The organism is Paenibacillus sp. Z3-2, from assembly GCF_054161325.1.
In genome coordinates this window covers 4,208,966-4,266,636 of sequence record NZ_CP096397.1, presented here as the reverse complement: position 1 = coordinate 4,266,636, position 57,671 = coordinate 4,208,966, and the positions used below count along the sequence as shown (strand labels likewise).

Annotated in this window: 39 protein-coding genes and 1 pseudogene (2 of these 40 running past the window's edge); 30 read left to right on the top strand and 10 right to left on the bottom strand. The window is 42.2% G+C overall.

Annotation, left to right across the window (positions count from 1 at the left end):
* The 10 genes from M1D71_RS19095 to yaaA (M1D71_RS19050) all read left to right on the top strand — a co-directional run.
* Positions 1-2,249, top strand: partial view of an amino acid adenylation domain-containing protein gene (locus M1D71_RS19095; RefSeq protein WP_458123234.1) — the 3' portion only. It extends 1,921 nt beyond the left edge of the window; 2,249 of the gene's 4,170 nt are visible here — the last part of the coding sequence; the start codon falls outside the window, past its left edge; it ends in the stop codon at positions 2,247-2,249.
* Positions 2,246-3,517 (top strand): MFS transporter, encoded by a 1,272-nt coding sequence (locus M1D71_RS19090; protein ID WP_458123233.1) that lies wholly within the window; start codon positions 2,246-2,248, stop codon positions 3,515-3,517. The genes M1D71_RS19095 and M1D71_RS19090 overlap by 4 nt, the downstream gene beginning before the upstream one ends.
* A 28-nt stretch (positions 3,518-3,545) precedes the next feature.
* Positions 3,546-4,457 carry a CPBP family glutamic-type intramembrane protease gene (locus M1D71_RS19085; RefSeq protein WP_458123232.1) on the top strand — a complete coding sequence of 304 codons (912 nt, stop codon included), beginning with the start codon at positions 3,546-3,548 and terminating at the stop codon, positions 4,455-4,457.
* A gap of 644 nt (positions 4,458-5,101) precedes the next feature.
* Positions 5,102-5,980 (top strand): SPFH domain-containing protein, encoded by an 879-nt coding sequence (locus M1D71_RS19080; RefSeq protein WP_458123231.1) that lies wholly within the window; start codon positions 5,102-5,104, stop codon positions 5,978-5,980.
* Positions 5,981-6,182: 202 nt separating this feature from the next.
* On the top strand, positions 6,183-6,938 hold the full coding sequence (gene yaaA / locus M1D71_RS19075) for a peroxide stress protein YaaA (RefSeq protein ID WP_458123230.1): 756 nt from the start codon (positions 6,183-6,185) through the stop codon (positions 6,936-6,938).
* 365 nt (positions 6,939-7,303) lie between these two features.
* On the top strand, positions 7,304-10,603 hold the full coding sequence (locus M1D71_RS19070; RefSeq protein WP_458123229.1) for a hypothetical protein: 3,300 nt from the start codon (positions 7,304-7,306) through the stop codon (positions 10,601-10,603).
* 31 nt (positions 10,604-10,634) lie between these two features.
* Complete coding sequence (locus tag M1D71_RS19065; RefSeq protein WP_458123228.1) at positions 10,635-15,440, top strand: RHS repeat-associated core domain-containing protein; 4,806 nt, start codon at positions 10,635-10,637, stop codon at positions 15,438-15,440.
* Positions 15,441-15,451: 11 nt separating this feature from the next.
* Positions 15,452-15,823 carry a DUF7674 family protein gene (locus M1D71_RS19060; protein WP_458123227.1) on the top strand — a complete coding sequence of 124 codons (372 nt, stop codon included), beginning with the start codon at positions 15,452-15,454 and terminating at the stop codon, positions 15,821-15,823.
* A gap of 260 nt (positions 15,824-16,083) precedes the next feature.
* The gene (locus M1D71_RS19055) at positions 16,084-16,716 is read left to right on the top strand and encodes a hypothetical protein (RefSeq protein ID WP_458123226.1); all 633 of its coding nucleotides are present in this window, start codon (positions 16,084-16,086) and stop codon (positions 16,714-16,716) included.
* Positions 16,717-17,127: 411 nt separating this feature from the next.
* Positions 17,128-17,739: a peroxide stress protein YaaA gene (yaaA, locus tag M1D71_RS19050; RefSeq protein ID WP_458127296.1), complete on the top strand. Its 612-nt coding sequence runs from the start codon at positions 17,128-17,130 to the stop codon at positions 17,737-17,739.
* Between the two features lie 412 nt (positions 17,740-18,151).
* Here yaaA (M1D71_RS19050) and M1D71_RS19045 read toward each other — a convergent pair whose 3' ends face one another.
* Complete coding sequence (locus M1D71_RS19045) at positions 18,152-18,715, bottom strand: DUF4879 domain-containing protein (RefSeq protein ID WP_458123225.1); 564 nt, start codon at positions 18,713-18,715, stop codon at positions 18,152-18,154.
* Positions 18,716-19,741: 1,026 nt separating this feature from the next.
* Between M1D71_RS19045 and M1D71_RS19040 the strand changes: the two genes are divergently transcribed.
* The 6 genes from M1D71_RS19040 (at position 19,742) to M1D71_RS19015 (ending at position 24,179) form a co-directional block, all read left to right on the top strand.
* The gene (locus M1D71_RS19040; protein ID WP_458123224.1) at positions 19,742-20,416 is read left to right on the top strand and encodes a hypothetical protein; all 675 of its coding nucleotides are present in this window, start codon (positions 19,742-19,744) and stop codon (positions 20,414-20,416) included.
* Between the two features lie 29 nt (positions 20,417-20,445).
* On the top strand, positions 20,446-20,610 hold the full coding sequence (locus M1D71_RS19035; RefSeq protein ID WP_458123223.1) for a hypothetical protein: 165 nt from the start codon (positions 20,446-20,448) through the stop codon (positions 20,608-20,610).
* Between the two features lie 308 nt (positions 20,611-20,918).
* The gene (locus M1D71_RS19030; RefSeq protein WP_458123222.1) at positions 20,919-22,250 is read left to right on the top strand and encodes a WXG100 family type VII secretion target; all 1,332 of its coding nucleotides are present in this window, start codon (positions 20,919-20,921) and stop codon (positions 22,248-22,250) included.
* 19 nt (positions 22,251-22,269) lie between these two features.
* A complete protein-coding gene (gene cdiI / locus M1D71_RS19025) occupies positions 22,270-22,647 on the top strand; it encodes a ribonuclease toxin immunity protein CdiI (RefSeq protein WP_458123221.1) in 378 nt (125 codons plus the stop codon).
* A 329-nt stretch (positions 22,648-22,976) separates the two neighbouring features.
* Entirely contained in the window at positions 22,977-23,432 is a 456-nt protein-coding gene (locus tag M1D71_RS19020; protein WP_458123220.1) for a hypothetical protein, read from the top strand.
* Positions 23,433-23,702: 270 nt separating this feature from the next.
* Entirely contained in the window at positions 23,703-24,179 is a 477-nt protein-coding gene (locus tag M1D71_RS19015) for a pentapeptide repeat-containing protein (RefSeq protein WP_458123219.1), read from the top strand.
* A 109-nt stretch (positions 24,180-24,288) separates the two neighbouring features.
* Here M1D71_RS19015 and M1D71_RS19010 read toward each other — a convergent pair.
* Positions 24,289-25,246: pseudogene (locus tag M1D71_RS19010) on the bottom strand (IS30 family transposase).
* Positions 25,247-26,635: 1,389 nt separating this feature from the next.
* On the opposite strand from M1D71_RS19010, the gene M1D71_RS19005 reads away from it, so the two are divergent.
* The 5 genes from M1D71_RS19005 to M1D71_RS18985 all read left to right on the top strand — a co-directional run bounded on the left by M1D71_RS19005 (position 26,636) and on the right by M1D71_RS18985 (position 31,675).
* Positions 26,636-27,277, top strand: a complete 642-nt coding sequence (locus M1D71_RS19005) for a dual OB domain-containing protein (RefSeq protein ID WP_458123218.1) — start codon at positions 26,636-26,638, stop codon at positions 27,275-27,277.
* A gap of 96 nt (positions 27,278-27,373) precedes the next feature.
* Positions 27,374-27,799 (top strand): DUF488 family protein, N3 subclade, encoded by a 426-nt coding sequence (locus M1D71_RS19000; RefSeq protein WP_458123217.1) that lies wholly within the window; start codon positions 27,374-27,376, stop codon positions 27,797-27,799.
* 11 nt (positions 27,800-27,810) lie between these two features.
* The gene (locus tag M1D71_RS18995; RefSeq protein ID WP_458123216.1) at positions 27,811-28,254 is read left to right on the top strand and encodes a DUF488 domain-containing protein; all 444 of its coding nucleotides are present in this window, start codon (positions 27,811-27,813) and stop codon (positions 28,252-28,254) included.
* A gap of 602 nt (positions 28,255-28,856) precedes the next feature.
* Entirely contained in the window at positions 28,857-29,951 is a 1,095-nt protein-coding gene (locus tag M1D71_RS18990) for a dsDNA nuclease domain-containing protein (RefSeq protein WP_458123215.1), read from the top strand.
* On the top strand, positions 29,948-31,675 hold the full coding sequence (locus tag M1D71_RS18985) for a hypothetical protein (RefSeq protein WP_458123214.1): 1,728 nt from the start codon (positions 29,948-29,950) through the stop codon (positions 31,673-31,675). Before M1D71_RS18990 ends, M1D71_RS18985 begins: the two co-directional genes overlap by 4 nt.
* Positions 31,676-31,930: 255 nt before the next feature.
* On the opposite strand, the gene M1D71_RS18980 is transcribed toward M1D71_RS18985, so the two are convergent.
* Positions 31,931-32,095 carry a helix-turn-helix domain-containing protein gene (locus M1D71_RS18980; protein ID WP_458127295.1) on the bottom strand — a complete coding sequence of 55 codons (165 nt, stop codon included), beginning with the start codon at positions 32,093-32,095 and terminating at the stop codon, positions 31,931-31,933.
* 166 nt (positions 32,096-32,261) lie between these two features.
* Here M1D71_RS18980 and M1D71_RS18975 point away from each other — a divergent pair, with 166 nt between their 5' ends.
* Positions 32,262-32,531 carry a DUF6809 family protein gene (locus M1D71_RS18975; RefSeq protein ID WP_458123213.1) on the top strand — a complete coding sequence of 90 codons (270 nt, stop codon included), beginning with the start codon at positions 32,262-32,264 and terminating at the stop codon, positions 32,529-32,531.
* A 138-nt stretch (positions 32,532-32,669) separates the two neighbouring features.
* Here M1D71_RS18975 and M1D71_RS18970 read toward each other — a convergent pair whose 3' ends face one another.
* Positions 32,670-34,031, bottom strand: a complete 1,362-nt coding sequence (locus tag M1D71_RS18970) for a right-handed parallel beta-helix repeat-containing protein (protein WP_458123212.1) — start codon at positions 34,029-34,031, stop codon at positions 32,670-32,672.
* Positions 34,032-34,599: 568 nt separating this feature from the next.
* Positions 34,600-36,192, bottom strand: a complete 1,593-nt coding sequence (locus M1D71_RS18965) for a catalase (protein ID WP_458123211.1) — start codon at positions 36,190-36,192, stop codon at positions 34,600-34,602.
* Positions 36,193-36,398: 206 nt separating this feature from the next.
* Here M1D71_RS18965 and M1D71_RS18960 point away from each other — a divergent pair, with 206 nt between their 5' ends.
* On the top strand, positions 36,399-38,363 hold the full coding sequence (locus M1D71_RS18960; protein WP_458123210.1) for an ATP-dependent DNA helicase: 1,965 nt from the start codon (positions 36,399-36,401) through the stop codon (positions 38,361-38,363).
* Positions 38,364-38,552: 189 nt separating this feature from the next.
* Here M1D71_RS18960 and cysK read toward each other — a convergent pair whose 3' ends face one another.
* The 4 genes from cysK to M1D71_RS18940 form a co-directional block, all read right to left on the bottom strand.
* On the bottom strand, positions 38,553-39,509 hold the full coding sequence (cysK, locus tag M1D71_RS18955; protein ID WP_458123209.1) for a cysteine synthase A: 957 nt from the start codon (positions 39,507-39,509) through the stop codon (positions 38,553-38,555).
* Positions 39,510-39,723: 214 nt separating this feature from the next.
* The gene (locus tag M1D71_RS18950) at positions 39,724-40,107 is read right to left on the bottom strand and encodes a hypothetical protein (RefSeq protein ID WP_458123208.1); all 384 of its coding nucleotides are present in this window, start codon (positions 40,105-40,107) and stop codon (positions 39,724-39,726) included.
* 476 nt (positions 40,108-40,583) lie between these two features.
* The gene (locus M1D71_RS18945; RefSeq protein WP_017687536.1) at positions 40,584-40,817 is read right to left on the bottom strand and encodes a hypothetical protein; all 234 of its coding nucleotides are present in this window, start codon (positions 40,815-40,817) and stop codon (positions 40,584-40,586) included.
* On the bottom strand, positions 40,814-41,851 hold the full coding sequence (locus M1D71_RS18940) for a nucleotide-binding protein (RefSeq protein WP_458123207.1): 1,038 nt from the start codon (positions 41,849-41,851) through the stop codon (positions 40,814-40,816). Before M1D71_RS18940 ends, M1D71_RS18945 begins: the two co-directional genes overlap by 4 nt.
* Before the next feature lie 910 nt (positions 41,852-42,761).
* Between M1D71_RS18940 and M1D71_RS18935 the strand changes: the two genes are divergently transcribed.
* Entirely contained in the window at positions 42,762-43,496 is a 735-nt protein-coding gene (locus tag M1D71_RS18935) for a YitT family protein (protein ID WP_458123206.1), read from the top strand.
* A gap of 173 nt (positions 43,497-43,669) precedes the next feature.
* Here the strand turns inward: M1D71_RS18935 and M1D71_RS18930 are convergent, their stop codons facing one another.
* Positions 43,670-44,140 (bottom strand): DUF2188 domain-containing protein, encoded by a 471-nt coding sequence (locus M1D71_RS18930; RefSeq protein ID WP_458123205.1) that lies wholly within the window; start codon positions 44,138-44,140, stop codon positions 43,670-43,672.
* Positions 44,141-44,309: 169 nt separating this feature from the next.
* On the opposite strand from M1D71_RS18930, the gene M1D71_RS18925 reads away from it, so the two are divergent.
* The 6 genes from M1D71_RS18925 to M1D71_RS18900 all read left to right on the top strand — a co-directional run.
* Positions 44,310-45,110 (top strand): lipid II flippase Amj family protein, encoded by an 801-nt coding sequence (locus M1D71_RS18925; RefSeq protein ID WP_458123204.1) that lies wholly within the window; start codon positions 44,310-44,312, stop codon positions 45,108-45,110.
* A 576-nt stretch (positions 45,111-45,686) separates the two neighbouring features.
* Positions 45,687-46,292 carry an anthranilate synthase component II gene (locus M1D71_RS18920; protein ID WP_458123203.1) on the top strand — a complete coding sequence of 202 codons (606 nt, stop codon included), beginning with the start codon at positions 45,687-45,689 and terminating at the stop codon, positions 46,290-46,292.
* Positions 46,293-46,319: 27 nt separating this feature from the next.
* The gene (pabB, locus tag M1D71_RS18915; protein ID WP_458123202.1) at positions 46,320-48,116 is read left to right on the top strand and encodes an aminodeoxychorismate synthase component I; all 1,797 of its coding nucleotides are present in this window, start codon (positions 46,320-46,322) and stop codon (positions 48,114-48,116) included.
* A gap of 17 nt (positions 48,117-48,133) precedes the next feature.
* On the top strand, positions 48,134-51,907 hold the full coding sequence (locus M1D71_RS18910) for a condensation domain-containing protein (protein ID WP_458123201.1): 3,774 nt from the start codon (positions 48,134-48,136) through the stop codon (positions 51,905-51,907).
* Complete coding sequence (locus M1D71_RS18905; protein ID WP_458123200.1) at positions 51,897-54,365, top strand: non-ribosomal peptide synthetase; 2,469 nt, start codon at positions 51,897-51,899, stop codon at positions 54,363-54,365. Before M1D71_RS18910 ends, M1D71_RS18905 begins: the two co-directional genes overlap by 11 nt.
* Positions 54,358-57,671, top strand: partial view of an amino acid adenylation domain-containing protein gene (locus tag M1D71_RS18900; RefSeq protein ID WP_458123199.1) — the 5' portion only. It continues 10,201 nt past the right edge of the window; only the first 3,314 of its 13,515 coding nucleotides appear in the window; it begins with the start codon at positions 54,358-54,360; the stop codon falls past the right edge of the window. The genes M1D71_RS18905 and M1D71_RS18900 overlap by 8 nt, the downstream gene beginning before the upstream one ends.

The window sequence follows — 57,671 nt, the reverse complement described above, 5'->3', positions numbered from 1 at the left end:
CAATTCTTTACGAAACCGGTGATTTAGCGCGTTGGGTTCCTGATGGAGTAGTAGAGTTTTTAGGGCGCGCTGATTTTCAAATTAAATACAATGGTTATCGGATTGAGCCGGGAGATATTGAACAAGCGGTATTAAAGTATGAATATGTCACGGCAGCGCTTGTCAAAGTGGTTATCTTGAATGAGAATCAGCAGCTATTAACTCTATACTATACAAGTAGCGATGATGTTTCTCATGATAAACTAAAAAAACACTTATCTTCTTTATTACCCAGTTATATGTTACCACAAGTAATTATCAATCTAGATCAATTTCCGCTAATGGCTAACGGGAAGATTGCTATGAATCGGCTTCCCGCCCCTAAGCTGGAGCTTAGTGCAGAGAAAGACTCTGATGGGCCACAGAATCATTTTGAACAGCAAATTTCTGATGCTTGGACTGTGGTGTTAGGAGGGAAATCTCCTGGCATGAACCACTCCTTTTTTGAATGGGGCGGTGATTCACTCAAAGCGCTTCAGCTGAAGCTGGAGCTCGAAAAAAGAGACATCCTGCTAAAACTGCATGACATATTTCAATACCAGACTATTCGTCGTTTATCACAGAGATGGATGGACCTTAACCTTGAAGAGAAAGAAACCAAAAGACAGATGAAATTGTTCCTTCCCGAATTGTTTCAGCAATTTAAAATACAACCCGAGGAGAAGAGCCTATATATACATGGCGATTATAAAAAAATGTGGGTTGTAGACGGTAGAAATGAAGGACAAGTTGAGTCTATGCTTTCTTTTGTTAAACAAAATTACGTGAAAGAAGTATATCCTCATTATATTGTGCGATCAGAGAATCAGGTTCAGTGGGGTTGTAAAACTTTCCGTCCTAATCTCGAAAAGGAAATACTCGGAATTCTAGATTATATTATGAAGCAAAATGATCGTTTGTCCAAAGAAATTACTCAAAACCCGATTATAGGACGGTTTGATGTGTCTCCTATGCAGAGAGCTTTTCTAGAAATATCCAACGCATATTCTGGAGTTATACTGACTGCGGACACCATTCTAGAAGAAGAGGATATTCAGGATGAATTGGGATTCATGATTAAAAATGAAGTTCTTCTTCACTGTAGCCTTAAGCATGTAAACAACACTTTTGAATGGAATGAACACATGCTTCCTTCTCATTTGAGTATTCCTTTGGTAGATCTCAGAATGTATAATCCAGAAGAGCAAAACCATATACTGCACATATTGAATTCCCGACTCTTCTATGATAACTATGCACTGACTGAAGGGAAATTATTTCGTATCGGTGTAGTAAGAATGAATGAGAGAGAATACCTAATAATATTGGCTTGTCACCATGCAATTTATGATGAAATGAGTGGTGATTACATTCAGAAAGTGCTAACAGAACGACTAGAATTTAAGGAATTTGAAAGAACATACCCTACTGAAAGAAAAATGCATTATAAGGATTATGTTGAGCAAATTCTAAAAGGTCCTGTTGTTCCAGAGCAACACATTATTGATGTCTTTTCTTTAAATAGCTTTGATCAAGCCTCTAAGAAACTAAAAACGTGGCTTGATCAGCATACAGATGGGGTTCTTAGAAACTTAAACATTGAAGTACCTCTTATGCCTAACGAAAAGGACAACTCATCTGAGTTTTTCTTTGATATATCCCTTCGCCTGATTCAAAAGTTTGGTTATGAATGGCTTGGTATTCAGGACCGTGAAATTCCGTTGCTACTGTTTAATTACGGTCGTCGGTATGAGCATTTTTCATATTATGATATGGTCGGGGTTTTTATCGATATCTTGCCCTATGTCCTTCAGGATGAAGTAAGAAATTATAATAGTGAAATCCGCAATCTTCTCAAAACCATGTCTAAACAAAATATCAATTTCACAGCTTTTCTATACGGAGATAATGAAAAATATCATAGTTCAAACATTGCTGACTTGATTAATCCAACAAACCATTCGGGAATATGGTTCAACTATCATGGGAAAGTAGATAACGACAAATTAAATGGTCTTAGAACAGTTAATAAACTTGTTAAACAAGAGACAGATATTCATCATGCAAATCAAATTTTCGGAACGGCGTCGGTGTCATTTGATGTCAGTTATACGAACGAATATTATCGCTTATCATTAACAGTTCCATTGGATATAAAAGCAGAGGATCTGAAGAATGAAATTCATAGCCTGATTCATGAGAAGAGCTACATGTCTACAGGTGCCCGATGACGAGAGCAAAGTATAACTTGTCGGTTCTGCTTTTCAGTAGGGTTGTATCAGAAATAGGTAACATGATGTTTACCTTTGCTCTCAGTTTATTTGTGCTCGATACAACAGAATCTGCTTTCTCTTATTCATTGATACTTGGTTTTTCTTTACTGGCTAGAACCTTTGGGAATATGGTATCTGGTAATCTAGCAGATCGTTTGAATAAAAGAAATCTCATTGTTTCAGCCGAAATATTAAATGCGCTTGTGTTAGGTATGCTAATTGTATTCCTTTGGAGAGGGGAGTTAAATTGGTCTTTCACATTTTTTGGGAGCGTTCTGCTAAATATCTTCTCTAGTCTTCTTAGAGTCAGTACACATGCATCTATTCCGGAACTTCTAAATGAGAATCAGGCAAATAAAGCCAATGGTATGTTTCATTCTATCGGAGCGATCTCAATGATTGTTGGTCCATTATTAGCAGCTCTTTTTTATGAACATTTGGGATTAATGTTTATCTTAATATGGAGTGCTGTATCATATGGGATTTCCGCTATTCTATTGCTTTTTCTTACTAATCCCGACTCAGAGATCTCTGATACACTAAAAATCAATAAAAATCAGGTTACGGACTTTAAACACGCGATAACTTACATTCGTTCCTACGTATTACTTTACTTTTTTTTACGAACTGCTGCTGTTCTCAATTTTATTCTGTATCCTATGATGGTGTTAGTCATGCCCTATATCGTATATCAAGTCATTGGCTTGACAGCTATCGGATTGTCCATTATCCAAGCCGCATGGGCTTTGGGAATGACATTAGGTGCAGCTATCATTATGCGTAGAAACGATACGAGTCATTTCATGCAAAGATTTTTCAGCTATTTGATATTGCAGGGAATACTAATTGCTGGCTGGGCTTATTCTTCCCTTTCCGTATTACAGGACCTCAATGATTGGATTATCGTGTCTGTGTATAGTGTGCTCGTTTTCTTACTTGGTGGGCTCCAAATGTTTGTCCAAATTCCGCTGTATACCTATTTCCAGTTCCGTATTGATAAAAGTTATCGTGGTAGGGTGTGGGGGATCGCCAACGCAATGACCGACATCGCTGCTCCTTTCGGACTGTGGATCTATGGAATTGTACTAGAAGGAACTGAGTGGTATTTTGTACCGTTGGTTACAGGAATACTTGTTGTTTTAATATGTAGTTATTTTGTTACTTCCAAGGGGTCCAGAGGTCAAATCGCTAAAGAACTGTCAGAACCCCTTCAGCAGGGAGGATGAAATACTACTAGAGGTTAGGGGAAGCGCTATGATTAACAAACTAACAATGAAAAGCGCAGGCTGGATTTTTTTTGTATCCTATGTCACTGGTATTATGCTGTCGGGATGGATGAGCCTGAATGGGAACGAGCATCACGAGAATCTCATGTTGTTTCTTGGATATGTATCGGTAGGGCAGATCGTATTAAACGTGCTGCCCGCCATCATTTGGTGCAGATATCAAAAATTAAACTTCCGAAAGGTATTTAGGTTACATAAGGTCTCATTGAAAAATATCGTATTATCTTTGGTTATTTTTGCGTTGAGCCAAATTATTTTATTGTTTTTTCATCAGGTAACCCAAGTATTCTCCTTATTTCTTGGAGGTTCCTATGAGACTTCACATTACCCTGTTGCCAATTCACTATTTTCTTTTGGTATCCTTCTGTTGAGTATTGGCATCATTCCACCTATATGTGAGGAGTTACTGTTTCGAGGTGCTCTCATTACTGGTTATGAAAAGCGGGGACTCTTACTAGCAGCTGTAATAAGTTCATTTTTATTTGCTCTGTTTCATGATAATCCCTATCGACTAGTCGAATTATTCGGATCTGCCTTAGTTTCTTCTTTACTGGTAATAAAATCGGGATCTATTTACCCAGGTATTATCGTTCATATAATAACGAACTCATCCTTTGTGATTAACTCATATATTATTGGAGGAGATATGCTGGAAGGTATTACACAACCTGAAGGCCCAGAAAAAAGTGTTATGCTGATGACAGGCTGTGCATCTCTTATCGTATTCTTTATTTGTAAATGGCTATTTACCTTATTTGATCTTCCTAAAAGAGATGTGGAGGATAAGAAGATTAATGCCTCCTTAGTAAGTTCCTTCGGTTGGCTCATTCCTATTTTGTTATCTGTCCTCGTATTTATTTTTAAATATACGTACTTATGACTTGGGAAGAAGATACATGAAACGATGTAGATATCGTTATGAGGAGGCTATGGAATACCAATTCCTATGAAATAAGTCTTAGATTTGGTTCGCATAGGTTACACATTCGAAAAAGCCATCAAACAATTTGATGGCTTTTTTTGGTGACAGTAGGGCAGTACTGGCTACACGAACGCCACTTTCTTGACAGGAATAACCGGGTACTGGACGTCCATTCTCACCATTTTCTTCACTACTTTACCTCATAGTAGCTCGATCTTGGGATGCTCACAAGCCGTAAATATCAAGCCGGATCGCATAGGGCTACAAGAAGCGGCACTGGATATCCTTGAAACCGAATCGAATTTACAAAGTATATATAAAGGAGGATATCATTTGTTAGGTGTAGATTTGGATGAACGGAGAAGTAACATTTAGACAGATGTAGAAGAAGTTTAAATGAACGATGCGGATTCCTTCGTGCAGATGAGGTTTGTGCTCGATTACATCCATAGAGGGGAGGACGAATATGCCGTTTATTGGGGGAATCATTTTAATTTTTATCCTAGCATTTATTCTCTGGTCATTAATGTTCCCACTATTCAATAAAATAGGTAGTAGAATTTTGAAGAAATACAATAAATTCAAACAAGAGGAGAATGGTGATGAAAAATTCAAAGACGTTTAGAGTAGGGGCGATTGCGGTTGCATCCGTTATTATTGTGGGAGTATTACTGGTGACCTTCTTTTTAACACGAATTCCTAATGGATATGTTGGGGTCGTGTATTCACCAAATGGAGGCGTAAAAGATAGTACACTGAGTCAAGGGTGGAAACTCGTTGGAGCATTCGATAAAGTGACGAAATATCCTATCCGAATTCAAACGGTGGAATACAGAGATATTCAGATTGCTACTTCTGACGGGAAAAACATCACAATCGATTTTGCTTACAACTATCAAGTAGAACCTAGTAAAGTATCTTCTATATTCAATACATTTGGGCCAATTAGCATTCAAGAAATTGAGGATACATATCTCAAAACACGTTTCCGTGATGCAGCTCGTAAAGGTATTTCCAAGTTTACAGTCATTGATGTTTATGGTGAAAAGTCATCCGAAGCAGGCTTAGACGTCGAACAACGTTTTTCTGATGATGTTAAAGAGTTAGGCTTTATTGTATCCAACGTTACCGTAGGTGTTCCTCAGCCTGACGCCAAGACTCAGGAAGCAATCGATAAGCGTGTTGAAGCTTCTCAAGAACTGGAACGTAAAACGACTGAACTGGAGATCGCCAAGAAAGAAGCAGATCGTAAGCGTGTGGAAGCACAGGGTAATGCAGACAAACTATTAATCGAAGCAGAAGGTCAAGCTAAAGCAAATAAAGAGCTTCAGCAATCATTAACAAGTCAACTCGTTGAATATGAAACAATCAAGAAATGGGATGGAGCACTCCCATATGTGAGTGGATCAAACACGCCAATGATTCAATTGCCGACTACAAAAACAGAGCAAAATAGCGGCGCGGGGAGCGTATCTCCCTAATTAATGATTTGAAATGCATGCCTTGCTTTCTCACCAATTTAATGTGTTGAACTCTAATGAACAAGCCGGTCCAATCGTGGGCTGACTTGTTCATTTTTTTGAGTCTTTTCAAAGGTTAGTTAAGCCTTGACATTGGATTTACCTAGCCGATCCTGTACAATGAGTAACGACAATAACAACGGTAGATTAAGGATGGATCAGCATGATGAGAATTATCATATCACCAGCTAAAAAGATGAAGATTGATACCGATCTTATGGCTATCGCGCAGATGCCGCATTTTATAAATGAGTCAGAACATTTATTAAGTCTGCTTCAAAAGTTATCCTATGACGAACTCAAAACGTTGTGGAAGTGTAACGATGCAATCGCCGAACAGAACGTGGAGCGGATTCGGAATATGAATATAAAAGCAAATCTTACACCAGCCATCTATGCCTATGAGGGCATTCAGTATCAATATATGGCTCCGAGTGTTTTTCAAAATGAGGAACTGGCGTATCTGGAGCAGCATTTACGCATACTATCCGGTTTTTATGGCATGTTACGCCCTTTGGATGGGGTTACCCCTTATCGGTTGGAGATGCAGGGCAAGCTGCAAGGTCCAGGTTTCAAATCGCTCTATCAATTCTGGGGCAGCAAGTTGGCAGATCAGCTTCAAGCGGACAGCAACTGTATTCTTAATCTGGCTTCCAAAGAGTATAGCAAGAACATCACCCCTTTTCTGAATGAGGAAACCCGATTTATCACTTGTGTATTTGGACAAATGGTCGAGGGGAAGCTTGTTGAAAAGGCAACCCGGGCCAAAATGGCTAGAGGTGAAATGGTACGGTATATGGCAGAACGGAAAATTACAGATGTGAAGGATGTTAGAAGCTTTGATCGGTTAGGTTTTGTTTTCTCAGAAGAGAAGTCGGATGAGAGCAATTATGTATTTATATATTTAGTGGGACAGTAGCCAGATTTCCTCTGATCATACACCAGAATGATAACTATTTATTTACTCAAAAGTCGCCAACTGGCGGCTTTTTTATTTTTCAGGTAATAAATCTAAATCCTTGTCCAAATAGGAAGACATTTAACTTCAAATGAAATAACATTTCAACTTCGTCCAATCTTTCATTCTATTTCGAATGAATCAAGATAATTACAGGTTATATTCATTGTTATCTGAAAGGGGAAAGGAAAAAAGTCCCTGAAAGTAGGGACTAATTAACTATGTCCTAAAATAAGGAAAATGACGATAATGATTTATTAGGCTCCATTTATACCACTGATGAGGAAGTAAATGGAGAAAAAATATAAAGGAGGAATATGAATTTCATGAGTTTAAGAAAAGGTTTTATTGTCTTTCTGATGGCTTTGTTGTTGATTGGAACCATGTACCCAACTAGCGGTTATGCTCTTTCGGATCAATCGGATGCCATAATAACAACTGAAAGTAGCACCGAGAATGTCGATGTTTCTATGGAGGATACAGCTTTAACAGACGACGAGGATCTGGATGGTATTGATCCGGACGTCCATGAAGAACCAGAAGGTGTAGACGAAGATATAGAAGATGTGGAAGGTGTACCGACAGTGACGGAGGATACCTATGAAGAAAATTTCTTCTCTCCTCAATCTATGGCATTAGCCCAAGAGCAAGTTATAGTCATGTATCCTGGTGATTCTTATAGATTCATTAATAATGGAACCCGCTTACGATCCTTGAAGACAGATGCGGCAACATCGAGAAGCAGTTCCTATGATTATGCCGTTTATAAAGCAGATGGAAGTATTTCAACGGATAACATGAATTCGACTAGTAGCTTATCCGTAGGAGCGGGATACACCGCTGTCGTGACTTCAAGTGGGAGCAATGCATTTACAGTAACAATACCTTCTGAATTTACTTATAGTGTATCTGCGAATCCTGCCTTACATAGAGCGACCTTGTCCAAAGGTGAGAGCTATCGGTTCGTCAATGAAGGAACACAAACGAGAGCTGTTAGTGCGGATACCTCCACAACTCAAGACCGGAGATATGACTATGCAAACTACAATGAAGATGGAAGCCTTTCTAGTTCGAATTTTGAATCAACCGGCAAACCATACTTAGGGGGAGGGAACGAGATCATCTTTACGGGGGCCGGAGCACAGCCTGTCACCGTTGGACTTCCGTACGAAGTATATACCGGTGAATGGAGTGATGAGCCAGCCTATACGCGTACGACTCTACAACAGGGCGAGAGCTACCAGTTCACCAACATCAGTTCCAAATCAGATGCGCTCCAAAGTGATGGTTCCACCAAAGATAAGCATGACTATGTCGTTTATCTTCCAAATGGAACAGAAAGTTCTACAGGGACGAATACATCCACTAAGCCTACTGTAGCAGCAGGAAGAACCGCTGTTGTAACCTTGGTTACAGCAACGCCTGTAACATATGGTGTACCCTATCGGACATTTGATGTCCAAAAAGCAGGTGGTGATGCGATTACTCGAATTACTGTATATCCTGGAGAATCTATGATTTTCAGTAATAATGGTTCGTTGGCCAATCCGATAAAAAACAATGCCAGCAGTACCAATGGAGCCGTTTTTGATTACGTCCTGTATACAGCAGAAAACGTCGTTCATTCGGATGGTTTTAACAAAAATACCAATCCGATCATTCGCTCACAAGGGTATGCGATTGTGACGGTAGCTGGGCAAGTCCCCATTGAGTTTAGTTACACAGATGATTTCTCGGTTGAAGAAAGCATGGAACCCGCATACCATCGCGTGACACTCAAACAGGGAGAAAGCGTGACATTTTGGAATAACAGCACCGATCGGGAATATCTAGACAGTGATGCTTCCACCACCCAAGGTCGGATATTTGATTACGTCACCTATTATCCGGATGGCACAGAACGGAGTACAAGAAAAGCAACAGCGGTTGAACCTGTTGTTTTTTATGGAAATAAAGCAGTAGTCACAGGTGTATCTGCTCAACCTGTAACTATAGGTGCGATTTACACCATTTTTGATGTAGAGGATCGACCAAATGAAGCGCTAAGTAAGATTACCGTGTCACCAGGCCAATCGGTCAAATTCCATAATGGGGGTTCACTTAGTAACCCAATTCGGAGTAACGCCAAGTCGGTAGGTGCTCTATATGATGTCGTGGTGTATAAAGCAGACGGTAGAGCACATAGTGACAAGTTCAATAACAATGGTAGTCTCGCTACAATACCAGCCGGTGGTGAAGCCATCGTTACGGTTGGGGGAAGTACACCTGTATTATTTGAATACACGGATGATTTCTCGGTAGTGGATAGCCAGGAACCGGCTTATCTGCGCGTGACATTGAACAAAGGTGAAAGCTATGCCTTCACCAATACAAGTTCGGATTCGGAAAGGCTCCGAAATGATGCTTCCAGCAGCGCTGGGCGGGTGTATGATTACACGATTTATAACGTAGATGGAACAGTGTCAAGCAGTAGAACAGCAACAGCGATCGAGGCGTATGTCTTGGGTGGTAAAAAAGTTGTCGTTACCAACATCTCAGATCAACCCATAACGTATGGTGGGATTTACCGCGTTTTCCGTGGACAAGATGATCAAGTCCCTTCACCAGAATCGGAAATCACTGTTAACCAAGGGCAGAGCGCAGTATTTACTAATCCGGGTTCGAAACCTGCTCAAATTGAACGAATCGCAGGAGTAACTTCCGTTGTGGATTATACGGTCTACGATACATCCAATAAAGCATTGTATTTCGTGGAAGGTAAAAGTCATGCAACATGGGAGATTCCAGCAGGTGCAACGCTTGTCGTCACCGTAGTATCTTCGGAACCTGTAACGATTCAATATGCCGTTCCTGTGACAGCCATCTCAAGTCAGGAGCCTGCACTTATCAAGCGAGATTTGGCGCCAAATAACACGGTGTTGTTCTCGAATACATCATCCTATGCAGCATTGCTCCTTGCATCTCAAGCAGAAGGAGTGGCCTATGATTACGTTATTCGGGATCAGAAACAAGTCGTTGTTAGGGAAGGAAAGAATGCGGCAGGAGGACAACTCGTACCTGGACATTCTGACATTCAGGTGCATAATGTGGCATCCCAAACGCTGCATCTTGTAGGTCCTTATCGCCACTTTACGGTCAAGGAAGTGAATGTGGAGTTCCTGACCTTGTATGAGGGGGTAGAAACGGTGCTTCCAACCCTTCAGCAAGGCAATGTGTACTATCGTTTTACCCCTTATGGAACTGGTAAGTACCGGATAGCGATCAAAGAGTCAGGAGACTTTTCGATCGAGCCTCGGCTTGAGTTATATGCAGATAAGGAGCTGAGCAGTCCATTAGCTGCTTCAGTGGAGCAGGAGCAGGTGTACGGTGAACAGTATACCGTGCTGGAGTGGGAACTCCAGGGTGGACAGACCTATTATCTGAAGCTAAGCGAAAAGGATGGAAAACCGGTTCAAGGTGACATCAAAGCAGCAGAAATGAACATTCGTAATGATAGCTCTTATGAATACGGCTATGGCAATCAATTGCTTAAAGTCGTTCTATTTACGGGAGATCAAATTGTATTTGAGTATGATCGCAACGGAAATTTGACGAAACGAACGAAAAAGATTTTCCCATTTAATTAAGGATTGTCTAAATCTAGGTTGAGGTGATGGAGTGTTTAAGAAATTAACGATCATTTGGTTATGCGTTATATTGGTTCTTAGTGGGTTCGGTTCTTTTGGATATAGAGGACAAGCAGCAGCGGCGGCAGAAGGTAGGGATTCCCTCCCTTCCGCTACCTACATTACTATCCATAGTTTAAAAGAGCAGTTTGGTATTAAGGAAGATTGGATTGAGAAAAAACTAGATCAAGGTTACTCGCTGTACCAGTTGTATAAAGCTTTACAGACAGATCGCACAGGCGGCGAGGCTGCTGAGAAATGGCTAGAAGCACAAGAAATCAGCGAACCGATCCAAATGGAGGGGCTACGGCCTTCCGGATCATCACAACAAAACACATTCTCGATTAATGCTCTTGGTGAGGATGCTCCAGGTACAGGAACAACCGTGGATGAAACTGGGCTAAATCACGTTGATATCCGGGATGATGCATCGCTTTATATGACGTCTTATGGAGCAGAATCGATCTCTACTGCTACAGGGGAAATGGTGATTCAGAGTACTGACCTTTCTCTGCCTGGACTCATTCCGTTTGATCTGACACGCGTCTATGACAGTGCTAGAGCGAGTGGACAACTCGGCGTTCAATATGACGAAACGACACAAACGTATTCCAATATAGTTACGCCACGTAAGGAAGAACTCTCTGCTGGATTGGGGCAAGGCTGGCGTTGGGACATTCCTTTCATGGAAAAGCGTGGCGATCATCAGTATATTCAGATTCCAGGCGTGGGCTATTACCGCTTAAACGCAAATCTGGAACTGGAAGGTTACGTATGGAATGACTTAAGCGTTAAGCGAGATGCCACTGTGACTGTGAATGGCGTATCAAGCAGTTATCGTCTATCCATCCGTAACGGCTACGATTATCTATTTAATGAAGCCGGAGAGCTGTTGCAAATTACAGATGGCTACCGCAATACCGTGAATTTTGACTATACGACATTGAACGGAAACCAAGCTATTGCACGAATTGAAAACAGCGAAGGTCAGGCGCTGACATTTGCTTATGACAACCTGAAGGTTACTGTACAGCTTGCCGGAACAGATCGGAAAGCAACGTACACGCAACGCGAGGACGAAGGCATTCGCATTTTGCGAGAATACACGGATGCTCTCGATCGCACAACGACGTATACGTACTATTATCCGGAATCCAAATTCAACTTTTTACCTGAGTTGCAAAGCAACCAAAATGCTCAAGGTGTGATGCATACAGCGCTGTTATCGCGTATTACAAGCCCTTCATCGGCTATAACGGATTATGCCTATATTCCGGCGCTGAAGCAGATCGGCGAAGCTTCCTCCCATTTCGTATTCAAAGTAAGAGAACGCAAGAGCCAGTTTAGTACAACGGAAGGCGAAGGCGTTCTGGACAAGGTTAACTTTGAATATTCTGGAGAAGACCTGGAAGCATACGGTCAATCCGCAACATGGGCAACGAAAGTGAAAGCAGAGAACACTGTAGATACTTGGACGTTCTCCAAAATGTTTAGCGCTGCAGCGCATCCAGGTTTGGTTCACGCAGATAAGCACACGTTAACTGGAGATGACGTAACTTTTTCCACGGAGTTCCAGTACGACAGTCAAACGAAGCGAAACCTTCCGACTCAAATGACGGAGTGGGTTAGTGAGGGTGGACGTGCAGGCGAGAAGCTAACCACGACCATGACCTACGATGCCAATGGAATGGTGACGTCCGAAAAACAAAGTACAGGACAAGAATCTACCTATGCGTATGAAACGGGTAAGGCTCCATATCACTGGATCAAACCTATTCGTTCGACCAGCAAGATTAATAGTACCTTGGAGAGATACACCGAAACAACCTATAACAGCCAAGGTTCCGTTCTGCGGAGCACAACTAAAAATGGATACGGCGGGCAGTTGCTCACTGAATCGGAAGTGAAGCTGGATGATAAAGGAAGAGTCATCAGCACCACAGATAAAGGCGGCTATTTAGCTAAAGACAGCGTAGTGACGTTGAGTTATCAGGCTAATGCAGGGCATTTGGTGGAATCCAGATCCATAACCGTGAATGATGCTGCTGGTAAAGCAGAAGCCCTCGTGGAATCGTATCAATATACGAATGCTGGTGAACTGGAAAAGACAACCGATGCATCCGGGGAACAGGAATCGTATCAGTATGATAAGAGAGGGCGACTTCTACAAATCGTCTATGCTGATGGTACGAAATCAACTACGGCGTATGATGATGTTAAGAACATCATTACAAATACATCGGCTGATGGCATTGTCACAACCGAGCGGTATAATCCGTTAGGTCTTTTGGTAGAAGAGCAGACGGCGGAGGCTACGCACAAATACGCCTATGACCGCGAAGGTAATGTTACGGCTGTTGAGGATGCTGAAGGCAATGTTACGAGAGTTGTAGTCGACGCGTTTGGACAAGCGATAGAGACAAAGTATCCAGACGGGACCACCGGAACAACCAACATTGATGCTGTGGCCCAAACGGTGACCTATAAGGATGCTGCTGACAATCAAACACGGGAGAAGAAGGATTTACTTGGTCGAGTGACGGCGGTGGAGGAATATCGGAATGGTGCATATGTTCCGTTACAACAAACCGAGTATGATATCGATGGTAACGTAATTGCATCTATCGATGGTAACGGTCAACGAACGACCTATACGTATGATGCGCTTGGACAGATCACAACAGTAACCACACCGAAGCAAGAGACAAGTCGCTACTTCTATAGCTATCAAGGCCAAGTGACACAGATCGTATCACCGAATACGCAAACAGTCACCAAACAGTATGATGAATTGGGAAGACTCATTAAACAGACGCATCCGAGTCCAGCCGGGTATGCGACAACGTTATATTACGATAAGAAAAGTAATCTGATTAAAAAACAGGATCGACTTGGGAAAGTAACAGAGTATACGTATAACAGTGACAACATGCTCACAGGTATGAAAGCACCGGATACGAATGTATCCTATACGTACGACGAGATTGGCCGCAGAACATCGATGACCGATGACCATGGAAAGACCACGTACAGTTATCGAGCAGCAGATGGGATGTTGAACGGACTGACGTTCCCGGATGGGACACGACTTGATTACGAAAACAATACTCAGCAACGTCTAGGGTATACCTTAACGGATGCCAAAGGACAATCCTTGCGCATTCACGGCGAAGTAGATGCCATGAATCGGGTAACCTCCATGGATATTACCTCGGGTTCAGGAGGGGCTTCTGCACTCGCAGCATCGGGAACGACGCCTGTGGATCGTATGACATTCAGTTATGCGTCCAATAGCTTGCTGGAGAAATTGTCGTTTGGCAAGGGCCTCAGCACAAGCTACCAGTTCAATGGCTATGACCTGTCGGGAATCACGATCTCTCAAGGGACATCTGCGGTGCAACAGTTCGCCTATGAATATGATGGTAATAAAAACATCACGTCCCGTACACAGAACGGGGAAACCGATCAATACACATACGATGAATTGAGCCGGATTCAGACCGAAACGGGCACGCAAAAAGAAACGTATACTTATGACCCGAATGGTAACCGGTACAGTACCGGAAGTGGTAAGGTATACGGTCTAAAGGATGCACAGTATACGTATGACAGCCAGAATCGTCTGATTAAAGCAACGGGTGAAGGCAAAACGGTAACCTACAGCTATAATGGAGATGGACTGTTGTATGAACGTACGGAAGGCGACCAAACGATTCGTTATTACTACGATGAAGAAGCCAAACTCATGGCTGAGGCCACTGTAACGTCTGGAAAAGCTGAGCTATCATATGCCTATATCTATGATCTGTATGGGCAATTATGGGCTCGCCAGGACAAGCAAACAGGTAAACTGGAATACTACCAGTTGAATGGTCATGGCGATGTCGTTGGCCTCGTGGACGATGCAGGCAAAGTGCTGAACAGTTACACCTATGACATCTGGGGTGGACCGTTAACGACGGAAGAAACCGTACCGAATATGCTTCGCTATGCCGGAGAATATTGGGATGATACTGTAGGGCTGCAATATCTGCGAGCACGCTGGTATGATCCAGGCATGGCACGTTTCATCGGTGAGGACACGTACGAAGGGGAACTAAATGATCCGCTGAGTTTGAATTTGTATTCGTATGTGAGTAATAATCCGTTGAAATATGTAGACCCGAGTGGGCATAAACTTTTTCCAACAGGTACAGGGTATACAAATCGACAAATTGTAAATCATTGCTCAAATGTGGGTATAAAGACTTGCTGGAATGAGTTTTATTCAGGTTCTATAAAAGCTTCCATGGCCGTAGCAAACTTTATGGTTATTGATGACATTAACACAATCCGTGATGCGAATGCTTCAACTTTCAGCAAAACTCTTGCTGCTGCTAACTTTATACCTATATCTAAGTTTGTAAAAAGTGGAAAACTGTTTTATAAATTAGTGTCATCTTCAGGAAGAGAGATTGAGAGAGCCATTGAGTTCTCCACATTACTTTCTAGTAAAAAAACGGGTCATATTGGAGAACTTCTAAAGGACTCTGCTCAGAATCCAAAATTAAAAGAGGTAATTAACCAGTTATGGAGACCTGAGAAACCAGGTTATATAGGGAATGGAGGTACAGCTGATTTTGTAAGGAAACAAATTAAATATGGTTTGTCACTAGGACAGACAGATCATATAGTTAAAGCTAAAGAAAGACTGAAAAATTTACAGAAGATTATGGCTTCTGGTAATTTAAATGAAAATGATTATGCTCTTGCAAACGCGATTTATAGTGATTTGAAAAAGGCTTTGAATGGAAAATAGGAGGTTGAAGAATGGAAAGTGACATTTTAATAAATCATTTCTTGAGATTGTTTCCTACATTCCACGATCGTTACTTAGAGCACTTGGATTTTAATCAAGAGTTTCTAGGACATGTGTTTTTTGGAGATGAAGTGTCTACTTATGTTGAAGGATTGCTTCGTGAAAATACTGACATAGAACAAATTGAAAAGTTCTTTAATTTTTTTGAATGGATGGCGACTCAAACAAGTCTTTATATTGTACAAGTGTTATCTACTACAATATTATATAATCTTGGTGGGCATACGGATATTCTAAAAAAAGCACAAAATTATATGAAGCCACATACTAAAAAACTCTCTCAAGAAATAGAAGATTTACATTCAGGGAAATACTTTTCATAAAATAATCGACTGGAGTTTATTTGGAATTTTATGTTTCATTGCAGATCAACGCTGATTTTAATCATTGGGGAATTCCGGGGAATTCCCTTCTTTTAGGTAATATATATAGAAATTTAAGGATACATGTACGACATGCAACCAAGTAAATAGTATTGGAACAAGTCATCATCAAATACATACAGAGGACAAGTATCAGAATAGTCAGACCTTGGGGATGGTAGTATAGCATGTAGCTTCATGTCTGGTGTGGAGGTGAAGGAGTGTCGACTTGGATTAAATTTATATGGATTGCAACTACATTAATTAATTTATCAGTATTTATTTGGTTTTTAGTTGGGGCGACGTCTAATTTTCAAAGATCACTAGATTTGGTTGGTATGCCGATCATGCTTTTCTATGGAGTACCTTCTCTTATTGTTAATATGATTTCTATTGTAATTCTCATAAGGAAATGGAATTCTCAGTTAAGTGTAAATACCATGATTGTGGGGGGAGTGTTCATCTTTATACTGTTGTTCTGTACTCCGGCTTTTGTAACTGCATTACAAAATACGGTGAAATCAGATCAAGTAGAAAGTGATCCGGTCAGTTACACATCTGATCAGAAGTACCAGTACAATATCGAATTAATCAAGATGTCACAGAGAAATAATCAGGTTAATTTAATTGTAAAAGATGTTTCGGGTAAAGCTGAAAAGAAAGCCATTCCATTAGATCTGGACACTGAAGAGATAATAGCTTTAACCACTGGGCCGGGATCCAATTGGCAGTGGGCTGTATTAGAACCTACAGAAAAACCTGAATTATACAAGCTTACCACTACCGAAAAGTTAGGCATGCATAAGGTCTATATGATAGATATTGTAGAAGGGTCTTCGCAAGAAATTAAGTGAACAGACAAACAGAATTTGAATTGCTCCCTGTTTGGTGATTTCCAAGTTTTTAAGCTAATGAATATTTTGAATGGTTTGTTTTAATCGCTCCGCAGAGAATTGAAACATTACAAAAAAATATTAATTTGCTAACAATAATAAATTGATGATGCGTTCTTTAATTTTGATGAATAAGCCAGTCCGCTAGTGGGCTGGTTTGTTCATTTTTTGTAGTTCTTTTGAGAAGCACCACGATACAAAAAAATGGGCTTTAAAATTGGAATTATCAAACCATGCGGTAGAATGAAAAAGTCAAAAATATAACGGTAGATTAAAGGATAAATCAGCATGGTAAGGATTATTATTTCACCTGCCAAAAAATGAAGATCGACACGGATAGTATTGCTAGCGAGCAGAGACGAACTCAAAGCGATGTGGAAGTGTAACGATGCAATCGCCGAACAGAACGTGGAGCGGATTCAGAATATGAATATAAAAGCAAATCTTACGCCAGCCATCTATGCCTATGAGGGCATTCAGTATCAATATATGGCTTCGAGTGTTTTTCAAAATGAGGAACTGGCGTATCTTCAACAGCATTTACGCATATTATCCGGTTTATATGGCATGTTGCGGCCTTTGGATGGGGTTACCCCTTATCGGTTGGAGATGCAGGGCAAGCTGCAAGGTCCAGGCTTCAAATCGCTCTATCAATTCTGGGGCAGCAAGTTGGCAGATCAGCTTCAAGCGGACAGCAACTGTATTCTGAATCTGGCTTCCAAAGAGTATAGCAAGAACATCACCCCTTTTCTGAGCGAGGAGACCCGTTTTATCACTTGTGTATTTGGACAAATGGTTGATGGGAAGCTTGTTGAAAAGGCAACCCGGGCCAAAATGGCTAGAGGTGAGATGGTACGGTATATGGCGGAGCATAAGATTACAGATGTGAATGACGTCAAAGGGTTTGATCGGTTGAATTTTGGTTTTTCAGAAGAGAGATCTGACGAGAGCACGTTTGTTTTCATACAAGCAGAGGGAAAGTAGCCTGCTGTGTAACGGTGGGTTCCTATACAAAGTCGCGCCCTTTAATGTCACAATGAGAAAAGGCGCAGGGATGTATATCCCTGCGCCTGATTAAGAAGCAAATCCGTGTCCATCAACCCAGCCAACAAGGAGGAACCTGCAATTTTACTATCAGCATCGGTTAAGGGATTGAAGCCACTGTTTTTCCTCTGCTTTGTTCCACACATCCTAGACTTCCTGAGATGCATTCTCCAAGGCCGCCTGAGTAAATGTACTAACATAATTGTTAGCAGAAGAATGAGCTGTCACAATCAAATTTCGGTGCAATTGGATTCGTAGCCAAAGCTGATGTGGTTTTGGGCTTCCTTCCCGTATTCCTCATGATAGAACCAGGATAGCCAATTCCGTCAATATTCATATTACATCCTTCCTGTTAACGAACATTAATCCAAGCGGTCCACTGTGTTGGAATATTAATGGAATAGACCGTACCTACAAATTGTCCGCCTGTACTAGGCGCTTCATAAACCCAAGAATGAGCCCAAGCATCTACGACACGATTACCGTCCAGATCAATAGCTTCAGACCAGTTGTTTGTCATTGTATTGCCGGCGAGTGTGCCGTAGTGACTGCTGTCATAACCGATCTGGAAAGTAATACACTGAATCCAAGCCCCACCATGATCATTGGTTGTGGAGAGCGGGTTGTTACTGAAGCCGTAAATTTCTTGGCCGCCATTAGGAGATACGACACCGTATACATTAATGTGAGATACTTTCGGAGCAGGCGCAAACAGAACTGGATCGCCCGCATTATCAGCCTTCTGCGATTTTAATTCAGCCTTAGCCGCTTTCACAGCTTCACGGAATTCTTTGGAATTAATAATTTCTTCCTTTGTCATAGGTTTGGCTTGAGTCACATCACCGTCTGCATAGGCAGCTACATTTAATGAAAGCACTAGAACAAGAATAAGAGCTAAACTAATCAATTTTCTCATAGTAATAAATTCCACCTTTCTTGTTATGGGGATTCTTTTACAAAAATATGCGGTTACGATAAATAGACCTACTTGCAGATTAAAGCCTCTTGCCCTCCTCTCTTTTGAAAATGGTTCTTCCCCTTTTTCTTTACTGAAAACAGAAATAAAGGAGGCAGAACTCTACAGGCTAGAAAACTCTATGAAGTAGGAATGTATATGAAAATGAATGCCTGCCAATGATTATGTGTTGCAGACAAAATGTAAAACTCATTTATACGCATTGATATCTTAGCTGTGATAGGATCTAATACATATCTTGAAAATAAAATATTCTATAATATACATAAAAATTATAATATATTCCATTTATATAGGCATATACTACCCCTAACCATTTGTTAAATGTGATTGATTAGATCAAATGAATCTTCATTCCTGATCCATAATACCCAGATGAATTGATGATCTTTCAAAAGTGTGGTAATTAGTAAGCGAGTCCATTTTAGGGCTGGTTTTGTCATTTTACAGGATCTCCATATATTTGGGGTCAGAGAGATCATAAGGGACTGTAGCACGGATGAAAAGTATCCTGAGCATGGATTAATGAAGTGAAATCAGGAGGTTAGCCGGATGTAATTGCCATTAAACTTCTGCTAACTTAGTCTTATCCTATCTTAGGTGAGCGGTGAAAATGTATGAATACCATTAATGTGACTCCTGAACAGTTACATCACGTATCGAATCATGTGGATCAGGCGAGACAACAATTAGATCATATACGAGAGGATCTTATAAGGCAGATCATGTTTATTCAGACATTGTGTGTGTGTGTGAGTGACACAGGATGAGATTTAAAAATAACCTTGGTGACACTGTGTTGAATGCAGATGTGTTACCAGGGTTATTGATTTTTATGGCGAAGTGTATGATCCCAACTGGTAGGAGTGAGTATTTTGTTTTGTATAAAAAGGGAATATTTCAAAATTATAAAAAAGATCGATTGTGTTAGAATATATAGGAATTATGAAAAAAAGGAGGTTTAAAGTGGAAATACATAATAAATTGAAGAGAATTGAAATTGAAAATAAATCAACCACTAAACAAAAAGTTCTTTCGATTGTGAACGTGATAGTAATTGGAGGGATTTTGGGTTTAGCGGCAAAACTCGTAGATACTCAGGGGATTAACCCCATATTTGATGACATCGGTGGACGTCTAGGTATTTGGATTTTTGTTGCAACCCTTTTATCGGTTTTTAGTTATTCTCCTAAATTAGCAGCAGTTAAGATATGCTTCTTTTTCTCGTCGCTGCTGATTGTTTATTATCTATATACAGTATTTTTGTTGCATTTCTTTCCAATTAAAGAAATCGTGTTTTGGGGGATCTGTGCAGTCGTATCTCCGGTGTGTGCTTATGTAATGTGGTATGCACGTGGTAATGGATTTGTATCTAGTATAATTTTATCCCTTCCGATTACTATTTTAATGTCCGAAGGGTATCAATTACGAAACGCGTACTTGCCCGAGCACGAGCATTATTATTTGAATCCAATACTTATGGGAATATATCTAATCATGGTCACTACTTTACTATTTATTGTTCCTAAGAGAACACTTAAGCTTTTGATTGTACTCCCAATATCTCTAACATTGTCTTTTATCATGATATATTTTAATATCCTTGGGCGGATTTTTGGTGGTTTAAATGGAGTGCTGTGAAGTATATTTAGGGAAAATTTGATGCATCAATGATTTATAAAGTACAAGATGGGTCTGCTGTAGAGACATATCCTATTCCAGATGGATACAATAATTTTGATATGTCTGTTAATGAGGCTCTTACTGATGTTTACAATAATGAAAAAACAATAGAAGAATCCTATCAATATATTTTTGAGCTGTTTGAAGAATAGTCTTTTTAGCATAATAACCAATGGTGACTCATAGACTTGTAGCCAAACATTATGAAAGAGTACCTATTGTAATATGGTCCTGCATGGTTATAGGGGGCAAAACATTAACGAGCCGGTCCATAGATGGACTGGCTTTATCGTTTTAAGTCTCAATAGTTGGATCTGAAAGTAACTTAGGACCGAAGCACGGATGAAGATTATTCTGAGCGTGGGTTCATGAAGTGAAATCAGGAGGTTAGCCGGATGTAATTGTCATCTAACTTCTGTTAACATAGTCTTATCATATTTCAGATGAGCGGTGAAAATGTATGAGTACAATTAAAGTTACCCCAGAGCAACTACATCACGTGTCGAATCAGGTGGATCAGGCCAGACAACAGATGGAGAGTATACGGGGGAATCTGACAAGACAGATCATGTTTATTCAGACATTGTGGATGGGGGCAACGCAGGAGCGATTTTTCTATGAGTTTGAACGGTCACGCCCTATACTGGATAAAGCGTTGGAGAGTATGGTGAAGACCTCCAAGGAATTGAAGGATATTGCCACGCGTTTTGAGAATACAGATGCTGAGCAGGTGAGTCTAGGCGGTGCTATTGGGGCCGTGGGTGCGGCAGCGATGATGAAAAATTCGGTAAGTAACACAGGTTCGAATGATAAGGGCTATCGAATGGCACAAGTTAATATGTTTGGAAAGTTAATGTGGACGCCTGTCAATGAGGAGGGTGTTGCGGATCAGGCTGCTCTTCAAGCTTATGAGAGGGATCAGGGGCATATGGATATCAATCGCATGCAAGCTGTAAAGGTAAAACCCCCTGGGGAAGATATCTATGCGATGCAGATCAAGGCGTTTGAGATGGGCATTCATCCGATGACAGGTGAACCTGTATCTGATAAGTATGCTCAGATGATGTTAACTTCACTGAAGTTCAGCCAGCTATTCATGGCATTTCAGATGGTTCGTGGGAGTATGCCAGGTGGCAAAGGGCCTTTTCGGTTGCCTTCATCCCATCCAGCTGTGGCAAAGATTAAAAAGAATTTGGAAGCGGCTGAAGCGAAGAAAGCGAATGAGCAAAAGAAGGGTTCTGAGAGTAAAGGGCAAGCATCTAAGAGTATAATAAGTGAACATGTAAGTGATGCTGAAAAATTGCAAAGACCATATGCTCACCTAGTAAACGTTGATGGATTTAAGAGAGGTAGCAGACCTGGAGTATCAGGTGGTCATAATATGGACAAATTTAATGAGACCTTACAAGAAGACGCAAATAAGTATGGGCTGAGTGTTAAAAAGGATTATTTTATAGGTGAACCCAAGAAGCACAATGTCGAGGGGATTTACGAGGTGGAGTATCAAATTCCGTCCTTGAAACGAAGTGAATCAGATAAAAGTATTTTTGAACCGATAACGGACTCAAATGGAAATGTGCTTGGGAAGAGAGTGAACGATCCCAAAACAGTATATGATCCCAATATTATCTCTAATGAAAAAATGTATAATTGGGGAAAAGCAGCATTAGAGCCACAAATACAGGCTGGAAACGTGAAAAACGGAATAGTTAAAGGAGAACTAAATGGGCTGAAATTTGTGGGGTTCGTAGATGACAAAGGGAACATAAAGAACTTTTATCCTGCTTTTTAATTAATATCGGAGGAGAGATATGATGTACAAAATTTTGACAACAAAAGCTGAAATAGATAGATTAGTCGAATCTTATTTCTGGATTATTGATTTTCCGAGAGCTTTAACATACTTCGGAGATCATGAGAGACATGGATATGGTTCAGGTCCACTGGAGGTACAATTTTCATCCTATCATATGCCAGAAGAGGAAGAGTATATTGGTGATCAGAAAGTGTGTTTTATTGGAGAGCCTCCAGCATACGATGAAGATGTAATGGCAGTGATGGAGCATGATGAATTTTATAACTATTTGATGATTTACAGTGAGAAGTACGTGGAGGAGCACCCAGAAGCTAAACCGGAGATTTATAATTTATTAGATATGGTAAAAAAAAGATTGGGTTTACATTCTTAACTCACTGATTGTGAATCATAAATCATTTGGAGGAACAACGAAAGTTCGTTTATCTTATATGTCCATAGTATTCATAGTCCAAGTATTGGGTGTACCGTTGGGAAGATATGAAAGCACTAAAAACGTTGCCGTATGACCCCGATTGATGTTATAAAAATCCGAAAGCTCTTCCCACCTGAACGTTGTGAGGAATGAGCTTTTTTGTATGCAGAAAATAACCAAAGAAGGTGACAGGACAGCAAATAGAGGTGCTGAATAAATTATTGTGGGCTATATTGATATGATTACATCCGCCTGTCCATTGTAATAAAAAGATTGGAGATACGAACATGATTAAATATAGGTATGCCATTGAATATAAAGAAGATTTCAACGAAGTTATCGTGGACTTAAGTATAGATTCATCGTTAAAGAACGGTTATCTGGTTAGTAATTCATTGGGATCAGATATATTTGGAGATTTCGCCACGATCCAGGAAGAAATCGGAAACCTAATCGAATTAGTGAAAGGGGAAATAACGTTATATGAAGGTGGAGGGAATGTGAACTTAATAAAATCTGACAAATCTTTTACAACTTTTGAAGATATTTTTGCAGAAGAAGATGAAAAGGACAGTACATGTGAAATTGAGACGTTAGAATATGTAAAGATACTATTGTTATGGGCAAATGAGAACTTTCAGTATAAAAACCAGCGAGGTGTTATCTTGAAAGAAGAAGCGGAATTAGCATTAGAGTGGATAAACAAAAAATATTTTGAGGTCTGTGAGATTGAGAGCCAATAATCGTAAAAGATCGTTGACCGATTAATGTTGAGTTTCAAGATTCTTTCTGTCTTGTTGTTTTCAAAAAAATTCCAGAAAAGTAGTAAAACGTCAGGGTGACTAAATGTCATGCAGCAATGAAAACAACTAACCAACAAGAACTGGTAGAGAAATTAAATTCACATCGAATGTGGATTGAAACCAGTGGAGCAAAAGGTGAAAAATTAGGTGTAGTTGAAATAGATTTTCGACATATCGACATATCGACATATCGATTTATCGGGATATCCTTTGGATCAAGCTTATTTGACCGAATGTGCATTTGATGGCATGAATTTGGAACATATGGACATGTCATCATCGTTGTTATGTTCATCCAGCTTTACTAACACCAACGTAGTAAATGCTGATTTCTATAAGGCAGATTTGTCTTATGCCGATTTTACAGATGCAGATGCCCAAGGTGCAAGGTTTGCCAAAGCGGATCTTTCTGAGTCCATTTTTACAAATGCGAATTTGTCAAATGCAAAGCTAATTTCCAGTTCCCTGTACCTTACAGATTTTCGAGATGCTAATATGAATCAGGTAGATGTCAGTTCAACATCGTTTAAAGGAACTTTGTTGCACGGTGCTAACTTAACAGGGCTTAGAGGAATAGAAGAAGCTTTTATAAAAAGCATCAATATCGGAACGCCAGAAGAACCAAATATTTTGGTGGGTGAAGAAGCAATAAAGTGGTTGCGGGACAAAAGTTTGAGTAAGGAATAGATTCTATGCTCGAACTTGCCTATAATGCGGTCTCACCAGATAAACTGCACTTTGGAATAGGGAGAAATGAAAATGGGGACTTCAGCTGTTATTTTAACAAGACGGATTGTCAAACCAAGTGCGACAGTTCCTCTGTGAAAGATTCGTGAGCGGTTCTCCAACCCAAGCATTTTCGTGGTCTGTGATTCATTAGATCGAGTGATTGGGCGAGAGCTTCATCCTCCACTTGAGCGAGATCGGTACCTTTAGGGAAAAACTCTCGAAGCAACCCGTTTGCATTCTCATTGGAACCACGTTGCCAAGACGAATACGGATCAGCAAAATAAACCTGCAGGTTATGGGTCGTTTCCAGATTGGCATAGCATGCAAACTCCTTTCCTCGATCAGCCGTAGCTGTGAGGAAGGTCCCTGTAGGGTACTGTGAGATCGCTACACCGAGCGCAATCTCCATCGACAAAGCGGTACGGTCGGGCATGAGAACAGCGGTATATAAGCGTGTTTTGCGTTCAATCAACGTCGCTACGCAGCCTTTACTTTTCCCACGACCCGATACGACGGTATCCAGTTCCCAGTGTCCAAACGTTTCACGGGAACGAACCTCTTTGGGGCGATCTGAAATGGATTGACCAATAGCGAATTTACCGCGAGTTTCTGCGGGTTTCTGGCGCTTCCCCTTGTGCCGGAGAACCTGTAATACACCTCGAACCAAGCGCCCAGCGTAGATCCAGCGATAGATGGTTTTGAAGGAGACTGCACGCCGACCTTCGGTACGGAAGCGTTGAGTGATCTGTTCCGGAGACCACGTTGCCTCCAGCTTTTCCTCCAGTGAAGCAGCCAAGTTGTCTGACCATTTACCTGGAAGAGACAGAGGCTTTACGACGTTCCTCATAAGCGTTCTGAGCGTGTTCTGCCTGATAGGGATGCGATGAATTAACACGATCTAGTTCACGGCAAATCGTGGATGAGTGCCTTCCCAGCTCTTTTGCAATGGCTCTTGAGCTTTTGCCTTGTTTGTGGAGGATTTCTAGCTTGCTGCGTTCGATTATGCTAAGATGTGAATAACTCATGGACTGATTCTCCTTGTGTGAATGCTGGTGTGGTAACTTTCATTCTACACGAATCAGGCTATGAGCCATTTTTTATTTACAGTAGGTGTCGCACTTCATATTACAATCCGTCACAAAGAAAGATAAATATTCTCCAGAGCAGCTTCTAGCTGATACTATAGTTGCAGCTTTTCATTCGGACGCAGCTCTTTATTTCTATAACAATAAAACATATACAAATGAAGGAGAGTTCCTGTATACAACGTTGAATATTAATCATAAGTCATTTACAGGGGACAATGAATCCTCATTGATTTTCCATATTCACAGCATTAGTAGCCTAAGTACTGAATTTTATTATCACAAAGATTTAGGTTTAGATCCTAATATATCACTATGCCAAGTCGGGCACATTGAGGATATCTATGGTAATCAAGAGTTGATACTTCATTGTTATTTACGAATATCTCAAGCTGAATCCTGATGATTATTTCTGGATAGCAGACAATGATTGGGTATACAGCTGGGAGGACATACAAAAACTGAAATCTTCACTGTTTGACCCGGACTGGTGCTTTAAGAATCCTAGAGACTGACTCCCAAATGTTATTATGTCATCCTATCATTCGATAGAAGCGGAAAAGTACATTGGTGAAAAGAAAAGAAAAGTGTGTTTCATTGGAGAGCCTCTAGAGGAAAAGAATTATCTTGTTGAAAGATATAAAGAAAAGATTGAACTAAATAAAAAAAAGATGATGGCTTTACAAAAGACAGTGGAGACGCTACATCAGTTGATTGACTAGAAGTGGTCGAAATTAGACCAGATAGAATTAAAAATAACGAGAGAGACCGCAGACGCTCTTTCCAATTGATTGATATCTGAGATAGATCATACGAATAACTCGGATCTTTTATTAGAAGCAATTCACCTAACCCGTCCTACTGTGAATGGATCACAAATTACTTTTTTTAGTATGGTTCTAATTGGGAGGAAGAGGCGAATCGAATGTGTTAACTGAACTTTATACCAAGGAAGACTTTCAACATGCTTGTGATTTTGCTCAAAAGATTGAGGGGGACCGAAGACTTCGGTATTCTAGATAACGTGAGGCTGAATATAGATAAAGTTTTTTGGAAATAAATCATGCTTTACACGATTCGAAAGGCCAGAATAAAGAACCACTAAAGCTTTAGGATAAGTAGCTTGAGTAGAGGGATGAAATATAGATTGTGACGAGGCTCCTTGTAACAGAGGTAGCCTCTTTTTTTTGTTTTATAGGATTACTAAAATAGCTATAATAATCAAATAATATTCATATTTTTTAATTTTCGACAACAAGATTCGACAAGTTTATTTGTAAAGGTGCGATACAATAGGTCTGCAGACAGGGATATAGGGAGGGTCATTGAATGGACGTCAAATTTATTTTACTCACTAAATCAAGAAAGCATGGTAACTATTGTATTGCTGGTGTTGATATTGATTCGCGTAAGTGGATCAGACTTGTATCAAGTCATTATCATCATGCTGTACCAGAAGATGAATTAACTTATGAAGACGGTTCCCAAGCTCAAATTTTTGATATTATACAAGTAAAGCTGACAAAAGCAGTGCCACAATATTTTCAACCAGAAAACTACGAGTATGACTCAAGTTATTATTGGAGAAAATTAGGTGAGTCATCTCTGGAAGAAGCAAAAGAACTACTGGAGCAACATGCGGATACATATATTTTCCATAATTCAGACAGTCGACTAAAAGATATATTTGTTTCAGAGTTTACTCCATCACAACACTATTCACTTAAGCTTGTTTGCGTTACGAGAGCCGTGCTTCATGTTGATAGATATGAAAAATTAAAATATAAACTTTCATTCGAATACAACGGGAATGACTACATTGGGCTAAGAATAACCGATGATGCATTTACTCAGTTGTACCAAAATGAAGGTAGATTCATTCTTAATAATATTGGGTTAGTGATAAGTTTAGGTGAAGTCTATGATAGAGATCAGAATCACTATAAACTTGTAGCAACAGTAATACATTAATGAGTTTTTTATAAAATAATATAAGTGAATGATTCCAAGGATTAGAAACATGAGGTTTGTGATATAATGAGGAGACAGAGGAAAGGAGGCATCAAAATGATTCCCACGGGAAAAATATTCACATCCAATCCAGCAGGGTTGAAGAAAGTAAATTTTGATGCGGATATCTTGCTCATAACGCGAGCAGGTACTGAAATTGCAGGCGCCGAAATTGTAAGAGATCTTTCTCCTTCTTCTGATTTATTCCACACTTATTTGAATCAATGGAAAGATCGACCAGGAACTGAATGGTGGTCAAAGTATGAAGAAAAATTTCTAATAGAGCTTAAATCTAATATGAAATTGAATGCACTTCGTAATGTCTATAAACGATTATTGCTTGGGAAAAATGTGGTTTTAGTTTGCTTTTGTAAAGATCACCGCTATTGTCATAGGAGACTAGTGGGTGAGTTTTTTGAACAGTATGGGGTAGAGGTTCAGGAGTTAAATCCGATTACTGTTGAACAAATTACGCTGTTTTAGGGGTTAAAATTATGAAAAAAGAAATTTGTACAATTGGATTCGCTAAAAAAAGTTTGGAGCAATTTGTAACTCTAATAAAAGATGCAAATGTTACTAATCTTATAGACACACGTCTTAACAATACTTCTCAATTGTCGGGTTACGCTAAAAAAAATGATCTTTCATACGTAATGAAGCTAGTTGGAATATCTTATAAGCATGATGTCATGCTTGCTCCAACAGAAGATATACTCAGTGCCTATAAAAAGAAATTGATGAGTTGGGATGAGTACGAAAAACAGTATGTTGGTCTACTCGAGAAAAGAAAAGTTGAAAATCGTATTGATGATATTTTACAAGAAGAGGTAACTTGTTTTTTGTGTAGTGAAGATAAACCGCACAATTGCCATAGGCGATTATTAGCAGAATATTTAAATAACTACAAAAAGGAAATAAAGGTAACTCATTTAATTTAATCATTTTAATATTGAGGGAGGTATCTTCGCTTGTTGCAAGATACTCTCCATCAAATATACACATGAACGGCAGAGATGCCGTTTTTTTGCATGTTGAAAATGTCGTTGGTTAACAAAGTCGGATGGTCTTTATGGAAGAAAAAGGAGTTCTTTTGGAGGTAATGCTGGTAGCTTATAAACAACTTGTGTCTCTGCTATTATTACGAAGCCTTTGTGGAGTACTGAGGCCGATTTATATTTCAAAAAACAAACATACGTTCTTATGTTTGTGTTAGAATTATTACATACTAATCTCATGGTAAGAAATCTATGAAAGGAGGTTTTGGTGTAGTTTATGAGAAAGGAATCACTACTTTTCTCTTCTGCTTTAGCTGATTCATCATTTGCCCAGCATCTCAGGCAACCTTGTCCTCAAATCATGGCAGAATAGTAAATCAACTAAGCAGAAGAAATCTAAGAAAGAGGATGAAGAAGAAAAATGCATAAAATAGAAGGATTTTGAATATATTTGTCGAAATATTCCTAATACTATAACTCCTTGTATTGTGGAGGAAATGGATTAATGCAAATTTATATAAATAATTTGTGTAGAGGAATAGACAATGAATAATCAAAGTAAAGCTGTAAACGCTGGTGTTCATGGTTCGACGGGCACTGAATTTCAAAAACATTGTGCCCTATACTTTTTGTTCGAAAAATATAAGGATATAAAAAATGAAAAATACTTTATTTGTATAGAACACCATGATGATTTTTTGTTTTGTTATCAAACCTATGATGAACTTATTACCTCCATTGACTCTTATCAAGCAAAGAAGTCTTCTGAAAAGTGGGAAATGAGTACTTTGTATGAATTACTTGGGAAAATGACTGGGGTAGGATTATCACTGAACGCAGATAGCATGCCGAAAGAAAAAAACTATAAGCATAACTTAGAATTTATAACGAATAACTCTATAAAATTAAGTAATGGTGTCAAAGGAAAGGGCAAAAATAAAAGTGTAACTATAAACGAAAGCAATAGTAGGCTGAAATTTACTGAATTAGATTCAGAAATAACTAATAGAATTGAAGTGGAAATTAAAAAAATTCTTGGCAAGGACTTAGAAGGCTTAAAAGAATTAGATAATATTTCATTAGCTTATATAGATCTGCCAAAGAAAAGTGCTGGGCAAAAGGATTTATTAGTTGGACAGTTTAATAGAATATTTGGAGAAAAGGTCAGTGATCATAGAGCTGCTGTTGATGCTCTGTTGCTTTTATTTAGAGATGTAGAGAACACTTTAAACCAAGGCAATGTTGTGAAGTTAATGGATGAATCGAAACGTGTTAGTTCTTCAAGCATTAATGATGCTATTGATGTTATTACTACAAAAACGTTGGCTTTTGATTTGTGGCGAAACGAGGAAAAAGAAGTGTGTAGAAATTTGGGGATTGCCATTCCGGAAAAGAGTGAGTTTAAGCTGAATTTTATTAATAGCTTTGATAGATTTAAAGATTATCAACAAGTTGAACACAGAAAAATACTCTCCTTTGTTAAGGTGAATAGTAATATAATGTACCGTTTTACCGTGGAGACCGATTGTATTTTAGAATTATACCAAATGTTTCGAAAGAACGTAAGTTCTCAATTGTCAGAGCTAAGTATAAAAGCAGCTATTTATGCTGCATATATAGAAGTAAGGGGGCAATTATGAAGACAAAATTAATAATCAATGAACTGTTTGCATATTCAGAAAGTAAAAACAAATATTTTTACACAGAGCTTGATGATAATACAAACATTATTTATGGAAAGAATACTTCAGGAAAAAGTACAGTTTTTCAAATGCTCTTATACACTTTAGGAATAAACGACAATAATGACCACCTAAAAGAAATTATTGAAGAAGGTGCTTTTTTAAGGCTGGATGTGCAAGTAATTAATAATCAGAATAGTGAGAAAGTTACTTTTGTTAGAGATGATGAAACTATTTTCATTAAAATGTTAAATAAACCCACTATAAGGTTTAGTGGTATTAGAGCGAATAATTCTGCTGAACATATTAAACTTAAAGAGTACCTCCATAAACTATTTAACTTCTCGCTTAAATTAGAGAATAAGGAGGGATACAAAGCTGCTCCAATAGAAGCAATGTTTTTGCCTTATTATATACCTCAGTCAGTAGGGTGGGTATATCTTAGAAAATCTTTTAGTAGCTTTGAATATTATAAAAATCTTAAAGAAGACTATCTTGACTATTATTTGGGAATAGAATCACTCGTTGATAGAGATAAAAAGCAGGAATTAGAATGGAAATTGAAAAGTATAGAAGATGAAATTAAATTTTATCTGAATTTAGATAAAAATAATGATGAATTTCAAATTACAAAACTAATTGATGAAGAATTTATTGAAGAATCATTAGAATATATTAAGTCACACAGTGATAACCAGGTGCTTTTAAATAAAAATGAAGAAGAATATATTTCTAAATGTAATGAACAAAGCTATTACAAAGAACGGCTGTCTTTACTTCGGAAAGTGTCAAGACATCATAAGAAACAAAACCCAATAGGGGGAGTATGTCCAGCTTGTGATAGAGAACTCTCATTTAGTATTACTTCATCATATAAGTATTTTCAAGAAGAGAATGATACTGAGTCAGAAATAGAAAAATGTAAAGAGATGATGAAGAAGTTGCAATCGGAGATCAATTCATTGGGAAAACGTATAAATGATCTTAAAGAAAGTAACTTAACAACATACAAAATACTAAAAAGATATTTTAAACATAATTTATCTTTTGATAGTTGGTTGGATAATAAAGTAAATATACAATTGATTCGTGATATTAAATCTAAGTTAGGGATATTAAGTGCTGAAAAAAACAGTATAGAAAATAGTCTCAAAAGATTTAAAACACAAGAAGAGGTTCAAAAGTCTAGATTGTACAAAAGTAAAGAATTTGAAAAAATCTTTATAACTTATGTTGATGATTTGGGTGTTAAAGCTTTAATAGAAGATAGATATACATCATTATATAACATTTCAGCGTTTCCTTCTCAAGGAGTCGAACTTCATAAAACAGTACTTGCATATAACTTTGCTTTGAATAAATTAATAGAAAAAACTGATTGTATACATCGTTTTCCATTTATGCTTGATGCAATTTTCAAGGAAGATATAGAACAATCCAATAAAAATGCTATTGTTGAGTTTATTGGGGAAAATAAACCCACCGATACTCAGTTAATAATATCAATAGCAGAAACTAAAGAAAATGAAAAAAACATACACGAGTATAATAAGAAGTATTTTCATGGAAGAGCTAAATTGATATGTATAGGAGAAGGAGTAAGAGAACGCGCATTTTTAAGTGAATATGATGGTAGCATGGAAAATTATTTAGATGAGACTCTGAATATTATTAATTCATAAGTGTAATTAATTTTGTGCTACACGAATCATTTAGTGCAGTGACAGAGATTTCGTACTTCTTGTTGTAAAGTACCGTGAACTCAAGAAACTTTTCAGGTCGCCAAACTCTACTACAACTGTGTAGAGTATTGATTCACAAGTATCTGTCTTTGAGGAGATACCTGAAACAGTTCTGCATAATTATATTTTTGTTAGAAACTATGACTTTCAGTTAGTTTTGTATAGTGTCAATTTATGTTCAGAAATCAATTTGAATTAACTTGAAGAATATGGATTTTTTATATCCGTCCTATTCAAAAGATAATCAGTGCTGGTCTGATGATAGTCTGCCAGCTTAATCAATATAGTCGTTGGAATGTCCAATTCACCACGTTCATAATTGCTATAGACACGTTGACTACAGCCAAGATAGGCGGCCATTTGTGTTTGGGATAAGTCTTTGTCTTCACGCAAATTGCGTATACGAGCGTACATTATCATCACCTCACCAATATCATACTTTAGCGTGTTATCCGCTATTGATTTTTAGCGGAAAATCCGCTAAAGTATAGTGAGAATAGTTGGAAAAAGACTAGGTGGGGATAATATGTCAAACCTGATCGAGGATTTGTTTCACGGGAACCTGCGGTTGGACGAGTCGATTCATCCTGAGCAAGCTGAGTATCAGGAGATCAATCGCCAGATATCGGACCTGATGCAGGACTACAAAACACAGCTTACGGGGAACGAATACGATGCCTTGGAACAACTGATCGACTTGATCGGACAATCCACGTCCATGTATGTGGAAGCGGCGTTTGAGCAAGGTTTTCGCACAGGCGGCAGACTCATCATTGAGGTTTTAGGCAAAACGTAAGTATTTATCTATCTACTCTATAAGCCAGCAGACAATACACAGCAAATCAAAAGTCCCCTTCTCCATCACCAGCAATCGGCTGGCATGGGGGAGGGGACTTTGCTTTATAAATTATTCTTTTATCTTACTAGCTACCCCCTATCTCGCACCAATATTCGTACCCGATGGCGTACCCGATCCAATCAGATCACTGCCGTTCGCAAGCTTGAGGAAATTGCCCAGGACAGGTGTTCCGTCCGCGCTACGTGTTACCGAAGGCACGAGGGAGACAAAGTCGGCTGCGCTGGCGAGCAGGCCTTTGGCGTTCTCGCTTTTTTTGTTCTTCCACCAGACGTTAGTGCTGCTGACGTCGGTTCCACTCGTTTTGTCGCTAGCGCCGCCTTGGAAGGACAGGTTGTTGGTGAAGATGTGGGTGCCTACATCAAAGGCAAAGTTGCTTTGCCCATTGTTCCAGGAGGTGTTGTTTTTCATCTGGATCGAACCGGGATTGCTGTTATAGGTGAAGCCATGCTTTTTGTTATTAAAGGCAATACTGTTCTCGACAATATGATTCACGGCGATTTTCTCGCCTCCGAGCTTGAAGCCATTGCCATCGCTATCCGAGGTTGATGTTCCGTCCGAAGTTTGTCCATTGTTGTACGCAATACTGTTACGAATGGTTACTGCACCAATGGCGCCCGTGTCTGTCTTGCTGTACAGATCCCAGCCATCGTCCACATTATACGCGGCGATACAACCGTCGAACAGGTTACCAGGGCCTACCGTCAATTTGGCGGCAAAACCATCGGCATCTTCTCCATTATCCGGGTCATAGTTATCATGGGAGTACGAACGAATCACTTCATTATACGCAGGCCATTCACTCTTGGCGGCAGTAGAAGCATAACGTCCCATTTGAATTCCCGTATCCCGGTTATGATGAGCTTCGATCTGTTCCAGGCGGTTATAGCTGCCCCCGATGAAGATCCCGTTGTCGCCCGCGCCCTTAACTTCAAGCCCTTTAACGAACCAGTAGTCTCCGAACATTTGCAGCCCGCGGTTGGTAGAAGCGAAGGCTTGGGCTGAGAAATCAAAGACCGGTTTTTCTGATCCATACGCCACCAGATTTTTGCGCTGCCCTGAAGTACCGCTGTTGCCTCGTTGAATCGTAACCGTTTCCGAGAAATTGTAGGTACCTCCGCGTAGATAGATCGTTTTACCCGGTGCAATCTGGGTCAATGCGTTAGCGAGTGACGTAGGGCTGTTCAGTGTTCCCGGATTGCTGGCTGAGCCGTCAGGAGACACATACAGATCACCAGCGGCAAGTGCGATATTCGAAGTCGCTACCGATTCAGAGGGATTTAGTAAACTGCTCTCGATCAGTTCCGCAGCACCAGCCGATCCACCACCAATCAATAATAGAGGGAACGCGGCGCTCAGACAGATCTGGGCCATTTTCGATTTCAGAGAACGTTCGGATCGTACAGATGCATGAGTAGATGTAGATGGGAATAATTTCATTACGCAAACCTCCTTGGTTAATTGGGAATAGAATGAAGAGCATGTGGTAGCCGTGTACCAGACCGTTATCCATGAGATAAGTCATGCCGGCTGGCTAGATGCAATCTCTAGGACACAGTTTTATGGTAAATGTTGTAAGCGTTATCATCAATAATCATCTGATCAGATGGAGTTACATGCAGGCAGGTCAGGCCTGGAAGCTTCCAATGCCTGTAATATCACGGGGGTTATGTAATCTTTCCATTGGGTGATAGCTCTCATTTAACGAAGAATCATCTGAAATGAACGTAAAGAAGCACGCTTTTCCATTCTCAGAGCACCAGTCTTACCTTTGATCCACTCAGATGAACTTCATTTAATTTAAAATAAATAGCAACATGCATCCTGAAGTGGAGATTAGGAGATTACAATCAAGTTAATCATAAAAAAGCCCCGATAGCAGCTGCAACTGGCAACATGACAATCAGGGCTATGTTTAATTCAGAACGCAATCTGCTTATCCAAAATACTCACATGTACTAACGTTGTCAGACTCATCAATCATCAGTCTAAACGCTGTCCACCTACCTTAATAACCGTCCGTCTCACGACTGCGTTTCTCCGCTTGCTCGACGCTTGGTTCATGTTTCGGTTGAACCGTTGCACTATCATCGGTTGGCACAGAGGCCAGCCCTTCAGAGACGCGCCGACCGTAATCGGCATCGGCCTGGGTGAAGTAAGAGATCATACTCTCCCGGATATCCGGTTTGCATTGTGCCAATGCGCTTACCATGTTACTGATCAGCTCATCCCGCTCCCAATCCTCGAACGCCCGGTACGTATCTCCCGCCTGACCAAAGTCATTCGTACGCTCAATCTTCTCGCGGACAAGTCGGCCTTCCACCAGGGGTTCATGATCCTTGCCACGAGGGGTTGCTTCCTTTAAGCCACCGAGCGATGAAGGTTCGTAATTGACATGCGGATTCTGACCTGGCGCCCGATCCACCTGATACTGCATTTGACCACCAGTCTGATTGGTAGCTACCCGATTTTTCGGTGCATTTACAGGCAGTTGCAGATAGTTCGAACCCACCCGATGACGCTGGGTATCCGAATAGGAGAAGGTGCGTCCTTGCAGTAGTTTGTCATCCGAGAAATCGAGCCCGTCCACCAGAACGCCTGTACCGAACGCTGCTTGCTCGACCTCATTGAAATAGTCTTCGGGATTACGATTCAGCGTCATTTTGCCCACGGGTAGAAAAGGAAACTGATCCTGCGGCCACAGCTTGGTCGGGTCCAGCGGGTCGAAGTCCAACTCTGGATGCTCGCCGTCCTCCATCACCTGAACGCACAGCTCCCATTCGGGATAGTCCCCTTGTTCAATGGCGTGATACAGATCCAACGTCGCATGATTGAAGTTCACTCCCTGAATCTCGGTCGCGTCTTTTTGCAGCAGGTTGCGTATCCCTTGATTGAGCGGTTCCCAGTGATATTTGATGAGTACGCCCGTGCCTTCCTGATTGACCCATTTATATGTATTGACACCCGACCCCTGCATCTGCCGATAATTGGCCGGAATTCCCCACGGAGAGAAGAGGAATGTCACCATATGGGTAGCTTCAGGACTTAGCGAGACAAAATCGAAAAACCGCTCCATATCCTGTGCATTGGTTAACGGGTCGGGCTTGAAGGCATGTACCATATCCGGGAATTTGAGCGGGTCGCGAATGAAAAAGATTTTCAGGTTGTTACCCACCAGATCCCAGTTGCCGTCTTCCGTATAGAATTTTACAGCAAACCCGCGCGGGTCCCGAAGGGTCTCCGGTGAGTGCCCGCCGTGAATAACGGTGGAGAACCGAACGAATACGGGCGTTTTTTTGCCTTTTTCCTGGAACAGACGTGCACGTGTGTACTTCGATACCGGTTCATCCCCGGCCGTTCCATACGCTTCAAATACACCATGAGCGCCAGCGCCGCGGGCATGAACCACTCGTTCTGTAATACGTTCGCGGTCAAAATGCGTGATCTTCTCGAGAAAATGATAATTCTCCAGTGTAGTGGGCCCCCGGCTGCCAACAGTTCGTACATTCTGATTGTCCGTGATCGGGTGACCTTGTCGATCTGTTAATGTCTCAGCTGCCTTGTCTGAGGAATGCTCTGGTTGTGAAGACTGATGATTCATGGAGTGGAGCACCGCCTTTCCTTAAAGTGGATTCTAATATATAATTTCCCTGAAAATTGGTTCTATACATTGAACCTCGCAAATAACCTAGCAAAAAAAAGCTTGTCACCCGATTCATCACGTGAGATAATTAACTTTTGCCCTGCGGCCTTTTTTGAACGGAAAATGAAAGAGGACCGCGTCTAAGAATGGAGGCTGACCTAGGATTGTCTACACAACGTTATCCTTTTGCATATGATCCGGCTGAACCTTTTGTATCCCGTCTGGGAGAGTGGGTTGCTGATGTTTTTTACGATATTTTGCCAGAGTTCGGCTTCGAGGTACGGGATGAACAGATTTTTATGGCGTACCAGCTCGAACGGGCCTTTGGAGATAAAAAGACTATTATGGCTGAGGCCGGTGTAGGAACAGGCAAGACGTTAGTCTATCTGCTCTATGCAGTCTGTTATGCACGTTATACGGGCAAACCGGCGGTGATCGCCTGTGCCGATGAGTCCTTGATTGAACAGCTCGTGAAGCCCGGCGGAGATATTGCGAAGCTGGCTGCACATTTGGATTTGGAAGTGGACGCACGTCTGGGCAAATCACCAGACCAATACGTCTGTCTGAACAAATTAAGTGCGGTGCGATTCGCGGATGAGGATGCGCCTGTCATTGAAGAAGTGCATGAGAGCCTTCCGGATTTTGTGAATACGCCGGGTACGCTTCAGGCTTTCCATCCGTATGGTGACCGCAAACAGTATCCGCATCTGAATGATCGCCAGTGGAACAAAATTAACTGGGACCCGTTCCAGGATTGCTTCGTTTGTCCAAAACGTCAACGCTGCGGACTAACGCTGTCGCGTGACCATTACCGCCGTTCCAAGGACATCATCATCTGTTCCCATGACTATTACATGGAGCATATCTGGACCTATGATGCGCGCAAACGCGAGGGACAATTGCCACTGCTGCCAGATCACAGCTCAGTTGTATTTGATGAAGGACATTTGCTGGAAGAAGCAGCCCTGAACGCACTGAGTTACAAATTGAAACACCGGATCTTCGAGGAACTCGTGACTCGCCTGCTTGAAGGAGAGATTCGTGAATCCCTCGCGGAGCGTGTGGATGAAGCGATTGAGAGCAGTGAGCGACTGTTTGCGTTGCTGGATACGTACACGGTGGCGATTCCGGGATCGGAACGGAAAGAAGTTCGGGTAGAGCCGCCACTGCTGCGTGAGATTGAACGTCTAACCAGTGTGCTGGATGCGATTGGCGAAGAATTGGTATTTGAGAGCGGATTGTTCTCGCTGGATGGGTACCAGATGCGTGTCGTTGAGGAACATTTGGACATGATTCAGTCTGCACTTGCGTTGTTCCGTAAGGAAGACGGCTACATCTGCTGGGCGGAAGAGAGTGAAGATGAGACGACATTATCGATCATGCCGCGTACGGTGAAGGAAATGCTGAATGAGCGTGTGTTCAATACAGGCATTCCAATCGTGTTCTCCTCTGCAACGTTATCCGTGGATAGTTCATTCCGCTATGTGGCGGACAGCCTGGGCATTGATGATTTTGTATCCTTCTCCGTCGCATCACCATATGATTACGCCGACAAAATGCAGATGAAGATTACCAATGAGGCCGTGCCAGGCCACCCGGAGAACGAAAATCGCATGCGGGATGCAGTATCTTTACTTCAGGAGAGTGGGGGCCGTGCACTGATCCTGTTCCGTACGATGGAGGAATTGCGTGCGTTCAAGCAAGACATTGTTCATGTCCCTGAAGCAGAAGGGTTGCGCTTTATGTACGAGGGTGACCGGGAGATCAGTGACCTGATTGCAGCGTTCCAGCAGGATGAGGAGAGTGTGCTGTGCTCCGTCAATCTGTGGGAAGGACTGGACGTTCCAGGACCGTCATTATCCAACGTTATGATCTGGTCGCTTCCTTATCCGCCACAGGACCCTGTCTTCAATGCGAAACGCAGTGCATCGGCAGCACCTTACGAAGAGATTGATCTTCCGTATATGCTCCTGCGTGTGAAGCAAGGTCTCGGACGTCTGATTCGGACGAGCACGGATTCCGGTTCTGCGGTCATTCTCGATGAATCGCTGTATACCAAAAAGGAAGCCAAAGACCGCATTGCGGCTCTGCTCCCCGAAGGTGTGGAATGGACAACCCTGACACACTAATTAGTGTTAGATGTTATAGCGAATATACTTTTTAATGTTTTCACATTTTTTAAAAGTGATATTTGCCTTCATAAAGTCCTTGTTCTCTGCGGATTAAACATTCGTAGGGGAGCAAGGGCTTTTTTGCGTTGTTCAGGCTTTTTTGTTCTTTTACATGTTTCGTTTTGTTGAATTCCTAATGCCTTTTTGTTAAAAAATACCCATGCTCAGATACCGTTCCCCGGTATCCGGCGCAATGCAGAGCACCCGGTGTCCAGGCCCCAGTTCCTTCGCGATGCGAAGGGCGGCCCACACCGAAGCACCAGAGGAAGGGCCGAGCAGCAGCCCTTCCCGGGCAGCAAGCTGCCGCATCGTATCCAGTGCATCCTCATCGGACACCTGGATAATGGCATCCCACACGTCGGTATTCAGGATGTCCGGAATGAACCCCGGACTTGTACCGACGAGCTTGTGTGGTCCGGGCTCGCCACCGGACAGCACTGGAGAGCCTTTTGGCTCCACCGCATAGATACGGATATCGGGCAACTGCTTGCGCAGTTCTTCCCCCGTTCCGGTAATGGTTCCGCCAGTTCCAGCGGTGGCAATAAAAGCATCCAGTTTGCCATCCATCTGCTGCATAATCTCGGGAGCCGTGGTGACCCGGTGAATATCCGGGTTCGCTTGATTCTCAAACTGCTGCGGAATGAAACTTCCCGGAATATCTGCCTGAAGTTCTTTCGCTTTGCGAATCGCACCTGGCATCCGCTCGGCAGCGGGGGTGAGCACCACATCTGCACCATAGGCTTTCAGGATATTGATGCGTTCCTTGGACATGTTGTCCGGCATGATCAAAATGGCTTTATACCCTTTGGCAGCAGCGTTCATCGCAAGACCGATGCCGGTATTACCACTGGTTGGTTCAATAATGGTTGCTCCGGGGAGCAGCAGTCCTGCCCGTTCAGCCTGAACGACCAGGTTGTAGGCCGCACGGTCTTTGACACTGCCACTTGGGTTGAAGTATTCCAGTTTCACGTATACGTCAGCGGATTCGCTGCCTGTGAGTCGGTTCAGTTTTACGGCAGGTGTCTGGCCGATCAATTCGGTCACATCTGCGGCAATGCCTGTATGTGCGGGTGTTAGCTTAGTCGAATGTGTGTTCAAATCCATGAAGTACAGCTCCTTGATTGATAAGACGTTGAGAGTATATCCGGGTTGAAATCAAGTCCATCTGAACAAGTCTGTCCGCCATTGATGGCAAGTAGGCTTGTTTTTATTTATAGGAATTGAACTCAGTTCAAGCCTTATTGGATTGGTTGGATATTCTATTCCATCTTAATGAACGTAACCTTCCGTGGTCAACTTGTTTTGCTGGGGATGGATATCAACTCTGCGCCAGGTCCATCTGCAGATGCCGACTGAGTTCTTTTTTGACTTCATTGCGTGCGAACGTCCATAACATGTAGAAACGTTGCCAATACCCCCTGCACATGTACAGGGTTTCGATTCCATCGGCCTCACGTTTCTCTTCCAACACTTTGACACCGCGAGTTCTCATCTGCTTGCGAAGTTCCAACATCTCCTTGAGCACATTGTTCTGAATACGGGTCAGTGAGAGAATGTAGACTTCAGGCATCTTAAGTGACAATGTATCCAGTGTGCGAATATCCCGTTCAAGTACATCCAGCAATAGCGTGCGCACAACCAGACCTTTAATCAGGCTGTGGTCTTCATCCGCAGGGGATGGGGCGAAAGTAGAGGATGTCATATGTTCACTTCCTTAACCTTTAATTGGAATTTTTTGTTTACAGAACATGTGTTCCTATATTATAATCAATATATGTAATGGAGATACACAATACAACCGAGAAATATTGGAAGCAAGCACTAGCGCATTTTCCTGAAGATACAGATAGTAAATGAAGCTAAGGCTTTAAGGACAAGCTCACTCCAAAATTAGGTATAATTTATGGGTTTTGCAGGAAACCTAAGGCCATAAACCAAATGAGCCTTATGCAATGCAGTCTGCTACAGAAGTAATTACAAAAAATGAATTAAAGCAATTAAAAGCAACGAATTACAATAATGATTCAGGATGATTTGCCGCAACCCGATGATGCCAGGTCAACGAGAAGAAGCAGTTCTATTTTGACGAAAATGAGCAACAAAAAGGCCCCTGCCTTGGGCGGCGGGGCCTATGGAATACTGCCGATTCAGCGGCAGGTTTGATGATGTGTACAGAAATTAAGCAAGATATTGAGGCTTTTCGTAGAACGCCTCTTTTTCAAGGATGACCTTATAAGGTCTTTCCTTGCCCTTCAGGGAGGGCCCAATGGTAGTTAGCGGTACGGCCGGCTTGTGGAAACGATCTTCTTCCTTGGGTTCCGGAACCGGTCGTGATGATTCGGGCGCAGAACTGAGGCGTACCTTTTTTTCGCTGCCCCAGCGCTTGCTTATTTTTTTCGTTTCCGGTTTCATTCCGGTTCGCCTCCTAACAAATCGTTGATGGCGTTGAACAGTTGACGATTCTGTAGGTCAATCTGCTGAAATACCGCCTCATCCGCTTCAATATGTCCAATAATGTGAACGGTGATTACATACCTCTTGGCTACAGGATAGCATAGCAAATATTCTTTCTCAAGGTAATCATCATACAGATTGATCTTGATCTTGTTTTCCCGGTAAGAATCAATCACCAGGATGCGCTTGGGATCATCCGGTTGTTTGTCGTCATTAGCGGACAAGTCATACTTTCTCCCCGGTTCTCCAACATTACCACATAATTGCTCAATATAACCACTGTCATCTGTACGGTATATGGCTGTGCCACGTACGGCAAATGGAGGGTTAGAGACAAAGGCGGTACGCAGGGCATCGCTCATTCGCTCCAGCATTTTGGCATCTGCTTTGCGGGTACGCAGCAATTCCCTAAAGAACCGCAGCAACTTGAGCAGTTGTAACCTTGCTTCTCCCTCAGTACGCTTGTGCTTCTCGATGATATTCTCCAATTCTGGATCACTCCAGCGTCCTTGTTCCTCAATACTGTCTGCGATTTTGGAACAAGCCACCGAGACAGCTGGCGCCCACTTTCCGTCAGAACGAATTTCATACACGAGTGGATTTAATCCCAGCAAATCTGTGGGCATACGCAATCCCTCGACTTTGGTCGTGTCCTTGATGTCCGTAATATCTTCAGGAAGAATGAAAAAAATACGCTTTCGTCCCAGACGGCCCATAAACAGACCCATTTCAAGCATTGTATTATCCCGGACCGACGCGTAGTACTTCCCGCGAATTTTGGATATATCATCCGGATGAAAAATAAAAATGGCAAAGTCTGTTGTACGGACTTCTGCTTCCAGGTCGTCCATGGTATAGCTGCTTGGATTAAAAACTCCAGAGTACCAGGGGGTGACTTCAGCTGAGAAACGTAAGTTTTCGTGTACTGCGGCTGCAATCGGCTTGGCTTCCAGCGAGCAGCCAATAAAGACTCTTGGCTTTAACGTTTTCATCAATCCGCCTCGCTTAAACGGTAGTGGGATTCAATTGTTATATTATACCATAAACAGCAGAGTAAGTATGGAAACGTTTGAGCTGGACCGATAATAAGCCGATTACGTTTGCTATAGTGTATGTTCAAAAGGATAATGATTCCTTAACAAACCCCCAGAAAATAAAAAAAGGCCCCATTTTGTCACAGTTGGGTGACTGACAGTTATTTTTGTGAGCTTTAGTCATAGAATAAAGGAGCAGGTTGCACCATTAGCAAGCATTGCTTATCCTGGTGTTGCTGTACGACTGCTGGAGCAGTCCAAAGGCTGCTTTATGCGCGTTTTTGAGGGGTCTGCTGTTTAGACCCGGTCACGTTGGTGTTATATAATAGAAGAACAAGCAAGTTAGCTTTGGTGTTTAAATTGATTTAATTGCAACTGCTGTAAGTTGGAGATAGAATTTACACAAGAACGAAGAGTGCAGAACCCATCTGTAGAAGCGAAGCGCTCGCATTTGTCAACGGATTTTCCCTTTAGAAAAAGGGAATCGAAAAAATCCGGAGATAACAGCGATCGAAAGAGGGTACTGGAATCGAAGTGATAAGTGTAAAGTTAAATATTCAAGCTTCTGCATTGTTGTTATTTTTCAGTTTAACCAAGCACAGCTAACCACAACAGAACAGAAAGGATCAGGATACCATGAGTTCCCGAAGGACAATCTCCCCAAGGACGATCTGGAAACGTTACGATCTCTCATACACATAGCGCCCCTTGTAGAGTACACCAACCGGTTCAAAAAAACGGCTGACTCTGCGAAAGAGGGGATTGGAATGAATATTCGAAGGACGTACACGATGATTTTTTCCAGGCTTGCCTTTTGCAGGGTACGGTCGGTCTAAAAAACCAACCTACAAACTGCGAGGGAACCTGAATGAAGAGAACATCGTTAACCTTACAACACGTTAAAACAGAGGCGATCAAGTTCGCCATTATGCTGCTCGGTACATTTATTTTAGCTTTTGCCTATTATCACATTAACTTTCAGAATCATTTATCGGAGGGCGGATTTGTTGGTCTGGCCCTGCTCGGAAAATACGCAACAGGCTTATCACCTGCTATCGGTATGTTGTTACTGGACATTCCGGTCATGATCCTGGCTTGGTTCCTCAAAGGCTGGAAATTCATGATTCAGGCATTGCTTGGCGTCGGTGCATTTTCCCTATTCTATGACGGCTTTGAACGATACTCCACACTCGTGATGTCGTTTAACGGAAATCTGTGGATTCCGGCAGTTCTATCCGGTCTAATGACAGGGTTAGGTGCTGGGATCGTGCTTCGATTCGGTGGAGCGACAGGCGGAGACGATATTCTCGCCGTGCTGGTTAGTCGCTGGAAGGGATGGAAGCTGGGAACAGTTTTCTTTGTCAGTGATGCTTTTGTATTGGGATTGTCGCTTTTCTTTCTTCCGGTAAAAGAAACTTTATATACGATTCTGGCCGTATGGATCGCCAGCAAAGTCATTACGTACGTCGTTAGTGTTCCGGCTCGCGGAACCGTGGTTACGACTTCAGCTGTGAAACTGCCGGTGCCATCGGCTGCAGCCAAAGCAGTTAATGCTGCTGCTGTTTCACAACGGACTACGGTGGCTAGAGGGGTATCCCATTGACCATACGTTTCAGAACAACCATAACCTGTGTGCATCATATTCAGGTCTTGATAGTTAAAGTTCAAATAAAATCCCCTTTGTCTGCTCTTCAGCAGCAAAAGGGGATTTTATTGTTTTCGCTCATACAATCCGTGGTGAATAATTTTGCCATTTTCCCATACCATCCGATTCATTCAGGGCTTGATCGAAGAAGCAATCTGACCATCCTGATTATGGATAATCGCTCGAATATTTTGTTTGTTACTAAGTTCTTTGGCCTTATCTACAGCTTCTGCCTTAGTATCAAATGCGGACAGATAGGTGGACTTGCCTTCTTCCTTGATCGCCCAACCGGAGTCGGTAGGCACGACATGGATGTTGTCATGACTTTTGGACGAAGAGACGGGCTCGGAATGACGACGCTCCGTAGAAGATGACTTGTTATGGTTGGAATTTTCGGAAGAAGTTGTGGAGTCCGATTTCGAACTTTCCGGTGTGGGATGATTCTCATCCCACTCTTCCGCCTTAGCTGTGGCAATGGCAATCGAGCGCCCTTCCTCATACCCGTCATCGAGTAGAGCATTCGCGATTTCAATTGCTTTGTGTCTGACACGTGGTTCCAGGTTCTTCATGGATACCGGATAATCCTGTTTGTTCCAAGGCATATGAACCCCTCCTGTACAATAATGGATTAGTTGTATATTACCCTGTGAGGGAAGGGATAAACGATGTTCCAGAAGGATCTCATTTCTATACTTTTGCAAGCGGGAGGAGTATAATGCTGTCCATGAAAGAAATAAGTTCAACAAAAGGAAGATAAAGGAGTACATACATATGTTTAGTCTTAGTCTGGCAATACCTATGCTGTTCACCATGCTGATTCATGCCGCAGACAGCTTGTCATATGCGCTGCGTCTTGGCGGACTACGCACCCGCAGAATCGCGCTGGCCATTTCACTGGCAGGTATCTTGCTGTTGGTTTCTCGAACCTCGAATATGGCCCAGGGCCCGATGGTAGGTAATCTGGTGGATACCGCAACGCGTGGGGCCAATCCACACTTTGCAGCGCAGTTGCATTGGTTAATGGGGGCGGCAACGATAGGAACGGCATTAGCCATATTGTGTTTCCCAACCATGGTGAAGCTCTCATCAAGAATGGTTGTGCATTTTGAAGCAGCCGGTTCCATCCCTGCAATGGTTCGCGGTATGCTGAAGCGAAGCAAGATTAGAAATGCAACGTATTACATCACCCCGCCATCCTGGAAGATGGCTAAACGATTGGTAAGGCATGGGATGCCAAGACGGTTAATGTTGCTGAATGTAGCGGTAACCGCAATCTACACCACGGGTGTCCTGTCCAGCTTGTACGCAGCTTACCTTTATCCAGCGCAGGCTGTAGCTGCATCCCAATCAACAGGGCTGATTAACGGAATAGCAACTATTTTGCTGACCATCCTGATTGATCCACGAATTTCCTTGCTCAGTGACAAATCATTACGTGGTGAGATTCGTTTGGATCGGATGAATCAGATCTACGGGTGTATGCTCGTATCCCGTCTGTTCGGCACAGTTTTAGCACAGTTGCTATTAATTCCATTTGCGTATTGGATCGGTTGGATTGTAAGTATGATGTGATAGAGGCTGGCCTTATCAGGAATGTATTCATACATCCCGAGGGCCAGTTTTTTTGTGAATTTTGGCTCAAAGTGATTCATAAAAAAGACAAAAAAACTCATTTTATATTGAAAATTTACATAATAAGTTATCAAAGTGCAAAATATTTAAAACAACAGTGGTATACTTGTTTAATATGGGTTATTATGAAATGGGTATTGGTTTTCACTTTAATTCCCAAGATATGATAATAATTACATGATACAGAATGTAAACACTTCAGATAACTTCCATTTTCTACCACAAAAAGGCAACCAGACAACGTTCTCTTTGCTTCTCCTTTACAAGTCACTTATTCCAAGGAATTAAACCTCTGATTCAATTTCACTAAAACTATAACGGATGACACTCTGCTAAAAACACAAACAATGAACAAAATTAAACCGAACAGTCTGTTTTTTTTGGAATTTTAGGATCTATATTTTTGATCAACTGCAATCAAAAAGGCTATACACATGGTGTTTTAAACAGAATAGTCAGTCTCTCAGCTCGTAAGTCATCCTTTTTCGAATTTCAATATTGGAGGGATACCTGCTTATGATCGTCATGATTGATAACTTTGATTCTTTCACGTATAACCTTGTGCAGTACTTCGCTGATTTGGGTGAGAGTGTAAACGTGTATCGTAATGATGCGATTACGGTAAAAGAATTGGAAGAGATATCGCCGGATTATATCGTAATTTCTCCAGGTCCATCTAATCCGTCTAATGCCGGAGTTTCTCTTGAAGTGATTCGATATTTTGCTGGAAAGATTCCGATTCTTGGTGTATGTCTTGGCCATCAGGCTATTGCTCAGGCATTTGGAGGAAAAGTGGAATCAGCCCGGCATCTGATGCACGGCAAGACCTCGGATATCTCGCATGATGGTAAAACGTTGTTTGAAGGTATGCCTGCCGTTCTGAACGTGGCAAGATACCACTCGCTTATTGTCAATCCTGATCTCCCGGAAGAATTGGAAGTTACCGCATGGTCCAGCGATGGGGAAGTGATGGGACTTCGTCATAAGAAATGGAGTATAGAAGGGGTTCAGTTCCATCCGGAATCCATTATTACGCCATCCGGCAAACAGATTCTGGCTAACTTTCTGCAGAACTGTTCTCAACAAAAGACGGAATCTGACTCAAGTTACGTTACGCTCTAAACCAACTTCTCAAGGAGGTATTCTTGAATGAATCAACCCGATGCCAATCCGTATATCTTATTTGATTTTGTAGGCGAGGATCGTTGTAAACAGCGTAAAATCTTCAGAAATCCTGTTGAAGTCATTAAAGCGACATCCATTGAAGAGGTAAAACCAGCGTTGCGGCAAATTCAGGACGCTGTTGATCAGGGGTATTATGCCGTAGGTTATGTGTCTTACGAGGCTGCGCCAGCTTTCGATCCCGCTTTTCGAGTTCATTCAGATGTAGTTTTACCGCTCATATGGTTTGGTATTTTTGGAGGGTATGATACAGGTTATGCATCTTCATCTGATGAATATCGGATCTCAGAATGGGAACCAACGGTTACAGAGAAGACCTATCATCAGAATATACATAAAATTCACGAGGCCATCGCGCGGGGAGACACCTATCAGGTCAATTATACGATGCGTCTTCGGTCGGAATATGAGGGTGACCCATACGCTTTTTATACAAAGCTATGTGATGCACAACAGGCGGATTACTCAGCCATGCTGCAGCTCGGTGATATCAGTATCTTGAGTGCTTCACCTGAATTATTTTTCAAAAAGAATGGAAATCAACTGGAGACTCGTCCGATGAAAGGAACAGTGAAACGGGGGTTCTACCAGGAACAGGATGACGAATTGGCTGACTGGCTGTATCAATCCCCCAAAAATCGGGCTGAAAATGTGATGATTACGGATTTACTCCGGAATGATCTTAGTGTTATTGCCGAGACGGGAAGTGTGCATGTCCCGAGACTTTTTGATATTGAGAAATATTATACTTTGTTTCAAATGACCTCTACCGTTACAGCAAATACCAGGTCGCACATACAGTTGGAAGACATGTTCTCAGCACTCTTTCCCTGCGGTTCCATCACTGGGGCACCGAAGATCAGCACAATGGACTTAATTTATGAACTTGAAGATACACCAAGGGAGATCTATTGCGGATCGATTGGCATGTTGAGTCCGGATGGTTCATCCGTTTTTAATGTAGCGATTCGGACCGTGTGGATTGATCATCAGCGGAATCAGGCTGAATATGGTGTGGGCGGAGGCATCACCTGGGATTCGACAGCTTCAGATGAATATGCAGAGGCCAAAACAAAAGCGTTGATGCTAACGGAACAAAAGCCATATTTTGAATTATTGGAATCGCTTCGATTGGAGAACGGACATTATTCCCTCTTGGAAAGGCACCTTGACCGGATGATGGAGTCTGCATCCTATTTTAACTTTGAGGCGATTAGAGAGGATATTCATAACCAACTGACTGCTTATGCCAACGAACATTCAACCGGCCTTCATAAGGTCAGAGTGTTGTTATCTCCAGTAGGACAAATTTCGGTTGAGAGCACGCCTCTTATTGAAACAAAAGAAACACAGACGGTAGCTCTCGCGAAATCATCAATTCTCTCCAGTCAGCGCTTCTTATATCACAAGACCACGTATCGGGACATGTATGATGTTCATCGTATGGCGTGTGGAGATGGCTATGATGTTCTGCTGTGGAATGAGCATAGGGAGCTTACTGAATTCACAACAGGAAATGTTGTCATTGAGCAACAGGGTAAAAAATATACTCCACCCAGAGATAGCGGATTATTAGCAGGTACATTACGAAATCAACTCCTGTATGACGGAGTTCTTGAGGAAAAGGTATTAACATACAGAGACATAACCGAGGCAACAAATATATGGCTCATCAATAGTGTTCGTGGGTGGATCCCCGTTGAAGTTTCACAGGAAAGTCTGGAGCATTCGTTACATGAACTCACCATTACCTCAGGGCAGTGAAAGGAGAAACCGTTCGAATGTCATTTCATACTAGCCTCCAACGTTATATAAGACATGAGCTCCCGGTTCAACAACTTTCTATATCCATGGGGGCAATAACCTCTTCGGGGGCCTGTGATGAACATTGGACCCAACCGACTGCTTCCAGCATATTGAAGGCGCAGGAACATTTCAAATATGGTCAGAGACCCAAGATGTGGGAATCACAACCAACTCTTTCGGCTGGGAAGCCAGCAATTCTGATAGGCGAACCACTTGATTGTTCAGGACATCCTAAGACACTTGCCGAGGCTTTTGATCTGACCGTCAGGAATCATCCAAAGAAGAAATTGTATTATAAGAAAGAAAATGGGGAAGTCCGAATATCAGATTATATGGAATTGTCTCAGGATGCTGAACGCATCCTTCAAGGACTGATTCAACAAGGTGTCCGGCCAGGGGAATCTGTCATTTTGCAAATTGAACGCATAGATCACCTAGTAGCTGCACTCTGGGCTTGTATACTTGGCGGTATGAACCCAGCACCGCTGAAGCCAGCTCTTCACTTGCCATCCGATCACATGGATCACACAAAGTTGAAACAGGTGTGGAAGTTATTGAATTGTCCGCTCATTGTAGGAGATTCTGCTGGTACTTTCGAAGGGGAGGGCACAAGTGAAGAAGCGGTAATTTCGGTAAATGAGCTGTTGCGGCATGAGCGTTCCCAGGAAAGGCACAGTAGTGACCCCCATGCCCCTGTCCTTACCCTCTTTACATCAGGAACAACAGGTACTCCGAAGTGTGTCCGGTATCAGAATCGCCAGATTCTTGCGAATATTATTGGTATCAAACAACATCTGGGCCTGACTTCTGAAGAGATCACCTTGAATTGGATGCCTCTCTATCATGCTGGTGGATTGTTAACCAATCATATCCTCGGCGTTGTGTTGGGCAGTGAGCAAGTGTTAAGTTCCGTTGAGCGTTTTTTGAATTCTCCCACTTCGTGGCTGGAAGATATAGAGGAGCATCAAGTCACATTCACCTGGGCTCCTAATTTTGCCTATGCACAGATGAATCAGCGGCATGAAGCCGTTCATGCCAGACAATGGGATTTGTCATCCATTCGTACCATATTGAATGTAGGTCAGCCGATTTCAGCTCGGACAGGCAAAGAATTCCTTCATCAATTAGTTCCGTTTGGGCTTAGAGCTGATAGCATTGTTCCTGCCTATGGCATGACTGAATTTTCCGGCAGTCTCTGCTTCAGCAGAACGTTTAATCAATCCGAGACAGGTGGAATTCAGCATATTGTTAAGGGGTCGTTGGATAGCGAATTGATCTTTGCAGACTCCCCCATTACGGACGAAACAATAGCCTTTGTCGAGATTGGAGAGGTGATTCCCGGAATAAGTTTGCGGATCGTAAATGATTGCAATGTTCCGCTTCCCGAAGCTCATGTAGGGAGGGTTCAACTCAAGGGAGATTCAATCATAACGGAATACTTCAAGAACAAGGAAGCGACTAACAACGTATTGACAGGCGATGGGTGGTTCGAATCAGGTGATCTCGGTTTTGTTAAGGATGGAGTGTTGACATTAACAGGCAGAGAAAAAGATGTGCTGATCATGAACGGCAAAAATCTATACAACTATGAGATTGAAGCAGTAATGAAGCAAGTATACGGTGTTGATGCTGACTACGTGGCAGCAGCAGGAATATCGGGTGGAGAGTCCGGCAATGATCAACTGTTGTTATTTTATACACCCCAGAATGACGATGAAGGCTTAAATCTGTTCGTCATTCAGGAGATGAGAGGTAACATATCGAGACAATTTGGCGTAAATCCGAGGTTTATCGTTCCGGTGAGCAAAAGGGAATTCCCTCGTACACCTACAGGTAAAATCCAGCGGCTACAACTTGTAGATTTACTACTCGATGGCCAATTTGATGAAACGCTCAACCGAATAGAGTGTATGCTGCATGAACGTCAGCAGGCTCAGATAATGATGGAAGAAGAGGTTGCAGCAACTTCTGTTGAACAGGCTGCTTGGGTACAGGCGGAAGAAGAGGGTTCCAGGGGAGTACAGATCCAGCAAGACAAGCTGTGCATTATTCATTACACATCAGAGCAGGATCATTGCCATGAAGCTTTGGTGTACACCAAAGTACGTGAATATGTAAAGGAACATAATGTACTTCTTGACCGAATTGAAGTGTACAGACAACCTCATATAGGTGAAGGAGCATCGGTTTCTTCTAAGCACTATCCATTTCTTGAAAAGGCATTTCAATCGGTCTTGGGATTAACCCAAGTGACCCACCATGATGATTTTTTTCAGCTTGGTGGTGACTCCCTCCGCATGACGCGTCTGCTCGCGATGATTGCTTCCGAGTATAAGGTGCGTATTCCGGTACAGCGTTTTTTCAGACAAGCAACCATCAATGGAATTCTTCAGGAATTGCAGAATGCGGAACCGTTGAAGAATCATATTCCTATCCCGGTACAGCAGCAACGAACAGAGAAACTTCCGCTTACATTGAAACAAAAAAGTCAATGGGTTCTGCACATGATTGCTCCAGAGAGCGCCTTTTATACCAATACTTTTTCAATTCACTTTACCGGTGTTTTTCATATATACAGGCTTCAGAGTGCTTTAAAAGCACTGATTATGCGGCATGAGGCTTTGCGTGTTCGCTATGGTATTCAAGATGGGGAACCTTATCAATATGTTACGGAGCTAGGATCTGAAATAGAAATTAGACGGATAGATCTTACCCAGCTTCAGGAAAATGAAAGGCATGTTGGAATCAGGAGGGAGATTGATTGGGAAGCAAACTTGCGGTTTGACCTTGTGAACGATGCATGTCTTCGTATGTGCCTGATTGATTGCAGCCCGGACAAGCATATTCTGGTTGTGTCCATGCATCACATTATATCTGATGGCTGGTCAGTGGAGATTTTCACCAACGAATTGGTGCAATTATATAACTCGGAGTTGGGAGATTCGCATCGAATGTTGTCGCCACTTTCTGTCTCCTACTCGGATTATGTGCTGTGGCAATCCTCCATGGAGCAGGGCAGTGATTCTCCCCTGTGGGAACTAAAAGAGTATTGGATCAATAAGCTAAACCGAACATTACCCATCATACAGGTACCATGTGATTTTCCATATCCTGAGGCCAGAACGTACAAGGGAAATACGATCGAACGTATCGTAGACTCCCAATTGACCTCCAGGACATTAGTGAAGGCAAACCGGTCAGGGATTACGCTCTTTATGCTCTTATTCGCGGTGTATGGCTACCTGATCCATCGTTTTAGCAGACAGCCCTATATTCCCATTGGTACCGTCATGTCCAACAGGACCCGTGCTGAGGTGGAGGATCTCATTGGATTTGTAGCAAATACCGTTATTTTGCCCGTCGAGTTTAGTGAAGATATGACATTTGATGATCTGTTGGAACAGGTTAAAGGAATGTCCTTGGATGCCTATCAACATCAGGAAGTACCTATAGAAATGCTGCTACCTGACCTTTCGTATCATACTGCACCGGGATCAACACCGGGTTTTCAAGTCATGTTCACACTGCAAAATGAATTTACACACCAATATCAGCTTCAGGACGTATCTGTCCAGTTGATGATTGAAGCAGGAAGTACATCCAAGTATGACTTGATTCTACATGTATATGAAGAGTCCGATATTCTTAGGCTGCGTATGGAATACAACACGGATTTGTACAGAATGGAAACCATCGAAAGGCTTCTTCAATTCTATATCACCATGCTGGAAGGGGTTGTTGAGCATTAAGCTGTCGAGTCTGAATACATTGCCTGATACCGAGAGGCGTATACTTCTGGAGCAATTCAATGATACGAAGACCACATACCCGCGAGAAGCAACACTGATCAGTTTGTTTGAGGAACAGGCGAAACGATCCAGTGAACGGGTTGCCTTGCGTTATGAACATACGGAGATGACGTATGCATCATTAAATAATAAGGCCAACCGATTGGCGTTATATCTTCGACAGCAAGGCGTGAAACCAAATCAGGTTGTAGGCATTTTGTTTTCACGTTCACCCGGAATGGTTATCAGCATTCTTGCCGTACTTAAGGCAGGTGGAGCTTATATGCCGATTGATCCCGAGTACCCGAAGGAACGTATTCAATACATGCTTGAAGATAGTAAAGCACAATTCTGTATTACGGAAGAGCAGGAGTATCTGCCTGAGGAGATGTCGATTAAGGCAATCGTTCCAGACCTGCTGGATGACGATGGGATAGAAGGCAACTACGCAACAAATCCGAAACAAGTGAATCGACCATCGGATTTGGCTTACATCATCTACACATCAGGATCAACGGGCAAACCAAAAGGGGTCATGATTGAACATTCCAATGTGGTCAGATTGCTTTTTAATGACCGAAACTTGTTTGACTTCACCAAAGAAGATGTGTGGACACTGTTCCATTCATTCTGTTTTGATTTTTCGGTATGGGAGATGTATGGGGCGTTATTGTATGGTGCCAGGTTGATTATAGTTCCTCTGGATGTGACAAGGGAGCCAGCACAATTCTTATCATTACTACAGAAGGAACAGGTCACCATTCTGAACCAAACGCCGACTGCCTTTTACCGAATCGCTAAACTGGAAGTACAGTCAGACTTGGATACACCGTTGGCTGTTCGAAAGGTGATTTTCGGGGGAGAAGCTCTTCAACCTATACAACTACTGGAATGGAAGAAGAAATATCCTCAAGCTCAACTAATTAATATGTATGGAATTACGGAAACAACGGTACATGTGACATATAAGGAAATGGGATGGGATGATATCCAAGGCAAAACAAGCAACATTGGGAAACCCATTCCTACGCTTCAAATTTATATTCTCGATGAACAGCGGGAATTGGTTCCAATCGGTGTGGAAGGGGAGATTTATGTTGGCGGTGAAGGCTTGGCCAGGGGATACCTGAACCGAGAAGAACTGACCACCGAACGGTTCGTTCCCCATCCCTTTGTACCCTCGCAGCGGTTATATCGAACTGGAGATCTCGCTCGCTGGCAGATGAATGGTGAACTTGAATATTTGGGAAGGATCGATCACCAAGTGAAGATCCGAGGTTTCCGAATCGAGCTTGGTGAGATTGAATCCAGACTTTTGGAGATAGATGGAATACAGCAAGCAGTCGTAACGGTCAGGGAAGGGGATACAGGAGAGAGCGTTCTCTGTGCATATTATGTCTCTGAACGACTTCAGCAGAGCAAAGATTTACGAACAAGGCTGTCTCAACATCTGCCGCAGTATATGCTGCCTGCTCATTATATTCAAATGAAGGCCTTGCCAATGACACTGAGCAACAAAGTCGATATCAGAGCACTTCCTGCTCCTAGCGACAGTGTGACTCCAATGGATGTTACCGATTTGGTAATGCCAGGCCATGAACTGGAGTGGCAGATGCTGAACATTTGGCAGGAGATGTTGGATAACCGCAATATGGGGGTAGAGTGTGATTACTTTGAGCTTGGCGGAGACTCCATTCGTGTAATTGAACTGATCAGCCGAATGAACAGAGAGCTTGGACTTCATATCCAAATTGCTGATATGTACGATTATCCAACGATTCGAGAACTGGCTGGACATCGTGCTTCCCTTCATGCACCCGATCCCGTCCGGAACGAGATTGAGATGGAGTTATTACAGATGCGTACGGAGTGGCTGGCGAACCCGACATTACGAGCCTTGTTACCCTCCAATGTGGAAGACGTGTATCCCATGAGCGATATTCAGCAGGGAATGGTGTTCCATTACATGAAAAATGAAGGTCTGGGTGTATATCACGATCAGTTTATATATCAGATTCATGAGCATCGAATTCAGGCGCTGAATCTTCAAACAGTCATGAATGAACTCATAAACAGGCATCCCATTCTGCGTACTGGTTTCAATATTTCCGATTTTCCCGTACCTGTCCAATATACTTGTGAACGTATACATTTTGATATTCAGGAGGTCATACTGGATAGTCTGGACAGCGAATCGATAGAACAGGAAATTCGGAATTATATGGAGCTTGACCGGAAGCGGCCATTTGATATCCAGCATGCTCCGCTGTGGCGTCTGGTGATTTTCACCTCTCAGGAGGAGTCATATGTGGGGTGGATCTTTCATCATGCCATTCTGGATGGATGGAGCGTTGCCGTCTTTATGTCGGAATTACTGAATTTATACGGTGCTCTCAAAGGAGGGGAAGTCAGTGCCTGATCCGTTAAAAACAAGCTACAAAGATTATGTTATAGATCAGATGGCCCAAGCTAGAAATTCGTCCATTATGGAGTATTGGCGTGAAGAACTGCTGGATTATCGAAAATACTCATTCCCGGAACAGTCCGAGATTCATAATGGCAATTCAGTAGCCAACTCAACAGTGACTCTCCTTCCATCGGAACTGTACACCCAGTTAAAAGAAGCGGCACGTAATCAGCGTGTTACGGTTAAATCCTTGTGTCTGTCTGCATTCGTCACTTCATTATATATGCTGTCCTATGAGGATGATATCCTGATTGGGCTTGTCGAGAATGGACGTCCTGTCCATGAGGATGGCGCACGCATATTGGGCTGTTTCCTAAATACCGTTCCTATGCGCACACAATTTGACTCTCTGGTGAACTGGGGAGACATTACTCAAGATGTGTATCGTAAACAAGCCACACTCAAAAAGTATGGCCGGTTGTCCCTTGTTCAGATTCTAAATGCAATTGGGGAGCAAAGCAGCCGAGAAAATCCGCTATTTGATATCGCTTTTAACTATATTGATTTTCATGTGTATGAGTCTGTGGAAAAAGGAATGTTTGAATTTAAGTCTTACAGCTATGAGAAAACAAACACTCTCCTTGATTTTAGTATTTCAGTAACTCTCGGTGAGTTGTCCGTCAAGATGGTGTCATCTTATCCAACAGCATTCACAGATCGGCTGCTTGACGTATATCTGAGGGTTCTTGGTTGCTTGATTGCCAAACCTGAACAGAAAATCGATACAGCTGATATTATCACGGAGGAAGAACACACGTTACTCGGAACTTACAATGACACAACTGCCGAATACCCTTATGAGGCAACCGTTGTAGAATTGCTCGAGCAGCAGGTCATACAGCAATCTGAACGAACCGCAATTGTCATGGGGGAGGAGCAGTTATCATACCGAGAATTCGGTGTGCGAGTTGATCAGTTTGCAATTCAGTTGCTCGAATCTGGTGTTGAACCTAGACAGAATATTGGACTTATTTCAAGGCGGTCCATAGAAATGATAACGGCCATTTTCGCCATTTTGAAAGCAGGATGCACCTATATTCCGCTGGACCCGGAGTTCCCGACTGAGCGAATTCGTACCATACTTGCAGATAGTGATGTGGCTGTACTTATTGCTGAGAAAGATCTGTTCATCAGCGGCTATGAAGGCAAGCAGATCAATCTGATCAAGCAAGAACAGTTGCAGAGTGACTGCGAGCGGCAAGCTGTGGACATGTTCACGAAATGCCACAGATCCGCTGAAGATGTGGCCTATATCATGTATACATCGGGGTCTACAGGTAAACCGAAGGGCGTACAAACGACACACCGTAACATTGTGAAGACCGTAATCAATAACGGTTTTATGGATATTCATGAAACGGACCGGATGTTGCAACTCTCCAACTATGCATTTGATGGTTCAACATATGAAATATTCGGTGCTTTACTCAACGGAGCTACGCTGGTGCTGATTCCCAAGGAAACCGTCCTCAACGTGTCGGAGCTTGCTGATACGCTGGAGCGTGAACGAATCACTTCGGCTTTTATGACTGCTGTACTGTTCAACGCCGTTGTTGAGTGGGATGTTCAATGTTTGAAACATGTGAGAAGGCTTTTCTTTGGCGGAGAGGCTGGATCCAAAAAGCATGTGGAAAAGGCTCTGCAGGTTCTGGGGAATGACCGGATTGCTAACGGATATGGTCCGACCGAAACGACCGTTTTTGCAGCGACTTATCTGGTCAATCAACGTTTGCTGGATTATAACACAGTTCCCATCGGTAGACCTGTTCACAATACCCAGGCCCATGTAATGAATCGAAAAGGACAACTTCAACCTGTTGGAGTACCTGGCGAGTTGTATATTTCCGGGGATGGACTTGCGCAAGGTTACCTGCATCAGGCTGAATTAACCGAAGAACGTTTTGTAATCGGTTCTGCTGGAGAAAGAATGTACAGAACAGGCGACCTCGTTCGCTGGCTGCCGGATGGAAACCTCGAATACATGGGAAGATTGGATCAGCAAGTGAAGATTCGTGGAAACCGGATTGAACTTGGCGAAATTGAGAGCAGGCTATCCAGGATTGAATCGATTCAGGATGCTGTGGTCATGACAGAGAAGGATGAGCAGGGACATACCTATTTATGCGCGTATATCGTCCCAAGTGATAACAAAACTCCTGTGTTGGACTGGAAAAAAGAGCTGAGGCAGACCCTGCCTGAATATATGGTTCCCAATACGTTCGTTACACTGGAAGCCTTTCCCATGACACTGAACGGTAAGCTCGACCGGAAGGCGCTTCCCAAGCCCACGAGAAGACAGACCAACCATTTCGTTGCTCCAGCTAATGTGTTTGAAGAAAAATTGGCACGTATCTGGGAAGAGATTCTGGATATACAGAGCGTCGGAGTAGAGGAGCATTTCTTCGAAGTTGGAGGGCATTCACTTAAAGCTATGATGCTTGTGGCCAGAGTACAGAAGGAAACCGGCGTAAAGGTTTCACTACAGGATGTATTCATCATGCCTACGATTCGGGAGATGGCCATGTGGATCATGGCAGCACGCTCGACAGACCACCCTGGAGAAGAACTTGTGCCCGTACCCTACAGGGACACGTACCCGGCGTCTTCCATCCAACAACGGATGTACATTGTTCAGCAAATGGAAAATGCAGGTGTAAGCTACAATATGCCTTTCCTGCTTCGGTTAAATGGCAAGCTGGATGTGAATGCCTTGGAGAAATCAATGCAGATGCTGATTCAGAGACATGAGGCATTGAGAACTTCATTCGAGTTACACCATGGTGAACTGCGGCAACGTATTCACGGACCTGATCAGATATCTCTTGAACCGTTGCGCCTCAAAAAAGCTTCATTAGCAGATACGGAGGAATCGGCTATCCAGTCGTTTGCTGAACAATTCATCCAGCCATTTGATCTGGGAGAAGCTCCTTTGTTCCGAAGAGGTTTACTTCGGATTAATGAGGAGTGTCATGTGCTACTGCTTGACCTGCACCATATTATTTCGGATGGACGATCGATAGAGATTCTGATATCCGACTGGGTTCGGTTGTATCAGGGGCAGTATCTTTCGGACCTGAGTGTGCAGTACAAGGATTATGCTGTCTGGGAACAGGAGAGGTATCTTCAACAAGAGGCATATAACAAAAGTCAGGAGTACTGGTTGTCCTTGTACAAAATCGAAGTCCCTGTTCTTGAAATACCAACAGATCATCTGCGCTCGCCGATCCGCCGTTTTGAGGGAAGTCGTGTGAACTTAAC

Coding starts and splice junctions, on each gene's coding strand:
- M1D71_RS18935 (WP_458123206.1), top strand. CDS start 42,762: ATGAAGAGAACATCGTTAACCTTACAACACGTTAAAACAGAGGCGATC.
- M1D71_RS18990 (WP_458123215.1), top strand. CDS start 28,857: ATGAATAATCAAAGTAAAGCTGTAAACGCTGGTGTTCATGGTTCGACG.
- yaaA (WP_458127296.1), top strand. CDS start 17,128: ATGTGGAAGTGTAACGATGCAATCGCCGAACAGAACGTGGAGCGGATT.
- M1D71_RS19030 (WP_458123222.1), top strand. CDS start 20,919: ATGAGTACAATTAAAGTTACCCCAGAGCAACTACATCACGTGTCGAAT.
- M1D71_RS18930 (WP_458123205.1), bottom strand. CDS start 44,140: ATGCCTTGGAACAAACAGGATTATCCGGTATCCATGAAGAACCTGGAA.
- M1D71_RS18980 (WP_458127295.1), bottom strand. CDS start 32,095: ATGGCCGCCTATCTTGGCTGTAGTCAACGTGTCTATAGCAATTATGAA.
- M1D71_RS18950 (WP_458123208.1), bottom strand. CDS start 40,107: ATGACATCCTCTACTTTCGCCCCATCCCCTGCGGATGAAGACCACAGC.
- M1D71_RS18910 (WP_458123201.1), top strand. CDS start 48,134: ATGTCATTTCATACTAGCCTCCAACGTTATATAAGACATGAGCTCCCG.
- yaaA (WP_458123230.1), top strand. CDS start 6,183: ATGATGAGAATTATCATATCACCAGCTAAAAAGATGAAGATTGATACC.
- M1D71_RS18940 (WP_458123207.1), bottom strand. CDS start 41,851: ATGAAAACGTTAAAGCCAAGAGTCTTTATTGGCTGCTCGCTGGAAGCC.
- M1D71_RS19060 (WP_458123227.1), top strand. CDS start 15,452: ATGGAAAGTGACATTTTAATAAATCATTTCTTGAGATTGTTTCCTACA.
- M1D71_RS19035 (WP_458123223.1), top strand. CDS start 20,446: ATGATTTATAAAGTACAAGATGGGTCTGCTGTAGAGACATATCCTATT.
- M1D71_RS19085 (WP_458123232.1), top strand. CDS start 3,546: ATGATTAACAAACTAACAATGAAAAGCGCAGGCTGGATTTTTTTTGTA.
- cdiI (WP_458123221.1), top strand. CDS start 22,270: ATGATGTACAAAATTTTGACAACAAAAGCTGAAATAGATAGATTAGTC.
- M1D71_RS19070 (WP_458123229.1), top strand. CDS start 7,304: ATGAGTTTAAGAAAAGGTTTTATTGTCTTTCTGATGGCTTTGTTGTTG.
- M1D71_RS19090 (WP_458123233.1), top strand. CDS start 2,246: ATGACGAGAGCAAAGTATAACTTGTCGGTTCTGCTTTTCAGTAGGGTT.
- M1D71_RS18985 (WP_458123214.1), top strand. CDS start 29,948: ATGAAGACAAAATTAATAATCAATGAACTGTTTGCATATTCAGAAAGT.
- M1D71_RS18945 (WP_017687536.1), bottom strand. CDS start 40,817: ATGAAACCGGAAACGAAAAAAATAAGCAAGCGCTGGGGCAGCGAAAAA.
- M1D71_RS19045 (WP_458123225.1), bottom strand. CDS start 18,715: ATGAGAAAATTGATTAGTTTAGCTCTTATTCTTGTTCTAGTGCTTTCA.
- M1D71_RS18975 (WP_458123213.1), top strand. CDS start 32,262: ATGTCAAACCTGATCGAGGATTTGTTTCACGGGAACCTGCGGTTGGAC.
- M1D71_RS18920 (WP_458123203.1), top strand. CDS start 45,687: ATGATCGTCATGATTGATAACTTTGATTCTTTCACGTATAACCTTGTG.
- M1D71_RS18965 (WP_458123211.1), bottom strand. CDS start 36,192: ATGAATCATCAGTCTTCACAACCAGAGCATTCCTCAGACAAGGCAGCT.
- M1D71_RS18970 (WP_458123212.1), bottom strand. CDS start 34,031: ATGAAATTATTCCCATCTACATCTACTCATGCATCTGTACGATCCGAA.
- M1D71_RS18995 (WP_458123216.1), top strand. CDS start 27,811: ATGAAAAAAGAAATTTGTACAATTGGATTCGCTAAAAAAAGTTTGGAG.
- M1D71_RS19005 (WP_458123218.1), top strand. CDS start 26,636: ATGGACGTCAAATTTATTTTACTCACTAAATCAAGAAAGCATGGTAAC.
- M1D71_RS19000 (WP_458123217.1), top strand. CDS start 27,374: ATGATTCCCACGGGAAAAATATTCACATCCAATCCAGCAGGGTTGAAG.
- M1D71_RS19080 (WP_458123231.1), top strand. CDS start 5,102: ATGAAAAATTCAAAGACGTTTAGAGTAGGGGCGATTGCGGTTGCATCC.
- cysK (WP_458123209.1), bottom strand. CDS start 39,509: ATGGATTTGAACACACATTCGACTAAGCTAACACCCGCACATACAGGC.
- M1D71_RS18925 (WP_458123204.1), top strand. CDS start 44,310: ATGTTTAGTCTTAGTCTGGCAATACCTATGCTGTTCACCATGCTGATT.
- M1D71_RS19020 (WP_458123220.1), top strand. CDS start 22,977: ATGATTAAATATAGGTATGCCATTGAATATAAAGAAGATTTCAACGAA.
- pabB (WP_458123202.1), top strand. CDS start 46,320: ATGAATCAACCCGATGCCAATCCGTATATCTTATTTGATTTTGTAGGC.